At 69.0% G+C, this 48,671-nt stretch carries 55 protein-coding genes and 3 tRNA genes; 10 read left to right on the top strand and 48 right to left on the bottom strand.

Annotation, left to right across the window (positions count from 1 at the left end; translation table 11 throughout):
• Window positions 1–862: 862 nt before the first annotated feature.
• The 3 genes from ABIE21_RS17860 to ABIE21_RS17850 form a co-directional block, all read right to left on the bottom strand.
• Entirely contained in the window at window positions 863–1,453 is a 591-nt protein-coding gene (locus ABIE21_RS17860; RefSeq protein WP_354026199.1) for a hypothetical protein, read from the bottom strand.
• A 65-nt stretch (window positions 1,454–1,518) separates the two neighbouring features.
• The gene (locus ABIE21_RS17855) at window positions 1,519–1,701 is read right to left on the bottom strand and encodes a hypothetical protein (RefSeq protein ID WP_354026198.1); all 183 of its coding nucleotides are present in this window, start codon (window positions 1,699–1,701) and stop codon (window positions 1,519–1,521) included.
• A 115-nt stretch (window positions 1,702–1,816) separates the two neighbouring features.
• The gene (locus ABIE21_RS17850) at window positions 1,817–1,957 is read right to left on the bottom strand and encodes a hypothetical protein (protein ID WP_354026197.1); all 141 of its coding nucleotides are present in this window, start codon (window positions 1,955–1,957) and stop codon (window positions 1,817–1,819) included.
• Window positions 1,958–1,981: 24 nt separating this feature from the next.
• Between ABIE21_RS17850 and ABIE21_RS17845 the strand changes: the two genes are divergently transcribed.
• Window positions 1,982–2,959: a pirin family protein gene (locus tag ABIE21_RS17845; RefSeq protein ID WP_354026196.1), complete on the top strand. Its 978-nt coding sequence runs from the start codon at window positions 1,982–1,984 to the stop codon at window positions 2,957–2,959.
• 39 nt (window positions 2,960–2,998) lie between these two features.
• Here ABIE21_RS17845 and lysS read toward each other — a convergent pair whose 3' ends face one another.
• The 13 genes from lysS to tilS form a co-directional block, all read right to left on the bottom strand.
• Window positions 2,999–4,507: a lysine--tRNA ligase gene (gene lysS, locus ABIE21_RS17840; protein WP_354026208.1), complete on the bottom strand. Its 1,509-nt coding sequence runs from the start codon at window positions 4,505–4,507 to the stop codon at window positions 2,999–3,001.
• Window positions 4,508–4,556: 49 nt separating this feature from the next.
• Complete coding sequence (gene panC / locus ABIE21_RS17835; protein ID WP_354026195.1) at window positions 4,557–5,396, bottom strand: pantoate--beta-alanine ligase; 840 nt, start codon at window positions 5,394–5,396, stop codon at window positions 4,557–4,559.
• A gap of 104 nt (window positions 5,397–5,500) precedes the next feature.
• On the bottom strand, window positions 5,501–6,208 hold the full coding sequence (locus tag ABIE21_RS17830) for a Rossmann-like and DUF2520 domain-containing protein (protein ID WP_354026194.1): 708 nt from the start codon (window positions 6,206–6,208) through the stop codon (window positions 5,501–5,503).
• Window positions 6,205–7,812 carry a PH domain-containing protein gene (locus ABIE21_RS17825; RefSeq protein ID WP_354026193.1) on the bottom strand — a complete coding sequence of 536 codons (1,608 nt, stop codon included), beginning with the start codon at window positions 7,810–7,812 and terminating at the stop codon, window positions 6,205–6,207. The genes ABIE21_RS17830 and ABIE21_RS17825 overlap by 4 nt, the downstream gene beginning before the upstream one ends.
• Window positions 7,809–8,294 carry a PH domain-containing protein gene (locus ABIE21_RS17820; RefSeq protein ID WP_354026192.1) on the bottom strand — a complete coding sequence of 162 codons (486 nt, stop codon included), beginning with the start codon at window positions 8,292–8,294 and terminating at the stop codon, window positions 7,809–7,811. The genes ABIE21_RS17825 and ABIE21_RS17820 overlap by 4 nt, the downstream gene beginning before the upstream one ends.
• Window positions 8,291–8,770: a DUF3180 domain-containing protein gene (locus tag ABIE21_RS17815; RefSeq protein WP_354026191.1), complete on the bottom strand. Its 480-nt coding sequence runs from the start codon at window positions 8,768–8,770 to the stop codon at window positions 8,291–8,293. Before ABIE21_RS17815 ends, ABIE21_RS17820 begins: the two co-directional genes overlap by 4 nt.
• Entirely contained in the window at window positions 8,767–9,294 is a 528-nt protein-coding gene (folK, locus tag ABIE21_RS17810) for a 2-amino-4-hydroxy-6-hydroxymethyldihydropteridine diphosphokinase (RefSeq protein WP_354026190.1), read from the bottom strand. Before folK ends, ABIE21_RS17815 begins: the two co-directional genes overlap by 4 nt.
• 5 nt (window positions 9,295–9,299) lie before the next feature.
• Window positions 9,300–9,668 (bottom strand): dihydroneopterin aldolase, encoded by a 369-nt coding sequence (folB, locus tag ABIE21_RS17805; RefSeq protein ID WP_354026189.1) that lies wholly within the window; start codon window positions 9,666–9,668, stop codon window positions 9,300–9,302.
• The gene (gene folP / locus ABIE21_RS17800) at window positions 9,665–10,510 is read right to left on the bottom strand and encodes a dihydropteroate synthase (RefSeq protein ID WP_354026188.1); all 846 of its coding nucleotides are present in this window, start codon (window positions 10,508–10,510) and stop codon (window positions 9,665–9,667) included. The genes folB and folP overlap by 4 nt, the downstream gene beginning before the upstream one ends.
• Window positions 10,503–11,081: a GTP cyclohydrolase I FolE gene (gene folE, locus ABIE21_RS17795; RefSeq protein WP_354026187.1), complete on the bottom strand. Its 579-nt coding sequence runs from the start codon at window positions 11,079–11,081 to the stop codon at window positions 10,503–10,505. Before folE ends, folP begins: the two co-directional genes overlap by 8 nt.
• A 6-nt stretch (window positions 11,082–11,087) precedes the next feature.
• Window positions 11,088–13,094: an ATP-dependent zinc metalloprotease FtsH gene (gene ftsH, locus ABIE21_RS17790; protein ID WP_354026186.1), complete on the bottom strand. Its 2,007-nt coding sequence runs from the start codon at window positions 13,092–13,094 to the stop codon at window positions 11,088–11,090.
• A gap of 114 nt (window positions 13,095–13,208) precedes the next feature.
• Window positions 13,209–13,760, bottom strand: coding sequence for a hypoxanthine phosphoribosyltransferase (gene hpt / locus ABIE21_RS17785; RefSeq protein ID WP_354026185.1), 552 nt, complete (start codon window positions 13,758–13,760; stop codon window positions 13,209–13,211).
• Between the two features lie 14 nt (window positions 13,761–13,774).
• Window positions 13,775–14,887: a tRNA lysidine(34) synthetase TilS gene (gene tilS / locus ABIE21_RS17780; RefSeq protein WP_354026184.1), complete on the bottom strand. Its 1,113-nt coding sequence runs from the start codon at window positions 14,885–14,887 to the stop codon at window positions 13,775–13,777.
• A gap of 46 nt (window positions 14,888–14,933) precedes the next feature.
• On the opposite strand from tilS, the gene ABIE21_RS17775 reads away from it, so the two are divergent.
• Entirely contained in the window at window positions 14,934–15,425 is a 492-nt protein-coding gene (locus ABIE21_RS17775; RefSeq protein ID WP_354026183.1) for an inorganic diphosphatase, read from the top strand.
• A 226-nt stretch (window positions 15,426–15,651) separates the two neighbouring features.
• Here ABIE21_RS17775 and ABIE21_RS17770 read toward each other — a convergent pair whose 3' ends face one another.
• Both ABIE21_RS17770 and ABIE21_RS17765 read right to left on the bottom strand, forming a co-directional pair.
• Window positions 15,652–17,007, bottom strand: coding sequence for a C40 family peptidase (locus ABIE21_RS17770; RefSeq protein ID WP_354026182.1), 1,356 nt, complete (start codon window positions 17,005–17,007; stop codon window positions 15,652–15,654).
• 21 nt (window positions 17,008–17,028) lie between these two features.
• Complete coding sequence (locus ABIE21_RS17765; RefSeq protein ID WP_354026181.1) at window positions 17,029–18,342, bottom strand: M23 family metallopeptidase; 1,314 nt, start codon at window positions 18,340–18,342, stop codon at window positions 17,029–17,031.
• A 259-nt stretch (window positions 18,343–18,601) separates the two neighbouring features.
• Between ABIE21_RS17765 and ABIE21_RS17760 the strand changes: the two genes are divergently transcribed.
• The 3 genes from ABIE21_RS17760 to ABIE21_RS17750 all read left to right on the top strand — a co-directional run bounded on the left by ABIE21_RS17760 (window position 18,602) and on the right by ABIE21_RS17750 (window position 18,908).
• Window positions 18,602–18,674: transfer RNA gene (locus tag ABIE21_RS17760), tRNA-Glu, on the top strand.
• Between the two features lie 22 nt (window positions 18,675–18,696).
• Window positions 18,697–18,770 (top strand) — tRNA-Asp (locus tag ABIE21_RS17755).
• Between the two features lie 62 nt (window positions 18,771–18,832).
• A tRNA-Phe gene (locus ABIE21_RS17750) sits at window positions 18,833–18,908 on the top strand.
• A gap of 301 nt (window positions 18,909–19,209) precedes the next feature.
• On the opposite strand, the gene ABIE21_RS18360 is transcribed toward ABIE21_RS17750, so the two are convergent.
• From ABIE21_RS18360 to ABIE21_RS17605, 29 genes are all read right to left on the bottom strand, one after another.
• Window positions 19,210–19,800 (bottom strand): carbon storage regulator, encoded by a 591-nt coding sequence (locus tag ABIE21_RS18360; protein ID WP_436232362.1) that lies wholly within the window; start codon window positions 19,798–19,800, stop codon window positions 19,210–19,212.
• Between the two features lie 9 nt (window positions 19,801–19,809).
• Complete coding sequence (locus ABIE21_RS17740) at window positions 19,810–20,898, bottom strand: hypothetical protein (protein WP_354026180.1); 1,089 nt, start codon at window positions 20,896–20,898, stop codon at window positions 19,810–19,812.
• Window positions 20,873–22,924 (bottom strand): flagellar biosynthesis protein FlhA, encoded by a 2,052-nt coding sequence (locus tag ABIE21_RS17735; protein ID WP_354026179.1) that lies wholly within the window; start codon window positions 22,922–22,924, stop codon window positions 20,873–20,875. The genes ABIE21_RS17740 and ABIE21_RS17735 overlap by 26 nt, the downstream gene beginning before the upstream one ends.
• 1 nt (window position 22,925) lies before the next feature.
• Window positions 22,926–24,044, bottom strand: coding sequence for an EscU/YscU/HrcU family type III secretion system export apparatus switch protein (locus ABIE21_RS17730; protein WP_354026178.1), 1,119 nt, complete (start codon window positions 24,042–24,044; stop codon window positions 22,926–22,928).
• Window positions 24,045–24,803 (bottom strand): flagellar biosynthetic protein FliR, encoded by a 759-nt coding sequence (locus tag ABIE21_RS17725; RefSeq protein ID WP_354026177.1) that lies wholly within the window; start codon window positions 24,801–24,803, stop codon window positions 24,045–24,047.
• A 1-nt stretch (window position 24,804) separates the two neighbouring features.
• Window positions 24,805–25,080 carry a flagellar biosynthesis protein FliQ gene (gene fliQ, locus ABIE21_RS17720; RefSeq protein WP_354026176.1) on the bottom strand — a complete coding sequence of 92 codons (276 nt, stop codon included), beginning with the start codon at window positions 25,078–25,080 and terminating at the stop codon, window positions 24,805–24,807.
• Window positions 25,080–25,907 (bottom strand): flagellar type III secretion system pore protein FliP, encoded by an 828-nt coding sequence (gene fliP, locus ABIE21_RS17715; protein WP_436232361.1) that lies wholly within the window; start codon window positions 25,905–25,907, stop codon window positions 25,080–25,082. Before fliP ends, fliQ begins: the two co-directional genes overlap by 1 nt.
• Window positions 25,904–26,401, bottom strand: coding sequence for a flagellar biosynthetic protein FliO (gene fliO, locus ABIE21_RS17710; RefSeq protein WP_354026175.1), 498 nt, complete (start codon window positions 26,399–26,401; stop codon window positions 25,904–25,906). The genes fliP and fliO overlap by 4 nt, the downstream gene beginning before the upstream one ends.
• Entirely contained in the window at window positions 26,402–27,124 is a 723-nt protein-coding gene (fliN, locus tag ABIE21_RS17705; protein WP_354026174.1) for a flagellar motor switch protein FliN, read from the bottom strand.
• A complete protein-coding gene (locus ABIE21_RS17700) occupies window positions 27,121–28,035 on the bottom strand; it encodes a flagellar motor switch protein FliM (protein ID WP_354026173.1) in 915 nt (304 codons plus the stop codon). Before ABIE21_RS17700 ends, fliN begins: the two co-directional genes overlap by 4 nt.
• 20 nt (window positions 28,036–28,055) lie before the next feature.
• The gene (locus tag ABIE21_RS17695) at window positions 28,056–28,898 is read right to left on the bottom strand and encodes an OmpA/MotB family protein (RefSeq protein ID WP_354026172.1); all 843 of its coding nucleotides are present in this window, start codon (window positions 28,896–28,898) and stop codon (window positions 28,056–28,058) included.
• Window positions 28,895–29,659: a motility protein A gene (locus tag ABIE21_RS17690; RefSeq protein ID WP_354026171.1), complete on the bottom strand. Its 765-nt coding sequence runs from the start codon at window positions 29,657–29,659 to the stop codon at window positions 28,895–28,897. The genes ABIE21_RS17695 and ABIE21_RS17690 overlap by 4 nt, the downstream gene beginning before the upstream one ends.
• Entirely contained in the window at window positions 29,659–29,982 is a 324-nt protein-coding gene (locus ABIE21_RS17685) for a flagellar FlbD family protein (RefSeq protein ID WP_354026170.1), read from the bottom strand. The genes ABIE21_RS17690 and ABIE21_RS17685 overlap by 1 nt, the downstream gene beginning before the upstream one ends.
• Before the next feature lie 274 nt (window positions 29,983–30,256).
• Window positions 30,257–31,438, bottom strand: a complete 1,182-nt coding sequence (locus tag ABIE21_RS17680; protein ID WP_354026169.1) for a flagellar hook protein FlgE — start codon at window positions 31,436–31,438, stop codon at window positions 30,257–30,259.
• 39 nt (window positions 31,439–31,477) lie between these two features.
• Window positions 31,478–31,957 (bottom strand): flagellar hook assembly protein FlgD, encoded by a 480-nt coding sequence (locus tag ABIE21_RS17675; protein ID WP_354026168.1) that lies wholly within the window; start codon window positions 31,955–31,957, stop codon window positions 31,478–31,480.
• A 47-nt stretch (window positions 31,958–32,004) separates the two neighbouring features.
• Entirely contained in the window at window positions 32,005–33,324 is a 1,320-nt protein-coding gene (locus ABIE21_RS17670; protein WP_354026167.1) for a flagellar hook-length control protein FliK, read from the bottom strand.
• 2 nt (window positions 33,325–33,326) lie between these two features.
• On the bottom strand, window positions 33,327–33,764 hold the full coding sequence (locus ABIE21_RS17665) for a hypothetical protein (RefSeq protein ID WP_354026166.1): 438 nt from the start codon (window positions 33,762–33,764) through the stop codon (window positions 33,327–33,329).
• The gene (locus tag ABIE21_RS17660; RefSeq protein ID WP_354026165.1) at window positions 33,764–35,092 is read right to left on the bottom strand and encodes a FliI/YscN family ATPase; all 1,329 of its coding nucleotides are present in this window, start codon (window positions 35,090–35,092) and stop codon (window positions 33,764–33,766) included. Before ABIE21_RS17660 ends, ABIE21_RS17665 begins: the two co-directional genes overlap by 1 nt.
• Window positions 35,089–35,697, bottom strand: a complete 609-nt coding sequence (locus tag ABIE21_RS17655) for a FliH/SctL family protein (RefSeq protein ID WP_354026164.1) — start codon at window positions 35,695–35,697, stop codon at window positions 35,089–35,091. Before ABIE21_RS17655 ends, ABIE21_RS17660 begins: the two co-directional genes overlap by 4 nt.
• On the bottom strand, window positions 35,687–36,715 hold the full coding sequence (gene fliG, locus ABIE21_RS17650; protein WP_354026163.1) for a flagellar motor switch protein FliG: 1,029 nt from the start codon (window positions 36,713–36,715) through the stop codon (window positions 35,687–35,689). The genes ABIE21_RS17655 and fliG overlap by 11 nt, the downstream gene beginning before the upstream one ends.
• Window positions 36,712–38,307, bottom strand: a complete 1,596-nt coding sequence (gene fliF / locus ABIE21_RS17645) for a flagellar basal-body MS-ring/collar protein FliF (protein WP_354026162.1) — start codon at window positions 38,305–38,307, stop codon at window positions 36,712–36,714. Before fliF ends, fliG begins: the two co-directional genes overlap by 4 nt.
• Complete coding sequence (fliE, locus tag ABIE21_RS17640; RefSeq protein WP_354026161.1) at window positions 38,307–38,612, bottom strand: flagellar hook-basal body complex protein FliE; 306 nt, start codon at window positions 38,610–38,612, stop codon at window positions 38,307–38,309. The genes fliF and fliE overlap by 1 nt, the downstream gene beginning before the upstream one ends.
• Entirely contained in the window at window positions 38,612–39,004 is a 393-nt protein-coding gene (locus ABIE21_RS17635; RefSeq protein WP_354026160.1) for a flagellar basal body rod protein FlgC, read from the bottom strand. The genes fliE and ABIE21_RS17635 overlap by 1 nt, the downstream gene beginning before the upstream one ends.
• Window positions 39,004–39,345 (bottom strand): flagellar basal body rod protein FlgB, encoded by a 342-nt coding sequence (locus tag ABIE21_RS17630; protein ID WP_354026159.1) that lies wholly within the window; start codon window positions 39,343–39,345, stop codon window positions 39,004–39,006. Before ABIE21_RS17630 ends, ABIE21_RS17635 begins: the two co-directional genes overlap by 1 nt.
• 129 nt (window positions 39,346–39,474) lie before the next feature.
• Window positions 39,475–39,774 carry a hypothetical protein gene (locus tag ABIE21_RS17625; protein WP_354026158.1) on the bottom strand — a complete coding sequence of 100 codons (300 nt, stop codon included), beginning with the start codon at window positions 39,772–39,774 and terminating at the stop codon, window positions 39,475–39,477.
• Between the two features lie 4 nt (window positions 39,775–39,778).
• A complete protein-coding gene (gene fliS / locus ABIE21_RS17620; protein WP_354026157.1) occupies window positions 39,779–40,219 on the bottom strand; it encodes a flagellar export chaperone FliS in 441 nt (146 codons plus the stop codon).
• A 2-nt stretch (window positions 40,220–40,221) separates the two neighbouring features.
• Window positions 40,222–41,580: a flagellar filament capping protein FliD gene (gene fliD / locus ABIE21_RS17615; protein ID WP_354026156.1), complete on the bottom strand. Its 1,359-nt coding sequence runs from the start codon at window positions 41,578–41,580 to the stop codon at window positions 40,222–40,224.
• 123 nt (window positions 41,581–41,703) lie between these two features.
• A complete protein-coding gene (locus tag ABIE21_RS17610; RefSeq protein WP_354026155.1) occupies window positions 41,704–42,549 on the bottom strand; it encodes a flagellin in 846 nt (281 codons plus the stop codon).
• Window positions 42,550–42,663: 114 nt separating this feature from the next.
• Window positions 42,664–43,476: a sigma-70 family RNA polymerase sigma factor gene (locus ABIE21_RS17605; protein ID WP_354026154.1), complete on the bottom strand. Its 813-nt coding sequence runs from the start codon at window positions 43,474–43,476 to the stop codon at window positions 42,664–42,666.
• Window positions 43,477–43,854: 378 nt separating this feature from the next.
• On the opposite strand from ABIE21_RS17605, the gene ABIE21_RS17600 reads away from it, so the two are divergent.
• From ABIE21_RS17600 to ABIE21_RS17580, 5 genes are all read left to right on the top strand, one after another.
• Window positions 43,855–44,340: a flagellar protein FlgN gene (locus ABIE21_RS17600; RefSeq protein ID WP_354026153.1), complete on the top strand. Its 486-nt coding sequence runs from the start codon at window positions 43,855–43,857 to the stop codon at window positions 44,338–44,340.
• Window positions 44,341–44,351: 11 nt separating this feature from the next.
• Entirely contained in the window at window positions 44,352–45,779 is a 1,428-nt protein-coding gene (gene flgK / locus ABIE21_RS17595) for a flagellar hook-associated protein FlgK (RefSeq protein ID WP_354026152.1), read from the top strand.
• A gap of 3 nt (window positions 45,780–45,782) precedes the next feature.
• The gene (flgL, locus tag ABIE21_RS17590) at window positions 45,783–46,688 is read left to right on the top strand and encodes a flagellar hook-associated protein FlgL (RefSeq protein WP_354026151.1); all 906 of its coding nucleotides are present in this window, start codon (window positions 45,783–45,785) and stop codon (window positions 46,686–46,688) included.
• Window positions 46,685–47,071: a flagellar assembly protein FliW gene (fliW, locus tag ABIE21_RS17585; RefSeq protein ID WP_354026150.1), complete on the top strand. Its 387-nt coding sequence runs from the start codon at window positions 46,685–46,687 to the stop codon at window positions 47,069–47,071. The genes flgL and fliW overlap by 4 nt, the downstream gene beginning before the upstream one ends.
• A 125-nt stretch (window positions 47,072–47,196) precedes the next feature.
• Window positions 47,197–47,430, top strand: a complete 234-nt coding sequence (locus tag ABIE21_RS17580) for a hypothetical protein (RefSeq protein WP_354026149.1) — start codon at window positions 47,197–47,199, stop codon at window positions 47,428–47,430.
• A gap of 79 nt (window positions 47,431–47,509) precedes the next feature.
• Here ABIE21_RS17580 and ypfJ read toward each other — a convergent pair whose 3' ends face one another.
• On the bottom strand, window positions 47,510–48,364 hold the full coding sequence (gene ypfJ, locus ABIE21_RS17575) for a KPN_02809 family neutral zinc metallopeptidase (RefSeq protein ID WP_354026148.1): 855 nt from the start codon (window positions 48,362–48,364) through the stop codon (window positions 47,510–47,512).
• Between the last annotated feature and the right edge of the window lie 307 nt (window positions 48,365–48,671).

Here is a 48,671-nt window from a genome sequence, read left to right as displayed (position 1 = left end):
GGCACATCTAGCGCCGCACGCACCCGGAATAGGATGTCGATGCGACAAGTTTGAAACTGACAGAACAAATCATTACTGACTTGCTTTGTATGTTTAATTCAATTTCCAAAGGAATCCGTGACATCCATCACCGCTAGAAACGGATCCGAATGCCCGGGTTTTTGGCATTTGACATTGTGCACGCTGTTGAGTTCTCAAGGATCGGACGCTCCTGATTCAACCTCACGGTCTCGCTCAGGGCAACCTGTATAACTTACCACGTCCCAGCCCGGTGTCAAATCGACCCGCCGGCCGAATGAACAGCCGGACAACATCTCAATAGACCCCACGCCAGAGGCGGAAATCTCATCCAATCATCTCACCAGACCGGTCACATGAACACAGTCGGTTTCGATGGGGATTCAGTCCCCTGCTTGAGGCCGGGAAGCTCTGCGGCTTTCCGCACCTTTGGGGTGACGAGTGATTACTCTACGTGCGCCACACCCACCCCGCAAAGCAACCCACATCCCGGGCGTGTCGCCCTCTTTTAACCGTGCATCCATCGGGCGTCCGCACCCCGTTCATCCGGGGCATCCGCCTGCCGCCTCCACCCCTGTTCGCGCCCCGCGTGCGCCCTGCGCTGCCAAATGAAGGAGAACCCGGGGTCAGGTCACACGGTTGCGGCGATGCACGGGTGTTCCGCGCAGGATCTCCTTCATTTGGCAGTAAAGCCGATGGGGAGAGAGCCGGTGGGGATAGCGCGTCGGCGACCGGTGCGCCGCGAGATAGTGCGATGGCGAGACGCTGCCGGTGCGGGTGCGGGAGCAGGGGCGCCGGGGCGAGATGGTCGGTCAACGACCGGGCTTGCCGCCCGAGGGCGGGGTTAGAAGTCGAAGCCTCCGCCGAAGTCTCCTCCACCGAAGTCGCCGCCGCCGAAGTCGCCGCCACCGTCAGCGCTGCTGCCGGCATCGGCGCCGGAGTCGGCACCGGTGTCAGAGCCCGAGCCGTCGGCCGAGGCATCCGTCGCTCCGGAGTCCATCGGGAGGAAGGCGCTCACAAGGGCCGAGCCGATGACGTAACCGGCGACCGTGCCGAGCAGTGAGCTGGCGACCATGCCGCCGAAGCCCATTCCCGGGCCGCCTGCCATGGAGCGTTCCATGGTCCCCGGCTGGCGCAGCTCTGACCGCGTCGCCGACGTCGCGAGTGCCGCCGCGTCGCTCGAGCGCGGCGCGTCACCCTGGGGTGCGTTCTTGCTCAGCTCGGTGAAGAGCAGCTCGCGCTGTTCGGGCGTCAGCTTCGAGAAGGCCTCGCGGTGCACGCTCTCGATAGTCTCGGGCGGTGCGGTGCGCAGAAGGTAGCGGTATCGCTCGACGGCGATCTCGTCGTCGGTGCGCGAGTCGGCGCGGGGAGCCTGTGCGCGCGGCTGCTGGTTGTCGTCGGAACTCGATCCGAACAGGCGGTCGAAGAAACCCATGATTCGTCCTTTCGCTGAGGCCGTGATTCACGGTAGCCCCAGATCGGTTCTCCTGAGAAGGGCCGTTACCGCTCGGCTGCGCGTTCTGCCTCGAACTTGGCGCGTTCCTCGACCTCGATCTCGGAGTACACCTTGCGTTCGGTGCGGTCGGCTCGGATGATCGCTCGCATGATGAACCAGAAGATGAGTCCGACCAGAACGGTCGGTGCGAGGGAGTAGGCGGCATTCGCCCAGAAGTTTTCGAGCACGGTTACAGAGTACGGGCTTCGACTACTGCATCACGGTGATAACGGCGATCACAATGAGGATTCCCAGCAGGGCGGCCGTCATGATCCAGCGAGAGGTGCGGCGGGTCATCGCTGATCAACCCTTGGCGATGATTCCGGCGATGCCGGTGATGAGCGTGTACGCGCCGACGCCGCCGACGGCGATCCAGATCGCGACGCGGGCGAGCGACGTTTCCTTCTTCTTCTTTTCTTCACCGGGAAGCTTGAGATCGCTCATGACCCAAGAGTTTACGCTTATCGCATGAGCAACCTCGAGAAAGAGCCTCCGGAGCTCGTGATCGACACCGAGCCACCCGTGGTCGGCGCCGTCGAGATCCTCGAACCGCGCGATGTGCCGCTTGGAGGCCCGCGGGCGATGGGCGTGCGGCGCACGCTTCCGCAGCGTCACCGCTCGTTGATCGGCGCGTGGTGCTTCGTCGACCACTACGGCCCTGACGTGGTGACCGAGCGCGGTGGCATGGTCGTTCCGCCGCATCCGCACACCGGCTTGCAGACGGTGAGCTGGCTCTTCGCCGGAGAGATCGACCACCGCGACAGCATCGGGAGCCACGCGCCGGTGCGTCCCGGCGAGTTGAACCTCATGACGGCCGGCGGCGGGATCGCGCACTCGGAGGTGTCCACACCCGCGACCACCGTGCTCCACGGCGCGCAGCTCTGGCTCGCCCTGCCCGATGCCGCCCGACACGGCTCCCCCGCGTTCGAGCACTACGCGCCGCCCGCGGTGGCGTTCGATGCCGCGACGGTTCGCGTATTCCTCGGGTCGCTGCTGGGAAGCGTCTCCCCGGCGACCGCGTTCAGCCCGATCGTCGGCGCCCAGATCGACCTGGAGCCGTTCGCCACCGTCGAGCTGCCGGTCGACGCCGGATTCGAACACGGCGTGCTGCTCGACGCGGGGTCGCTCGGCGTCGACGGCGACGACGTTCCAATCGCCCACCTCGCCTACCGCGAGCCGGGGGCGAGCGTTCTGCGCCTCGAGGCCGGCCCCGAGGGGGCGCGTCTGCTGCTCATCGGCGGCACCCCGTTCGGCGAGAGCATCATCATGTGGTGGAACTTCATCGGCCGAACCCACGAGGAGATCGTGGGCTTCAGAACCGAGTGGCAGACGGATGTCGTCGGTGGCGCCGACGACGACGGTCGCTTCGGGCGGGTGGCCGGGTACGACGGACGACCGCTGCCGGCGCCCGAGCTGCCGGGCGTCCGGCTCAAGCCGCGGGGTTAGGTTTCGATACGGCCGCGAGCGACCTACTCAACCAGCGGGCTACTTGACCAGCGGGAAGAGGATCGTCTCGCGGATGCCCAGCCCGGTGATCGCCATGAGCAGGCGGTCGATGCCCATGCCCATTCCGCCCGACGGCGGCATCCCGTGCTCGAGCGCGCGCAGGAACTCCTCGTCGAGACGCATGGCCTCGAGGTCGCCCTTGCTGGCCAGCTGCGCCTGCTCGACGAAGCGCTCGCGCTGGAGGACGGGGTCGACGAGCTCGGAGTAGCCTGTCGCCAGCTCGAATCCGCGGATGTAGAGGTCCCACTTCTCGACCACGCCGGCCTTGCTGCGGTGCGCGCGCACGAGCGGGCTCGTCTCGATGGGGAAGTCCATGACGAACGTGGGGCGGATCAGGTCGGTCTTGACGAAGTGCTCCCACAGCTCCTCCACGTACTTGCCGTGGTTCGCCAGGTGCACCTCGACTCCCTCCTTGTCGGCGAGCGCCTTCAGCTCGTCGACGCTCGTCGCGGGGGTGATCGAGACTCCGGATGCCTCGGACAGCGACTCGTACATCGAGATGCGGTCCCAGTCACCGCCGAGGTCGAAGGCCGTGCCATCCGCCCACTGCACCGTGGTCGACCCGCTCACGGCGATGGCCGCGTTCTGGATCATCTCCTGCGTCAGGTCGGCGATCTGGTTGTAGTCGCCGTAGGCCTGGTAGGCCTCGAGCATGGCGAACTCGGGCGAGTGCGTGGAGTCGGCCCCCTCGTTGCGGAAGTTGCGGTTGATCTCGAACACGCGGTCGAGACCGCCGACGACGGCGCGCTTGAGGAAGAGCTCGGGCGCGATGCGCAGGAACAGCTCGGTGTCGAAGGCGTTCGAGTGGGTGACGAAGGGACGGGCGGATGCTCCGCCGTGCATGGTCTGCAGCATCGGCGTCTCGACCTCGAGGTAGTCGTACTTGGCGAACGTGTCGCGCAGGCTCGCGTTCACCTTGGCGCGGGCCTTGACCACGAAGCGGGCCTGCTCGCGCACGATGAGGTCGAGGTAGCGGCTGCGCACGCGTGCCTCGTCGCTGAGCTCGGAGTGCAGGTTCGGCAGCGGCAGGATCGCCTTCGCCGCGATCTGCCAGTCTTTCACCATGATCGACAGCTCGCCCCGGCGGCTGGAGATGACCTCGCCGGATACGAAGACGTGGTCGCCGAGGTCGACGAGGTCCTTCCAGCGCTGCAGCGACTCCTCGCCCACCTCGCCGAGGCTCACCATGGCCTGGATGCGCTGGCCGTCGCCGGCCTGCAGGCTGGCGAAGCAGAGCTTGCCGGTGTTGCGGGCGTGCACGATGCGGCCGGCGAGACCGACGATGTCGCCGGTGGTCGCGTCGGTCTCGAGGTTCTCGTACTCGGTGCGCACCGCGGCGATGCTCGTCGTGATCGGAACGGCGACCGGGTAGGCCTCGCCCTCTGCCAGCAGCCGGTCGCGCTTGGCCAGGCGGATCAGCTTCTGTTCGCTCTGCTCGCTCTGTTCGGCGAGCTCAGTGGCGGTAAGTTCGGCGTCGTGCTCGGTCAATGGGTCTCCTGGCGCTGCGGTGGTCAACGGTCAATGGTAACCGGGGGGCTCAGCCGCCCAGATGGATGAGCTCGTTGTCGATCAGGCGGGTCTCGCCGACACGGGCGGCGATGAGCACGCGGGCCCGGCCGCGGTAGTCGTCGTCGACGGGGAGGAAGGTTGCGGGATTCACGACGCTCAGGTAGTCGAGACGCACGAGGTTCTCGCCCATGAGCACCGACTGGGCTGCGGCGAGCACGGCGTCGATGCCGCGATCACCCGACGACTGCGCCGCCTCGAGCGCGGTCGACAGCGCGAGGGCGGCGCGCTTCTCGCGCTCGTCGAGGTACCGGTTGCGGCTCGACAGGGCGAGCCCGTTCTGCTCGCGCACCGTCGGCACGACCTCGACGGAGGTGGCGACGTCGAGATCCGCGACCATGCGCTGCACGAGGAACACCTGCTGGGCGTCCTTCTGCCCGAACAGCACGGACGCCGGACGCACGATGCCGAGCAGTTTCGCGACCACGGTGAGCATCCCGTCGAAGTGCCCGGGGCGGGAGCGGCCCTCGAACAGCGTGCCGACCTGGCCGGCGGTGACGCGGGTCTGGCTCGGGCCGGTCGGATACATCTCGTCGACGGACGGCGCGAAGACGAACTCGACCCCGGCAGCGTCGAGCTTGACGAGGTCGTCGGCGAGGGTTCGCGGGTACTTGTCGAGGTCTTCGTTCGGCCCGAACTGCAGCGGGTTCACGAAGATGGAGACGACGACGGTGTCGGCGAGTTCGGCGGCCCGGTTCACGAGCGCGAGGTGTCCGTCGTGCAGGGCGCCCATGGTCGGCACGAGTGCGACGGTGCGGCCCTCCAGCGCGGCGCGCAGCTCGGCGATCGTCTCGACAACGGTGACGGACACGGGCGACTCCTCGATGCTGGGTGCCCTTCGTGCGAAAGGCCGACTATCGATGCTACCCGCGGGCAGAAGCGCGGGCGGCGAGTGCGGGCGGATGCTGCGCGCGCCTACTCGAGGAACGGATGCTCCGACGAGGACACGCACTGCAGCGCGGTCTCGACCGAGGAGCGCACGAGCGGTCCGAGAAACCTGCCCGGCGCCTCGATGCCGAGCTCGCTGAGGATTCCGACTGCCTGGCCGACGATCGCGGCCGAGAAGCTCGTGGCCGTCTCGATGGCCTCGGCGTAGGCAGCGCGGTCGGACTCCGCGACGACGATCGGCTCGGCGCCCATCTCGACGACGAGGGCCTGGCCGATGGGCTGCACCGGTGTCGGCGACGTCACCGCGCAGTAGCTCTCGGCGAGACGGACGAGGTCGAGGCTCGTTCCGGTGAAGACCATGGCCGGGTGCACCGCGAGCGGAATCACCCCGGCTGCTGTGGCGGGGGCGAGGACGCCGGTGCCGAACCCGGGCGCCGTGTGCAGCACGAGCTGTCCGGGCTGCCAGGCGCCGACGGCAGCGAGGCCGGCGACGAGCTGCTCGAGCTGGTCGGACGGCACCGCGAGGATCACGAGTTCGCTGCGCTCGATCAGGTCGGGGATCTCGAGCACCGGCACACCGGGCAGCATCGCCTCGGCGCGGTCCCTGCTGTCTTGCGAGGTCGCGGTGATGCCGACGATGGCGTGGCCGGCGCCGGCGAGGGCGGCGCCGAGCACGGGGCCGACACGTCCGGCGCCGATGATGCCGACGCCGAGGCGGCCGGAGGGCCCGCTCACGCGCCGACCCCGTCGGGGTTCTGCGACGGTGCGGGCGGGGCGCCGACAGGAGGGGCGGAAACGGGAGGGGCGGCGTCGGGCATCACGGGAAGCGGCGGCGCGTTCTCGCTCGAGCGCCAGCGGTGACTGGTGTCGGCGGTCGACGACGCGATCGCGGCATCCGCCACCTCACGGAAGAACCGGGTGGCCTCGTCGGCGTCGATCCCGCCCAGCGACGGCACGATCGGGCCTGCGACGGTGTGCACCTTGACCGACGCGAGCCGCAGCGCCCGGAACAGCGGACCCTGCTGCAACGCCACACTCTGCATACGCGCCTGCGGCACGATCGTGAGCTGGCGCCAGATCGCGCCCTGGCGCAGCACCACGGCGCCGGGCAGCAGCGCGAATCCGTTGCGGCGCCACGAGAACCACAGCCAGACGCGCGACCGGCGCGGGGAGTTGACGAAGCCGTCGTCTCCGCCCTTGGAGAGCATGCCGCGGGTGAGCAGCTCGACCGAGGCGTCGTCGGTGAGCCCGGGCAGCACGAGGGCGAGCACCTTGCGCACATCGTCGACGTTGCCGACCGGGAGGATGGTCGTGTTCGCCTGCCCGGCCGCGCCCTTGGCGGAGGACGTCGAGGCGCGGTTGACCTTGATCTCCCACCAGCCCGACGGGCGCCAGAGCAGTGGCTGGGTCACCTGCACCGAGTGTACGCGGCCGGGCGGCAGGGTCTCGTTGCTGGTCGACAGCAGGCCGAAGCCGATGCGCACGCCGTCGGGGGTTCCCGCGATGCTGTAGCGCAGCGACCGGGTGAAGCGGGTGATGTAGAAGCTGCCCGTTCCGATGAGCGCGGGCAGCACGCCGATCAGGAAGAGGTACGAGCCGGTGGCCGCGACGCCCCAGATGATGCCGCCGATGAGCGCGAGCACGAAGACGCTGAAACCGCTCAGCAGCAGCGATCCGATGAGCCGGCCGGTGTGCATCTGCACGACGGACTCGGGCGGCGCGAGATTAGGGTCGAGCTCGGGCGCCAGCAGTTCGGCCACCCGCTGGTCGAGGAGACTGACCGGGCCGCCCGGGGCGGGTGCCTGCGCGGCGGCAGCGGCGATGCGGCTGCCCGACGCGAGGATGAGGATCTCGCCGCGCAACTCGTCGGCCGCCGCCGACGACAGGTAGTCGAGCTTGATGTTGGCGTCTTGACCGGCGACATTGACCTCGAGGCGCGCTGCGCCGAGCAGGCGCGCGAGGAGCGGCCGACCGATGTTGATGCCCTGGATGCGGTCGAGTCGCCCCTTGCGGTTGCGCCGGAACACGATGCCGCTGCGCACCTCGACGACCTCGTCGGTGATGCGGAAGGTGTTCATCTTCCAGGCGAGGTAGTAGCCGACGATCACGACGGCGAGCCCCACGGCGATCGCGATCAGGGCGAGCACGAAGTACTCGCTCTCGTACAGCCAGACGAGCGGCTCGCTCTCGCCGCTGCGGGCGCCGAAGAACTCCTCGATCAGGATGTCGCGCAGGTTGTAGAGGAAGAAGCCGAGAATCGCCACGAACGCGATACCGCCGCGCAACAGCGGGGTGAGCGGATGCAGCCGGTGCCACTCACCGTCGGTGAAGGAGGTCACAGGCCGGCCCTGCGGCTCTCGGCCAGGGCGACGAGTCGGTCTCTCAACTCCTCGGCGTCTGCCTCGGCGAGCCCGGGGATCACCACGCCGGTCGCCGCAGCCGCGGTGACGAACTTCAGCTCGCTCAGGCCGAGCGCGCGGTCGAGCGGGCCGCGGTTGATGTCGACGAGTTGCATACGACCGTAGGGGACGGCGACGAAACGCTGGTACAGGATGCCGCGGCGGAAGAGCACGTCGTCGTCACGCAGCTGGTACCCGATGGAGCGCACCCGGCGAGGGGTCAGCGCGAGGGCGATCACGAAGACGAGGGCGACCGCGGCGACGACGATCCAGAGCCAGGTCAGCCCGGTGAAGTAGGCGACGGCCGCGCCGGCGCCCACGACGATGAGCGCGAAGACCAGCCCTCCGACGACGTCGACCACGATGTAGCGCGGTGAGACGCGGTGCCAGGTGATCTCGGGAAGGTCGAGGCGGTTCGTCACGCGTGGTCCTGACTGGCGGGGAGGTTGGTGGGATCGTCGTCGCTCGGCGGCAACGTGCACATTTTCTCAGCAATGAGCCCGCCCGCCAAGAGCAGGATAGCGGCAACGACCGTCGCGATCGCCGGGGCGAGCGCCGACGTGGGCGGGATGACCGAGCGCGTGAGCAGGAACACCAGGATCGCCGCCGCCGTTCCGCCGAGGAGCGCGCCGGTCATGCTCGACGCCTTCGCCAGGACGACCGCGCGCGTGGCGTAGAACGGGTCGACCCGTGTCTTCGCAGTTCCGCGCACCACCCGGTACACCGGAAGCGCCAGCACGACGACGACGACGCCGATGAGGGCGAGCGCGGCCGCGAGCGTCACCGGCGGCACGAACGACGGGCGACCGCTCGCGACCAGCCCGATCTCCAGGAACCAGCCGACGACGGCTCCGATCAGCGCGAGCAGCAGCAGCACGGAGGGGCGGGTGCGTGTCACAGGAGAGGCCTCGCAGGGTAGGGGCGCACGTCGTCGAGGGTGGCGGCGGGCAGTTGGTCGACCCTGCCGCGCGCGAGCAGCGCCGCGTGCGGTTCGATCTCGAGCCAGGGCACGAGCACGAATCCGCGTTCGGCGGCACGGGGGTGCGGGAGGGTGAGCCTGTCGGTGTCGACACGGAGTCCGCCGAAGTCGACGATGTCGATGTCGAGGGTGCGGTCCCCCCAGCGTTCGTCGCGCACACGTCCGTGCTCCTGCTCGATCGCGCCGAGGGCGGAGAGCAGCTCGTCGGGGTCGAGGCTCGTTCGAACCGTCACGACCGCGTTCAGGTAGGCCGGTGCATCCGTATCGACGCCGTCGAGTTTGACGGCGTCCGTCTCGACGAGCCCGGACGCCGCGACCACGGTGACCTGCGGCAGAGCGGCGATCTCGGCCACCGCCGCACGCAGAGTCGCCTCCCGGTCGCCGAGGTTGCTGCCGAGCGACAGCACGGCGGGCAGCTCGACGCGCAGGCGTTGCTCGCGCATCACCATCAGACACGCCCCCGGGTGATGGTGACGGCGACGTCATCGAACGGCACGGTGATGGGCGCGCTCGGCTTGTGCACGGTGACGGTGACGAGCTGGGCGGCCCGGTGCGTGAGCACGACCTGGGCGATGCGCTCGGCGACGGTCTCGATCAGGTCGACGGGGTCACGCTCGACGGCGGTCACGATCTCTTCGGCGAGCACGCCGTAGTGGATGGTGCTCTCGAGGTCGTCGGCGGCGGCGGCCGCGGCGAAGTCGAGGTGCACGGTGACGTCGAGCACGAACACCTGACCGTCGCGGCGCTCGTTCTCGAAGACGCCGTGGAAGGCGGATGCCCGCAGCCCGGTCAGCACGATCTGATCGAGGGGGTTCACTCGGCCCGGCCCCTCTCCCACTCGGTCCACACGTCGAGGGCCGCGCGGGTCGACTCCACGTCGTGCACCCGCACGCCCCACACGCCGGCCTGGGCGGCGAGTGCGCTGATCACGGCTGTCGCCGGGTCGCGGTCGGCGGCGGATGCCTCGGGGGGAAGCAGCTCGCCGAGGAAACGCTTGCGCGATGCGCCGATCAGGATCGGGTAGCCGAGGCTGGCGAGACGGTCGAGGTTGCCGAGCAGCTTCCAGTTGTCGTTGCCGGTCTTGGCGAATCCGAGACCGGGATCGATGACGATGCGTCGCTCGTCGACGCCCCAGACGATGAGCTCGGCGACCCGGCGCTGGATCTCGGTGCGCACGTCGCCGACCACCTCGTTATAGGTGGCGAGGTCGTCCATGTTCTCGCTGTGCCCGCGCCAGTGCGACACGATGTAGTCGCCCTCGAGCGCGGCGATGGTGCGGTACATCTCGTCGTCGGCGAGGCCGCCGGAGACGTCGTTGACGATGGATGCTCCAGCGTCGACGGCGGCGCGCGCGGTCGACGAGTTGAGCGTGTCGATGCTCACGCGGATGCCTCGTTCGCTGAGTTCGCGGACGACCGGGAGCACTCTGTCCTGCTCCTCCTCGGGGGAGATGCGCACCGCTCCCGGGCGGGTGGACTCGCCGCCGACGTCGATGAGGTCTGCGCCCTGCGAGTGCAGCAGCGCGCCGTGGGCGATCGCGTCGTTGACCGAGTTCCACCGCCCGCCGTCGCTGAACGAGTCGGGGGTCACGTTGAGGATCCCCATGATGCGCGGGCGCGGCCTGGCCGCCTTGCGCACCAGAACCATGTCGCTATTCATGTCCGCCGCCTCCGATCAGCGAAACGATCTCCGCTCGCGCACTAGTTTCGCTCAGGGTCCCGCGGCTCGCCAGAGTCACGGTGGAACTTGCGCTCTGCCGGGGGCCGCGGGTAGTCACGCACTGGTGGGCGGCGTCGAGCACCACGAGCACCCCCCGCGGGTTGAGACCCTGCTGCAGTGCGTCGGCTATCTCCTCGGTGAGACGCTCCTGCAGTTGTGGACGGGACGCGAGGGTGTCGACGACGCGCGGCAGGCTGCCGAGGCCGACGACCTTCTCGCCGGGCACGTAGGCGATATGGGCCGTACCGATGAACGGCAGGAGGTGGTGTTCGCAGACCGAGCGGAACTCGATGTCGCGCACGATCACGACCTCGCCGAGCTCGCCGGGCTCGAGATCGACGGCCTCGGCCAGGTGGTCGAGGGGGTCGACGGCAAGGCCGGAGAAGAACTCGGCGTACGCCGCGGCCACCCGCCGCGGCGTCGCCTCGATGCCGGGACGGTTCACGTCTTCGCCGATGGCGGCGAGGATCTCGGCGACCGCCGCCTCAATGCGTCCGGTGTCGATAGACACGGCGGATCAGGCGGTCGCGATGCCGGGAGTCTTGCGCGGGCGCGGCGTGCGCTTCGGGGGCACAGGGGGCTCGGAGTCCACGCCGCCGTCGACGACCTCGGGGTCGATCGGGAGCTTGGACGGCACCTTCACGGGAGGACGGTCGGAGAGCGGGCGGTTGGTGCTCGAGAGCCACTGCGGGCGCTCGGGCAGCTTCTCGAGCCCCTCGAAGATCTCGGCCAGCTGGTTGTGGTCGAGCGTCTCCTTCTCGAGCAGCTCGCTCGCGAGGTTGTCGAGAACGTCGCGGTTGGTGTTGAGCACCTGCCAGGCCTCGTCGTGCGCCTGCTCGATGAGCACGCGCACCTCGGCGTCGATGGTCTTGGCGACCTCGTCGGAGTAGTCGCGGCTCGCACCCATGTCACGGCCGAGGAACGGCTCGCCGGCGGTGAGGCCGAGCTTGACCGAGCCGACGAGCGAGCTCATGCCGTACTCGGTGACCATCCGGCGGGCGATCGACGTGGCCTTCTCGATGTCGTTGGACGCGCCGGTGGTCGGGTCGTGGAAGACGATCTCCTCCGCGACGCGGCCGCCCATGGCGTAGGCGAGCTGGTCGAGCAGCTCGTTGCGGGTGACCGAGTACTTGTCTTCGAGCGGCAGCACCATCGTGTAGCCGAGCGCACGGCCGCGGGGCAGGATGGTCACCTTGGTGACCGGGTCGGTGTTGCGCATGCTCGCGGCGGCGAGGGCGTGGCCGGCCTCGTGGTACGCGGTGATGAGCTTCTCTTTGTCGTTCATCAGGCGGGTGCGGCGCTGGGGGCCGGCCATGACGCGGTCGACGGCCTCGTCGAGGGCGCGGTTGTCGATGAGCTGGGCGTTGCTGCGGGCGGTGAGCAGCGCCGCCTCGTTGAGCACGTTCGCGAGGTCGGCTCCGGTGAAGCCCGGCGTCTTGCGGGCGAGCACCTCGAGGTCGACGCCCTTGGCGAGCGGCTTGCCCTTTCCGTGCACCTCGAGGATCTGCTTGCGGCCCTGGAGGTCGGGAGCGTCGACGCCGATCTGGCGGTCGAAACGGCCGGGGCGGAGGAGCGCGGGGTCGAGCACGTCGGGTCGGTTCGTCGCGGCGATGAGGATCACGTTCGACTTCACGTCGAAGCCGTCCATCTCGACGAGCAGCTGGTTGAGCGTCTGCTCACGCTCGTCGTTGCCGCCGCCGACGCCGGCGCCGCGATGACGGCCGACGGCGTCGATCTCGTCGATGAAGATGATGGCGGGCGAGTTCTCCTTCGCCTGCTGGAACAGGTCGCGCACGCGGCTCGCGCCGACACCGACGAACATCTCGACGAAGTCGGAACCCGAGATCGTGTAGAACGGCACTCCGGCCTCTCCCGCGGTGGCGCGGGCGAGGAGGGTCTTACCGGTTCCGGGAGGGCCGTACAGCAGCACACCCTTCGGGATGCGTGCGCCGACGGCGAGGAACTTGGCGGGCTCCTTCAGGAAGTCTTTGATCTCTTCGAGTTCTTCGATCGCCTCGTCTGCACCCGCGACATCCGCGAATGTGACCTTCGGGCTCTCCTTGCCCACCAGCTTGGCCTTCGACTTGCCGAACTGCATGACCTTGGAGCCGCCGCCCTGCATGCGACCGATGAGGAAGTAGAAGATGACGCCGATGATCAGGAACGGGAGCAGGATGCTGAGGAGCGAGGCGAAGAAGTTCGTCTGCGGGACCTCGTCTTTGTAGTCCTTGATATTCGCTGCGGTGACCGCCTCGACGACCTCGGTGCCACGCGGCGCGACGTAGTAGAACTGCACGAGCTTGCCCTGGTCGCCGTCGGCCTTGGTGAGCGTGAGGTCGACGCGCTGCTCGCCGTCGACGATCTTCGCCGACTCGACGGTGCCGCCCTCGAGCAGCTCCAGACCGTCTTTCACGGAGATCTCTTTGAAGCCCGACCCGGTCAGCAGGCTGGAGCCCACGATGACGGCGATGATGGCGACGACGATGTAGACGATCGGGCCGCGAAAAATGCGCTTGAAATCCATGATGTTCCGGGCCGAGACGCCCAGCACCTTCCTGCTGAAGAAATGTAGGCCTAGGTTACTGCCTCAGCACTGGACGACCGCTGGATGTTCGCCGTGGGCGCACCCTTCGCCGATCTAGGCGTAGACGTGGGGGGCCAGCACGCCGATCCCGCGGAGGTTGCGGTACTGCTCGGCGTAGTCGAGACCGTAGCCGACCACGAACGCGTTGGGGATCTGGAAGCCCTCGTACTTGACGTCGACGACCACCTTCGCGGCGCCCGGCTTGCGCAGCAGAGCGCAGATCTCGACCGACGCGGTGCCGCGGGATTCGAGGTTGGCGCGCAGCCAGGAGAGGGTGAGGCCGGAGTCGATGATGTCCTCGACGATGAGCACGTGGCGGCCGTGCAGGTCGGTGTCGAGGTCCTTGAGGATGCGCACGACGCCGGACGACTGGGTGCCTGAGCCGTACGACGAGACGGCCATCCAGTCCATCTCGATCGGGATGGTGAGCTCGCGCGCCAGGTCGGCCATGACCATGACGGCTCCGCGCAGCACGCCGACGAGCAGCACCTTCTCGCCCGCGTAGTCGGCCTCGATGCGGCGGGAGAGCTCCGCGATCTTCTCGTGGATCTCCTTCTCGGTGTAGAGCACCTCGGCAAGATCGTTCTCGATGTCGCTGAATTCCATGGTGATCCGTTTCGTTATCGAGGGTTCGCGCTGAAGACGAGCAGTCCAGCGCGCCGTTCAACCCTAACGCCCGGCAGATCGATGGCTCCTTGCCCGTGCCAGTCGGTGACGAGCCGCGCGACCTCGAGCGTGTGCGCGCGGCTGAGCGAGACGTGGAACTCGCTGGCGACGGCGAGACGGATGAGCCGTTGCCGCAACGCCGGCGGATTGGCCTCGAGCGCTCGAACCGGCAGTGAGATGCCTGCCTCGGCGATGTCGGCGAGCTCCTCGGCGATTTCCTCGGCGAAATGGTCGAGCGCGTCGCCGTCCTCCCGCAGCTGCTCGGCGGTGCGGGCGAGCGCCTCGGCGATGCCCGGGCCGAGCTCGCGCTCGAGCATGGGCAGCACGGTGGTGCGCACCCGCACGCGGGTGAAGGCCTCGTCGACGTTCTGCGGGTCGTTCCACGGCTCGATACCCGCGTCGGCGCAGGCCTGCTCGGTCTGCGACCGGCGGATGCCCAGCATCGGCCGCGCGTACAGGCCGGCCCGCGCCGCCATGCCCTGCAGGCTCGCCGCCCCGCTGCCCCGTGCGAGGCCGAGCAGCACCGTCTCGGCCTGGTCGTCGAGGGTGTGCCCGAGCAGCACCGCGACGGCGCCGGTCTCGGCCGCGGCGTCGTCGAGCGCGGCGTAGCGCGCGGCGCGTGCGGCGGCTTCCGGGCCGCCGTCGGTGCCGACGACGACGCGGCGCACGATGACCGGGTCGAGGCCGAGGGCCGTGGCCTGGCGTGCGGCGTGGGCCGCGACATCCGCCGACCCCTCTTGCAGCCCGTGGTCGACGATCACCGCGCCCGCCCGCAGCCCGGCGCGCGGCGCCTCGAACACGGTCGCCGCGGCCAGGGCGAGCGAGTCTGCCCCGCCGCTCAGCGCCACGAGCACGAGCCCTCGGCCGAGCCCCCCAGCCGAAAACGAAGGAGACGCGACCGTTTCGACGCCCGGTAGGCCGTCGCCGGTGCCTTCGGACGGCAAGAGTCCTTCGTTTTCAGCTGGCGCGGGGGCGGCGTCGGCGGGGGCGGCGACCGGCAAGACGGCCCGCACCGCGCGCCTGATGTCGGCGATGGCGGGGGTGAGTCTCGGGCGCGTTGGTTGCATCCAGTAACGTTATTGCAGCAATCAACAAACCAAGGAGCGCTGAATCATGGCCGCCTACGATGCGATCATCGAAATTCCCAAGGGAAGCCGCAACAAGTACGAGGTCGACCACAAGACGGGTCGCGTGTACCTGGACCGTGTGCTCTTCACCGGTTTCGTCTACCCCACCGACTACGGATTCTTCGAGAACACGCTCGGGCTCGACGGCGACCCGGTCGACGTTCTCGTGCTCCTCGACTACCCGCTGTTCCCCGGCGTCGGCGTCTCCGTGCGTCCCGTCGCGGTGTTCAACATGACCGACGACGGCGGCTCGGACGCCAAGGTCATCGCCGTGCCGGCGACCGACCCGCGCTGGTCGCACATCCAGGACCTGAACGACATCCCGGAGTACACCCGCAAGGAGATCGAGCACTTCTTCGAGCACTACAAAGACCTCGAGCCCGGCAAGTGGGTTCGCACCGAGGGCTGGGGCGACGCCGCCGAGGCCGACGAGATCGTCAAGGCGGGCATCGTGAAGCTCGCCGCCGAGGGCCACTAGGCACCACGGAGCAAGCCGGACTCGCGCCGGTCGAGCGGGGCGCCCGCGGCGCATCGGACCTTCTGGTCTGGATGTCGCCGGGTGGCACCCGCTCGACCGGCGTTTCGCGTTAACGGGCAGACTGCCGCCGTGCCGGGCCGGCAGGGCTCCTGTTCGGGCGTCGGGCTACTGCGCGCGCTGGCGCCCTACGCCCGGACTGCAGCCCTCCGGAAGACGGCGGGCTCGGTCAGCCGGTGGGGCGACCGGCGAAGGGCACGAGGTCGCCGCCGCGCACGCCCGTGATGCGCACCGGCACTCCGTCGCGCGGCGCCTCGATCATCTGTCCTGCGCCGATGTAGATCGCGACGTGGTATTTCTCGCCGACGGTCTTGCCCCCGGTCGAGTAGAACAGCAGGTCGCCCGCCACGCGCTGTCCGACGGGGACCAGCCGTCCCGCGTTCGACATGGTCGTGTACTGGTTGGTCGCCGAGTGGGTTCCGATGTAGACCCCGACCGAGGCGTAGCTCGTCTTGGTGAGCCCCGAGCAGTCCCACAGGCTGGGGCCAGCCCCGCCGAAGCCGTAGGCCTCGCCGAGCTGGGCGCGCGCGTAGGCGATCGCGGCGGCGGCCGGCCCGCTGCCGGGTGCCGGCGGGGCCACCACGGGCGGTGCAACGACCGGCGGTGCGACCACGGGCGGTGCGACGACCGGGGGAGCGACCACCGGCGGCGCGACGATCGGGGGTGCGACGACCGGGGGTGCAACGACAGGCGGAGCGACGACCGGCGGCGTGGTCGCGGGCGGCGCGGTGGTCGGCGGGTCCGTCGCCACCGGCGGCCGGGCGGCGTTCTGTGCGGCTTCCCACGCGAGGCCGTCGCGGTAGGACTGCTCGGCAGCTGCGGCGTCGCCGGAGAGGGCGATGAGCTGGGCATTCAGACGGTCGGATGTCGCGGCCTGCTTCGCGATCTTGGCCTCCGCCACGCGGGCGGCCGCGTTGGCCTCCGCGAGAACCGTCTCAGCGTCGGCGGCGAGTTTCGCGCGCTCGTTCTCGGCGAGCTTCGCCTGCGCGCCGAGCGAGCGCGCGGAGTTCTCGTCGGTCTGGGCCCGCGTGAGCACTTCGGCCGACTGCTCGGTGAGCTTGGTCATGGTTCCGAGCTTCGACAGCAGGTCGTCCGCTCCCGCTCCGTCGACGAGCAGCTGCACGGTGATGCTGCCACCTCCCGTGCGCGCGAGCTGGGCGACGAGGTGCCCCGCACGGGCCGCGGACTCCGCGGCGGTCTGTTTCGCGGCATCCGCCTGCGTCTCCAGCGTGGCCGAGTGTCGCGCCGCCGAGTCGAGGGCGTCGCGGGCGATGTTGTACCGCTCACCCTTCAGCAACGCGTCGACGGAGAGCGCGATCGCCTTCGACTCGAGGTCGTCGAGGAACCCCTGGATGCGCCCGATCTGCGCCTTCGTCGCGGCCTCGCTCACGCGGGCTGCCTTCACGTCGTCCCAACTGGGATAGACCGGGTCGGCGTGCGCCGCCGAGACCGTGGTGAGGCTGGCCAGCAGCACGCCTGCGACGACGACCACGAGCGCCCGCACGGGGCGAGGGCGCACGGCCATCAGCGCAGGCGGATCCGCCGGCTAGCCAAGGGTGACCCCCTGGTTGCGCATGAACGGCACTGCGTCGGTGGCGACGCCGTTGACTCGAACCTCGTAGTGCAGGTGGCAGCCAGTGGAGCCGCCGGTGGTGCCGACGTAGGCGATCAGCTGGCCGCCGGAGACGCTGGCGCCGCGGCCGACCAGAAGGCCGCCGTTGACGATGTGCGCGTAGCCGGTCTGGATTCCGCCGCCGTGGTCGACGAGGATGAAGTTGCCGTAAGTGCCGTTCGGGCCGGAGTAGGTGACCGTGCCGGCCTTGGCGGCGTAGATCGGGCGACCGCACGCGGCGCCGATGTCGGTGCCGGCGTGCAGGCGCCAGACGTGGCTGTAGGGGTTGAAGCGGTTTCCGTAGCCGCTCGTGATGCCGCCGTACGCGGGCTTGGCCCACCCGCTCTGGCCGACGATGCCGGCTCCGGCGGATGCTCCTGCCGCGGCGGCTGCTGCGGCGGCCGCGGCAGCTGCGGCAGCGGCCGCAGCACGACGCTGGCGCTCCTGCTCTTCGCGGACCCGCACGCCGGTCGCGTAGTCGGCCTCGGTCGCGGCACGACGTTCGCTCAGGACGGTGAGCTGGGCGTTGAGCACGGCCTCGTTGGCCTCCTGCTCCGCGACGGCCGCCGCGGCGGCCTCAGCGGCCTCCTGGGCGACGATGAGGGCCTGCTCGGCCTCGGCCTTGAGTGCCTCGAGCAGCTCCTGGGCGACCTGGGCCTGGTCGGCGAGCGCCTTGGCTGTGTTCTGGTCCTGCACGGCCTTCTCGTAGATGCCAGCCGTCTGCTCGGTGAACTTGTCGGCCATGCCGTACGTGTAGAGCATGTCGTCGGCCTTCGCCGCGTTGACGAGGAGGTTGGTCGACACGTCGCCGTTGCCCGAGCGGTACTGCTGGGCGACGATCTCGCCCGCCCGCTGCTTCGACTGGGTCGCCAGCAGCGCTGCGGCATCCGTCTGCGTCGTCAGCTTCTCGGCCTTCAGCGCCGCCTCCTGGAAACGCTGGTCTGCCTCCTGGTACGCCTCGCCCTTCGCGATGGCCTCGGCCTGCGTGCGCTCCACTTCGGCACGGAGGCCCTCGATCAGCGCCTTGATGGCGGAGATCTGGGAGACCGTGGCCGCCTCGCTGGAACGGGCACGCTGCACGTCGTCCCACGACGGGTAGTCGACGGCGTAGGCGGAACGCGTGTCGCTCGCGACGATCGTGCCGACGGTGGCGACGCTGAGTGCCAGGAAGAGCGCGACCAGACGGGTCGAGCGGCGAGAGCGCGACGGCGTGGTGCGTGAAGCGGCGCGATGCAGCCAGGTGGTCATGTGTCCCCGAATCGTGTTGTTCGCGTTTATAACGCCAGTCACACTGTCAACTCCAACAACAGTAACAAGCGAGGGCGCTCGTGCCCAGTCGCAATATTCGTGAATTACTCCGGAACGTTCAACGACCACTTGAACCTACAGGGCAGGTGTTTGCTCGTATGTGTGCCCCGCCGAGGCGTGCCGAATGACTCGGTTTGGCATTTGGGCGCGAGACACGTATGCTTTTCCCTCGGTAGCTATGACGTTTTGTTTGACGCATGGCCCCATCGTTTAGTGGCCTAGGACGGCGCCCTTTCACGGCGTTAACACGGGTTCGAATCCCGTTGGGGTCACAAACACAAAATTAAATAGCATGGCCCTGTAGCGCAGTTGGTTAGCGCGCCGCCCTGTCACGGCGGAGGTCGCCGGTTCAAGTCCGGTCAGGGTCGCAAGTGAGAACAGCCTCTTCGAAAGGAGGGGCTTTTCTTCTTATGGGGGGTTCGCCCCTCATGGCCCTGTAGCTCAGTTGGTAGAGCGCACGACTGAAAATCGTGAGGTCACCGGATCGACGCCGGTCGGGGCCACCACTTCGCGTCACGCTCATCCCCCGCTTCCGGCGGGGGTTTTTGCGTTGCTGGCGCGGCGGCGGCTGGAGCGGCGGCCGCCACGGCGGCGCCTGTCGCGCGGCGCCTTCTGCGCCCTTCCGGGACGACTGCGCGGCGGCGCCCATGCGCCGATGTCCCAGGGCTGCGCAGACGCCCGCAGAGGCGACGCGTGCGGTCGTGGACGCGGGCGTGGGCGCCAGTCCGGGACGCGCGCTACAGCTCGAGGTGGAGCGGACGTTCCGGGATGGCGCAGAAGCCGCGTGGTGCGGCTGCGCCGAGCCCGCTACGGCTGGATGGTCAGCGAGGCGATGCGCCCGCCGGAGACGAAGAACTGGAAGCGCAGGTCGGCGGTCCCGCCGGGGAAGTTGCCCTCGAGGTGGTTCGTCACGGTGTAGCGCGCGTCGTCGTGCTTCTCGGTCTTCACGGTCGTCGACGTGAAGGTGAACTCGCTCGCCTCGCGCGACAGCCAGCCGAGGATCGCGTCACGCCCGGCGAACGACTTGCCGTCGTCGACGACGGTCGCGTCGTCGGCGAAGTGGGCGAGCGTCGCGGCGTGGTCGGTTCCGACCTGGTCGGCGAGGAAACCGCTGACCGCGGCGGGCAACACCACGGGAGGCGCGGTCGCAGGCGCGGCGGGCGCGGCCGGCAGCAGGCCGAGCGCGGCCTTGATGAGGTCGGCACCCTCGGGCTGGGCCCCCGCCGCCGCGAGGTTGGCGTCGGTCACAGCACGCAGCACTTCCTCGCGCTGGATGGTGATGCCCCGGGGCGCGTCGATTCCGATCCGCACTCCATCGCCCCGTGAGTCGAGGATGGTGACGACGATGTTGTCACCGATGAGAATGCGTTCTCCCGGCTTGCGAGTTAGAACGAGCATTTCTTGAGCCTACCAACCGCTTTCGAGCCAGCCGACGGGCAGCCCCAATTGCGACACGGAATGTGGCGACCCGGTCTCGTCGGGAGACCAGCTCATGACCGCGGCGACCGGCACGACGGCCGACACGGCCGTCACCCAGCGCGCCGTGTCGTCGGGTTTGCGGCCGGCGTCGACCGCCACCCAGAACTGGTCGGCGTGCAGGTTCTCGAGCTGGATCGCCGACTCGGAGGTCGGGCCGCCGCGCGGCAGTCCGAAGGCGACGACGACGGCTCGCTCTCGCCGCACTCCCTCGGCGCGCGATGCGATGGCCTCGCGCCGATCGTCGACGCGCACGAGCCCCGCCCGGTCGACGGTTCCCGCGATGCGGAGAATGGATGCGCCGGAGCCGTTCGCGATCGCCGTCGCCACCGCGAGGGGATCGTCGCCCAGCCCGATGACCACGACGAGGTCTCCCGCGCCGCGCAACGGCGCCGGGCCGGCCGGAACCGGTGGACGGATCGCCGGCGTGGCGACCGCGGTGTTGAGGGTCAGGTCGGCGAGGATCGCGGCGAAGTCGACGGTCGCGGTCGACGGCGCCCAGTGCGCGTCGGCGAGCTCGTCGACGGTCGTGCCGGTGCGCGCTCCCGCAGGGGCTCCAGGCGTCGGCGGCGTCCGCAGGGCCGAGAGGTCCCCGGCGGAAGCGGGCTGGACGCCCGTCGGCGTCATCCGCGCGGGCGGGAGGTCGCCGACGGGCACGGGCTGGCTGAGCGTCGGCACCATACGCGCGGCCGTGAGGTCTCCGACGGGTACGGGCCGGCCGACCGCGCCTGCCTGCCGCGCGGCGGGCAGCTCGTCGACGGCGTCGCCGTAGTCGGCGCTGTCGAGCAGCGCGGCGATGCCCGCGCGGGCGGGGAGGTCGAAGGAGTGGGCGTCGTTCGGGGTGCCGTCGGTGACCTCGACCGTCGCCTGGAATTTGCGTCTGGCGAAGAAGCCCTGGACTCCCCCGGTGGTGACGACGGTCGTCGCTACGACGGCGGCATCCGCCCCGTACTGGTCGAGGATGCGCGCGTTGAGCTCGTCGACCGAGTCGGCCTCAACGTGATATCGACTCGGTGACACGCACGACTCCTACTGTCTCGATGTTGACGTTGGCCGACGTGACCTCCTGGTACGACAGCACGGGGAGCCCGCCCGACTGCGCGGAGACCAGACGCCGGATCGCGGGGCGCAGCGCTGGAGCGCACACCAGCACGGCCGACTGGCCGGCGGCCTCGAGCCTCGCGACGGATTCACGCAGCGAGTCGAGCACCGACTCGAGGGTCTGCTGAGCGAGCAGGATCTGCGTGCCCTGGTCGGAGGGACGCAGCCCCTCGAGCATCGACTGCTCGAGCAACGGGTCGATCATGATGACCCGCAGCGACTGGCCCTCGATGTAGCTGGTGAGCAGCGCGGGGCCGAGGGCGAGGCGCGCGGCCTCGATGAGACCCTCGGGGTCGGTCGACACCTTCGCGCGCAGGGAGAGCGACTCGTAGATGCGCGGCAGGTCGTTGATGGGGATCTGCTCGATCAGCAGGCCCTGCAGCACCCGCTGCACCTCGGCGAGGCTCAGCATCGCGGGAACGAGCTCGTCGACCGCGGCCGGGTTGACTTGCTTGACGCCCTCGGTGAGCACGCGCACGTCTTCGCGGGTGAGCAGTCGGGCGGCGTTCGCGCTGATGATCGACGAGAGGTGGGTGACCACGACCGATACGCGGTCGATGACGGTCGCGCCCAGCATCTCGGCGCTGTGCCGCATCTCGCTCGGCACCCACTTGCCGCCGAGGCCGAACACGGGATCGACGGTGCTCTGCCCGGGCAGGCTGTCGAGGTTGTCGCCGAGGGCGAGCACCTTGCCCTGCGGGGCCACGCCCCGGCCGGCCTCCACGCCGGCGATGCGGATGACGTAGGTGGAGCTCGGCAGTTCGACGCTGTCGCGCGTGCGCACCGGTGGGACCACGACGCCGAGGTCCATGGCGATCTTGCGGCGCAGCGCACGCACCCTGGCGAGCAGGTCGTCGGAAGCGTCTGAGACGATGTCGACGAGGTCGGAGGCGAGCAGGATCTCGAGGGCGTGCACGCGCATCTGCTCGATGAGGCCCTCGGTGGTGATCGGCGCGGTGACGTTGGACGTGTCGACCTCGGCATCCTCGAGCTCTTTGAGGTCGGCGGCGTTGTTGACCTTCACCCGGTAGGCGATGAAGAAGAGCGCGGCGCCGACGAGCACGAAGGGGATGAGCGGCATGCCCGGGATGAAGGCCATGCCGACCGCGGCGGTTCCGGCGATCATCAGCGCGTTGCGCGACTGGGTGAGCTGCGTCGACGCCGAGGTTCCGAGGTCGGCCTCGGCATTCGAGCGGGTCACGATGATGCCGGTCGCGACGGCCATCAGCAGCGCGGGGATCTGGGTGACGAGTCCGTCGCCGATCGTGAGAAGCGCGTAGGTGTTGAGCGCGTCGCCGATCTCCATACCGCGCTGGAGCATGCCGATGGCGATGCCGCCGACGAGGTTGATGATGATGATGATGATGCCGGCGATCGCGTCGCCCTTGACGAACTTCGACGCGCCGTCCATGGCGCCGTAGAAGTCGGCCTCGGCGGATACTTCGGCGCGACGCGCACGTGCCTGGTCGTCGGTGATGAGCCCCGCGTTGAGGTCGGCGTCGATGGCCATCTGCTTGCCGGGCATGGCGTCGAGGGTGAACCGCGCCCCGACCTCCGCGACACGCTCGGCGCCCTTGGTGACCACGACGAACTGGATGACGACGAGGATGAGGAAGATGACGGCGCCGATGATGATCGATCCGCCGACGGCGACGTGCCCGAAGGCCTCGATCACCTGGCCGGCATAGCCCTCGCCGAGCACGAGCCGGGTGGATGCCACATTGAGGCCCAGTCGGAACAGCGTCGCCACGAGCAGCAGCGACGGGAAGACGGAGAAGTCGAGGGGCTTCTTCACGAACATCGCGGTGAGCAGGGTCACGAGCGACAGCATGATGCTGATGATGAGCAGGAAGTCGAGCAGGCCGGCGGGCACGGGCACGACGAGCAGCAGCACGATGCCGACGACGCCGACGGGAACGGCGAGCTTCGAGAGGTTGCGGTTCACGTCAGTGACCTCCTGTTGTCAGTTGCGGGGCTTCGATGGGCGACGGCTCGCTCATGGTGTGGACTCCTTGAGCGGCCCCACGCGCCTTGAGGGCCATCACGAACGCGAGGACGCGGGCGACGGCGGTGTACAGCTCGACGGGGATCTCCTCGCCCAGCTCGCAGGCCTTGTGCAGCGCGCGGGTGAGCGGGATGTCACGCACGAGGGGGACGTTGTCTTTCTCGGCCTGCTCGCGGATGCGCGCGGCCACTTCGCCCGCGCCCTTCGCGACGACGCGGGGAGCAGACTTTCCGGGCTCGTACTTCAGTGCGACGGCGAAGTGCGTGGGGTTGACCATCACGACGTCGGCGTCGACGATCGCGGTCATCATGCGGTTGCGGCTCATGGCGAGCTGGCGTGAGCGACGCTGCTGCTTGATCAGCGGGTCGCCCTCCGAGCTCTTGTTCTCGTCTTTGACCTCTTTTTTGGACATCCGGGTCTTCTTGCGGTTGCGGCGCATCACCACGAACACGTCGGCGAACGCGAGGATGAGGCCGGCGACGACGGCGAACTGGACGAGAGCCGCGGCCCCGCCGGTCGCGGCGCCGATCAGCTCGGAGATGGGCAGCCCGCCCGCCGTCATCAGCACCGGCAGCAGGCCCTGGATCACGAAGTAGAGCACGACGCCGACGACGAAGGTCTTGAGCAGGGCCTTCACGCCGTTCCAGATCGCCTGTCCGCCGAAGGTGCGCCCGACGCCCTTGACCAGGTCGAACTGCTCGTACTTGCCGGTGAACTTCTTGAAGTGGATGCCGCCCTGCAGGGCCGCGGCGGCGAGGATCGCGATGGTGACGACGACGAGCATCGGGGTGAGCAGGCCGAGGATCGACCCCATGCCGGCGTCGAGCGCGGCGACGGTCCCCTCGGATGTCGGGTTGAGCACGATGCTGCGCACGGTGAAGAGCTGGTCGACGCCGAGATCGGTGGCCGACGCGATCGTGACCGGCATCATGACGGCGACGGCGCCCACTCCCACCCACGCGGTGAGGTCTTGCGAGCGGGAGAGCTGCCCCTTCTCGCGCACCTCCTTCATGCGTTTGTCGGTGGCTTGCTCTGTCTTCTCTCCGGAGTCGTCGGCCATCTAGCCCACCCCCGCCATGTCGCCGACGGCGGTGCGGGTGATCGAGTTGACGATCTCGGGCAGGGCCACGAAGAGCAGCGGCACGAGCAGCAGGGTGAGCAGGATCTTCACCGGGAAGCCGAGCGCGAACGCGTTCAGCGCCGGGGCTACTCGGGTGATCAGACCGAGGCCGGCATCCGCGAGAAAGAGGACCACGATCAGCGGCCCGGCGATCTGCAGGGCCGACAGCAGCATCTGGCCGGTCGCGGCGGTGATGGCCTCGAGCGGCACCGCGAGGTCGACCCCGCCGCCGATCGGGATCGCGCCGAAGGTGTTCGCGAGCCCCGTGATGATGAGCTGGTAGCCGCCCGAGGCGAAGAGCAGGGCCAGGGCGGTCATCTGGAAGAGCCGCGTGAACTGGGCGCCGTTGATCTGCAGCTGCGGGTCGAAGCCCTGGGCGAGCGTGAAGCCGCCGAACAGGTCGATCAGGGCGCCGGCCGACTGGATGGCGGAGAAGACCAGCATCACGAGGAAGCCGAGCACCGCGCCGACGACGAACTCGAGCACGAGGGAGACGATGAAACCGCCGGTGTCGGGCGAGACGTAGCCGGTGGTGACCCGGGGGGCCACGGCCAGCGCGAGTCCGAGCGCGAGCATGCCCTTGATCCGCAGCGGGAACGCGTTGGTCGAGAACGGCGGTGCGATGACGATGAATGCGATCATCCGCACTCCCGCCAGCATGACCGCTTCGATCCACTCGAAGTCGAGGGTGAGCTCCACGTCAGCCCCCGCTCAGCAGTCCGGGGATGCGGGAGAACAGCTCGGTGGTGAAGGTGACCATCTCGGAGATCATCCAGTGACCGGAGACGAGCAGCGCTATGGCGACGGCGACCAGCTTGGGCACGAAGGAGAGCGTGACCTCCTGGATCTGCGTGATCGACTGCAGCAGTGAGACCGCGAAGCCGACGACGAGGGCGACGATGAGGATCGGCGCACAGAGCTTCGCGCCGATGACGCAGGCCTGCAGGCCGATGTCGAGTACCGCGTTCGGGTCCATCAGCCACCGCCCTGGTAGCTGGAGACGAGCGATGTGATCACGAGCGCCCACCCGTCGACGAGCACGAACAGCAGGATCTTGAACGGCAGGGAGATCATGACGGGCGGCAGCATCATCATGCCCATCGACATCAGCGCCGAGGAGACGACGAGGTCGATCACGAGGAACGGCACGAAGATGACGAATCCGATGATGAACGCGGCGCGCAGCTCGGAGATCATGAACGACGGGATGAGTGTCAGCATCGGCACGTCGTCTGGGCTGTCGGGGTTCTCGGCGCCGGAGACGCGGGTGAGAAGGGCGAGGTCTTCTTCACGCGTGTTGGCGAGCATGAACACGCGAAGAGGGGCGGATGCGGCGTCGATGGCCTGGGTGACGGTCATCGTGCCGTCGAGATACGGCTGCACGGCGAGCTCGTTGATGTCGCCGATGACCGGAGCCATGATGAAGAGCGAGAGGAAGAGCGCGAGGCCGGCGAGCACCTGGTTCGGGGGGATCGACGGGAGGCCGAGCGCGTTGCGCACCATCGCGAGCACAACGAAGATCTTGGTGAACGACGTCATCATGAGCAGCAGCGCGGGCGCGACTGACAGCAGCGTGATGCCGACGAGGGTGACTATCGCCGACGACGGCGCGCCGTTCGGGCCGTTGATCTCGATGTTGAGGCCGTCGCCTCCCGGAGCGAGCGGGTCGACCGGCGGGGTCGGGTCGACGACGGCGTGCGCCTCGAGCGGGCCGAGCAGCACGACGGCGGCGGCGATGACGAGCACGATCAGGGTGGCGACGGCGAGCCGCAGTCCGCGGCCGGGGCGGTAGGAGGCGTTCACCGGTTTCTACCGAGCACGGCCGCCGCCTGCCGCCAGGTGGACGGCGAGAGGATCGAGCCGCCGAGGGCTCCGGGCAGGCGCGAGCCGGGCGCGACGAGGCCGGTCTCGGTCGGTGCGGCGGCCGTGCGGGCTGCCACCGCGACGGGGCGGGGCGCGGGCGTCTCGCTGGTGTCCGCGTCGGTCTCGGTGTCGGTCTCGGTCTCGGCGGGCGTCGTCTCGGCGAGCACGTCGGCGAACGCCGCGGCGGGCGCGACCCCGCCGTGGATGACGGTGATCGAGTGCTCGGTGACACCGAGGATGAAGCGCTTGCCGTCGGCGTCGACGACGACGACGGAGGCCTTCTGGCCGACGGCCTGCTTGCCGAGCACGGTGATCGGGGTGGCGGCGAGGCGGGCCTTGCCTCCACGGGTGAGGCGGCGGTGGATGTACCAGATCAGTCCGAAGACGACGGCGAGCGACAGCGCAACGCGCAGCGCTACGACCAGGGACTCCATTTAGGCGAGGCTCTCGATCACGTCGAGGATCTTGGTGATGCGCACCGCGTAGTCCTGATCGATGACGACGATCTCGCCGTGGGCGATGAGTCGTCCGTTGAGAAGCACGTCGGCGGGGGCTCCGGCCGAGCGGTCGAGCTCGAGCACGGCGCCCGGCTCGAGGCCGAGAACGTCGCGCACCGAGATGCGGGTGCGGCCGATCTCGACGGTGAGCGACATCTCCACGTTGTTGATCCGGCCGAGCTTGCCGACGATCTCCTCGTTCTCGAGGCGGCGCCCGCCGGTGAGGATGCCGCTCGTGCGGATGCGCACGGCGAACCAGCCGGATGCGACGCCGCCGCCCGTCAGCGCGAACACCGTGGTCTCGGGGTCGGCGAACAGGGCGCTCGCGTCGTCGACGCGCGCTTCGCCGAGGACGCCGGTGCCGAGCTGGCCGGTGGCCGCTTCGAAGGAGGGGCGCAGGATGTCGGCGATCGATACCGCCGCTCCGTCGGGCGACGCCGCGGAGACGAGCGCCTCGGCGTCGAGCAGCACGAGGGCGATGTCGGCGGAGACCTCCCCGACGTAGGCCGCGACGACGGCAGACGACTTGAGCCCGTGCGGAGCGTCGGCGGCGTCGGCGAGCGTCGCGCTGAGTGCGACGGTCGTCGGCAGCAGGCGGGTGAGCGCCTCGGCCGCCGCCGTCGCCTCGTTGATCGTGGTGGTCAAAGCTGTGGGGTTCACTTGTTCTCCTCGGCGCTGGTGGTACTGACGATGACGCAGGCCAGGCGCGCGCCGTTGGCGCCGACTGCTCCGCGGGCCAGGACCTGGCCGTCGACGGCTATTTCAAAGGGACGGTGTTCGGGATGCGGGATCGACAGCAGGTCGCCGACAGCGAGACCGAGGATCCTCCCCGGGGTGATCTGCGCCGGCGTCAGGCGCAGGGCCAGGTCGACCGGGACGCTGCCGAGCTGGGCGGCGATGAGGTCTTTCGCGTCGGCGGCCGGGCTCGTCGGGTTCGCCTCGCCGAGCTGGGGGAGGAGGACCTCGGCGGGGATCGCGAGCGTCGCCGTCGTCGTGGTGTCTCCGACGCGCACGGTGAAGGTGGCGACGATCATCAGGTCGGCGGTAGCCGCAGCCTGGGCGAACTGCGAGTTGTACTGGATGCCGTCGACCGCGATCGGGGTGACGATCAGCGGCCCGAACGAGTAGAGCAGGTCTTCGAGCGCGTCGTCGAAGAGCTTGCGCAGCAGGGCGAGCTCGATCTGGGTGAACTTGCGTTCGTCGACCAGTCGCGGGCGCGTGCCGCCGAGCATGTAGGTGACCCAGCCGAGCGCGGCGGCGGCGGGCAGCTGCAGCACTGCCTTCGCGTCGCTCGAACCCAGGGTGCAGAGCACCATCGCGGTCATGGGGGGAAGCGCCGACGCGTACTCGTCGTAAGTCTGCATGATCACCTGCTCGCACGTGACCTGCGAGACGACGCGCACACTGGCGGTGAGCTGGGTGCCCCACTGGCGGGCGAAGGTCTCGAACGCGAGCTCGAGCACGCGTGAGTGTTCGCGGGCGAGGGTGGTCGGTCGCCTGAAGTCGTAGAGCTCTACGAGCGGGGCGGGCTTCGCGGGCACGCCGACGGCTATGTGTTCCTGGACAGTCACGAAAGCAACTATCGGCCGGTCTAGCCCTTCGGTAAGGAGGCGGGCGAGGCGTTCACGTATTGCTCCAGCACGCTCGGGATCAGGGCGCGCACCGACTCGGGCTGATCCGAGATGACGACGATGTCGACGCGCCGGTTCGCGGCCATCGCCGCCTCGGTGTCGCCGGTCTGCATCGGCCGCGCCGAACCGAAGCCGACGGCTCCGATCCTCTCCTGGCCGACGCCGCCGGACTCGACCAGTCGGCGCAGCACCTGCGTCGCCCGGCCCGACGACAGCTCCCAGTTCGTCGCGAACGGCGCGCCGGGCGCGCGGCTGTCGGCGTGGCCCTCGACCGCGATCTCGTAGCTGGTGACGGCGAGCACGGGCGAGACGGCATCCAGCACCGCCGGGGCGACGCCCGCGAGGGCGACGCTGTTGGAGCCGAAGAACGTCTCGGAGCCGACGAGACGGATCGTCAGCCCGCGCTCGTCGATCTTGAACTCGACCGTGTGCTCGAGGCCGTTGTTCGCGAGGTTCACGCGCATCTGCTCTTTGAGGGCCTCGAGCTTGTCGACCTCGGCCTTCGCCAGCTCCATCGGGGTGAGCGGGATCTCGACGGGCTCGCCCTCCTCGCCGACGCGGTCGGCCGGCACGACGATGCCTTCAGCGGTATCGATCGACCCGACCTCCGATGCACCGAAACCGGTGGCGAGCGAGTTCTTGAGCTTCTCGAACTTGTCGGCGTCGACGCTCGACATGGCGAACAGCACGATGAACATGCACATGAGCACGGTGACCATGTCCATGTAGGAGGCCATCCATCGCTCGTCGACGTGCTCGACGTGCTCCTCCTGGAGTCCGCCGCGCTTGCGCGGCGTGCTCATGCTGCTTTGGCGAGCTGGTCGGCGGGCACCATGGCGCGCAGTCGCTCGCCGAGCAGTCGCGGCTGGCTGCCGGCCTGGATGGCGAGCACGCCCTCCATGGTCAGTGTCATGCGCTCGACGTCGAGGTCGGAGAGGCGACGGAGGCGGGCGCCGATCGGCAGCCAGATGAAGTTGGCCGAGAGCAGCCCCCACAGCGTGGCGACGAAGGCGGCGGCGATCATGTGCCCGAGCTCCTCGGGAACAGAGAGGTTCTCGAGCACGTGGGTGAGCGACACGACGGTGCCGATGATGCCGACCGTCGGCGCGTAGCCGCCCATGGTCGTGAAGAACTTGGAGGCGTTGCGCTGTGACTTCGCCTTTGTGGCGAGCTCGTCTTCGAGCAGGATGCGCAGCTCCTCGCCGTCGGTGCCGTCGGCCACGTTCTGCAGCGCGCCCTTGAGGAACGGGTCGTCGACGCCTTCCGCCTCCTGCTCGAGCGACAACAGCCCGTCGCTTCTGGCCTTCTCGGCGAGCGTCACGAGCTGGTCGATGGTGACCTGCGGCTTGGAGGTCTTGCCGATGAACGCGCTCGGAAGGGCCTTGAACGCCGAGATCGCGTCCTTTATGGTGCCGCCGGCGATGCCGACCGCGATCGTCGCTCCGAAGACGAGCACCATCGGTGCGGGCAGCAGCACCGACGAGACGTTCGCCCCCTCGAGGGTGATCATCGCCAGGAGCGAGCCGAAGGCTACGACGAGCCCGATTATGGTTGCGGGATCCATTACAGCTTCCTCGGGCCTATCGAGGTCACACCGTTGTCCTCGTCGTTGACAGTGTCTTGGGTTGAGTGGGTGTCGATCGGGCTGACGAGCCCGAGCGGACGGCCGCCGACCGACGGCACCGACTGCGAGATCTCGTGGGTCAGCGCGATCACTCTCGCGCGGTAGTGCGCGATCTTGTCGATGACCTCCGTCATCGACTCGGTGATGATGTACTTCGCGCCGTCGACCATGACCAGCGTCGTGTCGGGGTTCGCATGGATGCGCTCGATGAGATCCGGATTGATCGCAAACTGGCTGTTATTAAGCCGCGTCACAACAATCATGGAATCCATCCCCGGTAGAGGCGACCCTTCCTGGGTCGCTTAAACAGCACTATCGGCCGCCGTCCGCCCGGTGTTAGGCAAATCGCCGACCGAAGCCCCGACGACGCCAGGCCGCGACCAGCGGGGCAAACTTTCGACGCTCGCGGTGGTCCCCGACGTCGATTCTTTGCCCCGCAGCATCCGCCCCGTTCTGTTAAAGAGCAGAGGGGCAAGCAATCGACCTCCACCCACCGGGTAAAGGTCGAAAGCTTGCCCCTCTGGTCGAGGCGGCCTACTAGCGCTTGAGGTTCGTGAGCTCCTGCAGCACCTCGTCTGACGTGGTGATGATGCGGGCGTTGGCCTGGAATCCGCGCTGCGCGACGATCAGGTTGGTGAACTCCTGCGAGAGGTCGACGTTCGACATCTCGAGCGCACCGCTCGAGAGCGAGCCGAGCCCGTCGGCCCCGGGAGCGCCGACCTGCACGTCGCCCGAGTTGAAGGTCGCGCGGTACGACGATCCGCCGGCCTTCTCGAGACCGGCGGGGTTCGCGAAGCTGGCGAGCACGATGCGCCCCAGTGCTTGCGACGCGCCGTTGCTGAACGAGCCGATGATCGTGCCGTCCTTGGCGAGCGTGTACGAGTCGAGCTTGCCGGCCGCGCGGCCGTCCTTCTCGGTGGTCGAGATGCTCGTCAGTTTCGCGAATCCGCTGACCTCGCTGAGGTCGAGGTCGATGCCGTTGACGGTCATCAGGCCGGTCGTCGTCTGGACGCCGTCGGTGAAGGCGAGCTGTGCGGTGACGGGGGTTCCGGGGGTCGCCGAGTCGACGCCCGTCACATCCCAGCCCGCAGCCGTCTTGGTGAAGGTGAGGGTGATGCTACGGGCGGCGCCGTTTGCGTCGAAGACCTCGATGTCGCGGATGAGCGGCTGGCCGCCGACGACGGCGTCAGAGGGCAGGTTGCCGCCCAGGGTCGCCTCCGTCGTCGCGACGCCGGGGGAGATCGCGTTGAGGGGGAGCTGGATGTCTCCGACGAGACCACCATCGGCGACGACGCCGTCGACGGCGCCCCAGCCCTGCACGAGCGAGCCGTCGGGCGTGGTGAGTCGGCCGTCGGGTCCGAAGTCGAAGTTGCCGGCGCGCGTGTACAGCGTCTGGTTGCCCTGGCGGGTGACGAAGAAGCCGTCGCCCGAGATCATCAGGTCGCTCGCCTTTCCGGTCGCCTGCGTCGACCCCTGGGCGAAGTTCGTCGAGATGCCCGCGACGAGCACCCCGAGACCGACCTGAGCGGGGTTCGTTCCGCCGATGCCCTGCTGCGGGCCGCTGGCGCCCTGGGTGAGCTGCGAGAGGGTGTCCTGGAACTGCACCGACGAGCCCTTGAATGCGGTCGTGTTGACGTTGGCGATGTTGTTGCCGGTGACGTCGAGCATGGTCTGGTGCGAGCGAAGACCGGAGATACCTGCGTAGAGAGAGCGAAGCATGATTGAGCCTTTCGTTTGGTGGAGAGAAGTTGTGAGTGCTTAGGAGGTGGGTGGGGTCGTGGGGGCCGCGGCCGGCTTGGCGGCGATCCCGGCGACGAGGTCGAGCGGCACGTCCTTGCCGCCGACCGACACCGTCGGTACGGCGCCGGCAAACGAGACGCTGTCGGCGGTTCCGGTGACCGGCAGCCCGGTCTTGGGGTCGAGGTAGCTGACCTCTTTGCCCACGATCGCGGCGGCGGCGATGCGCATCTGCAGCGAGAAGTTCTCGGTGCTCGTCGCGGTGAGCTCCGTCATCTTCTCCATCATCGCCAGCTGCGTCGTCTGCGAGATCATCTGGTTGGTGTCCATCGGCGAGCTGGGGTCCTGGTTGCGCAGCTGCGAGACGAGGAGCGACATGAACACCTCGGAGTCCATCACCTGCTTGGGCTCGCGGGCCTTCGCCGCTGCGGCGGCTGCGGCTGCGGCGGATGCCGCGGCCGCCTGGTCTGCGACGGTTCCCGTCACGGAGTCGATGCTCATGCGTTGGCGCTCCCTAGTGCTGTGGTCGGTGTGGTGCGGGTCATGGGCTAGGCCATCACGTCGATGGTCGCGGTCGGGTCGGCGAGCATCCACGGCCGGGCCGAGCTCGCGGCGGCGTCGGGCTCGACACCCGTCTCGCCGCCGGCTTCGCGGCGGCCCTGGCCGCGCTCGTCGCCGCGGTCTGCTGGCTGGTTCTGCGACGACAGGTCGAGGGTGCCGCCGAGGCCGGCCCCCGCCATGTCCTTGCGGATGTCGGGGAGGATGGCCCGCAGCGCCTCGCGCGAGAGATCGGTGGGCGCGAAGAGCTCGACGCGCACCCCTTCTGCACCGACGTGCGCGCGCACGGTGATCGGGCCGAGGTTCTCCGGCGAGATGTCGATCGTCATGACGTGCTCGCCGGGGCCCGCCGCGGCGAGGGTGAAGATGGGCGTGGCGACCTGCGCCTGGAGCGGAACGGGCGCTGCCGGGGTGGCGGATGACGGCGCTGCGGCGGGCGCCGCGGCGGTGGGCGTCGCAGCCGGCACGAAGGCGATCGGCGCCGCCGCGTCCTTCGGGGCTGTCACGGCAGTGTCGCCGACGGGCTGGCCGGCGACCGCGGGGGCGGGCTGTGCGGGCTCGGCGCCGGCGGCGGGTGTCGAGACGACGGGAGAGGCGGATGCCTGTGGCTGGCCGTTCGCCACGGCCGGCGCGGCCGAGGGTGCGGCGGGGCGCGCGGCGGGGAGCTGCACGGCCGCGACGCCGTCGAGCGCGCCCGCCGGCGTCGCGGGGGCAGCTCCTGCGGGCGTCGCCGCGGACGCGGAGCCGGCCGTCGAGGCGGCGGGATCGACGGGAGCGACGGGAGCGGCGGACGCGGCCCGCGGCACGGTCGGCGCGAGCACGGCCGCGGCGGGTGCCGACGAGGCGGCGGCGACCGCTACAGCCGGCGCGGTGCCGGCTGTGCTCGGGGCGACGGCCGCGTCGACGCCCGGCGTGATCGGCTGCGCGGCGGCTGCTGTGACGGGGAGGGCCGCCGGAGCCGCAGCACCCACGAGGGGCTGGGGAGCCGGCGCCGCCGTGGGCGTGGTGATGGTTTCGGTAGCGACGACGGAGGCGTCCGTCGTGCCGGCGGCCGGATCATCCGTCGCGGGCGTCTCGGCCGTCTCCGCCGCGGGGGCGGCGTCGCTGGGAGTCGCGAGTCCGGCCGTGATGGCCGCAAGCAGCTCCTCGGGCGTGGGCGTTGAGGCAGCCGCGGCCGGGGCCGACGCCGCCGGAGGCGTCGCGCCGAGCTGCTCGAGCATCGCAGCGCCGAAGCCCTCGGCCGAGCCCTGCACGGCGGTCGACGACGCGGTCGCCGGCGGGGTCGCCGTGCCGCTGAAGAGTGCGATCATGCTCACTGGGTGTCCCCGTTCGTTGGGCTGCCTGAGGTTGTCGTGGAGGCGATCTCGTCGATGGCCGACTGGTCGGCGGCCAGATCTTCGGTGGCGCGGGTCTCGTTGTGGCGGGTCTCGAGCTTCTCGAGTCCGAGCGAGCGGGCGCGGGCCCGGGCGTAGGCGGCCGCGGCGTCGTCGACGGCTGCACGGTCGCGGCTCTCCACGGCGGTGAGTTCGGCCAGCATGCTGCGCGACGACGATCGGGCCGCGGCGATGGCGTAGAGCACGTTGCTGCTCGTGGCGTCGACTCCGACGCCGCCGAGTGTGGCGCGCACGCGGTTCTGACGCGCTGCGCTCTCGCGGGCGCGGTCGTTGGCCGCGGCGAGGTCGCTCGCCGCCTGGTCCTGTTGCACCTGTCGCAGGCGCAGCAGGCCGGCGAGGCGGAAGTCGCGGGCCATCAGCCGGCTCCGAACGCTCGGGTGAGGCGCGTGAGCTGGGCCCAGGCGTCGACGACGCTCGACTGGTCGGTCATCCGCTGCTGCAGGAACGCGTTGATGTCGGACTCGAACTCGACGGCCGCGTCGACGAGCCGGTTCGCACCCGGCTGGTAGGCGCCGATGTCGAGCAGGTCCTGTGCCGACTTGCGGGCGGCGAGCACCCGCCGCAGCTGCGAGGCCACCTCGGTGTGCTCGGGGGTGTTGACGCGCGAGGCGACGCGGGAGATCGAGCCGAGCGTGTCGACGGAGGGGAAGTGTCCGGAGATCGCGAGCTTGCGGTCGAGCACGACGTGCCCGTCGAGGATCGACCGCGCGGAGTCGGCGATGGGCTCGTTGTGGTCGTCGCCGTCGACGAGCACGGTGTAGATGCCGGTGACCGATCCGACGGCTCCCGTGCCCGCGCGCTCGAGCAGCTGGGCGAGCAGGGAGAAGGTCGACGGCGGGTAGCCGCGGGTGGCGGGCGGTTCGCCGACGGAGAGGCCGATCTCGCGCTGCGCCATCGCGACGCGGGTGAGGGAATCCATCATGAGCATGACGTGGGCGCCGCGGTCGCGGAACGACTCGGCGATCCGCGTGGCGACGAAGGCGGCGCGCAGGCGCATCATGGCGGGTTCGTCGGACGTGGAGACGACGACGATCGAGCGGGCAAGGCCCTCTTCGCCGAGGTCGTCTTCGAGGAACTCGCGCACCTCGCGGCCTCGCTCGCCGACGAGGGCGATGACCGACACCTCGGCGTCCGTGCCGCGGGCGATCATCGAGAGAAGGGAGGACTTTCCGACGCCGGAGCCGGCGAACAGGCCCATGCGCTGGCCGCGGCCGACGGTGGTGAGGGTGTCCAGCACCCGCACGCCGAGCTGCAGCGGGGTGTCGATGCGGGCGCGGTCCATCGCCGACGGGCTCTCGTTGTCGACGCCGACGTACTCGTCGACGACGAGCGGGCCCTTGCCGTCGATGGGTCGGCCGAGTCCGTCGATGACGCGGCCGAACAGGCCGGATCCGGTGGGCACGAGCATCGGCGCGCCCTGGGCGCGCACCGGGTCGCCGGCGCTGATGCCGGCGAGTCGGCCCAGCGGCATGCAGCGGAGCCCCGTGCGGCTGGTCGCGATGACCTCGGCGACGACGGGCGAGTCGTCGCCGATCGTCACGAGGTCGCCGATGGCGCAGTCGACGCCGCTCACCTCGACGCTGAGCCCGAGCACCGACGATACGACGCCGACCCGCTGGGGGCGGGCCGCGTCGATGGCGGTACGGAAGGCGCGGGAGCGAGGGGGGAGCAGGGCGGATGTCACGGACGAGCCTCCTCGATGGCGGCGCGCGCTCGCGCCAGCGCCGTGGAGATGCGCGCGTCGAGGAAGCCGTTCGAGAACTCGGTCACCGCGTCGCCGCGGGCGAGGGACGGGTCGGGGGCGAAGGCGACTCCCGCGGCCTCGATCGTCGACGGGTCGAGGGCGGCGAGGTCGGACGGGTTGAGGCGCACGACCTGCACGCTGGCGGTGTCGACGGAGTCGAGCGCACGGAACAGCGCCGACTTCGCGGCGGTGCCGGCTTCGCCGAGCTCGCGACCCACGATGGCCTCGGCGAGCTGGATCGCCGCCTCGGCGATCGCGGCGTGCGCGCTCTCGAGCACGGGCACCGTACGTTCGTGCAGGGCCACGACCGCGGCGTTGAGCACGGAGGTCGAGAGATCGGATCGCGCCTGGAGGTGGCGCAGCGTCGCCTCGTGCTCGGCCCGCATTTCGACGACGCGAGCCGCGACATCCACCTCCGCAGCGCGCAGCCCGGCGGCGTATCCGGCGGCGTGCCCCGCGACGCGCGCGCGGTCTTCCGAGTCGTCGCGCACCGTGGTGCGCAACGACGGGAAGCTCAGCGTCGCGAAACCGGGGTCACTGGACATATTCGTCCTCGTCGCCGCGCTGCACGGTGATGCTGCCCTGGGCCTCGAGGTCGCGGATCGCACGCACCACCTCGGCGCGGGCCTCCTCGACCTGCGACGCGCGCACGGGGCCGAGGTTCTTGGTCTCGTCGTCGAGGAGTTCGCGGTTGCGCTCGGAGAGGTTGGTCTTGATGATCTCGATGACAGCCTCGGTCGTGCCCTTCATCGCGATGGCCAGCACGGCGGTGTCGATGCCGCGCAGAACCTGCTGCACGTCGCGGCGCTCGAGCTTGACGATGTCGGCGAAGGTCAGCATGCGGGAACGGATGTCGTCGGCGAGCTCCGGATCGATCTCGTCGAGGCGCTCGAGAAGAGCCTTCTCGGTGGCGATGTCGGCGCGGTTGATGATCTCGACGAGGGGCTGGACCCCTCCGACGACCTCCATCGATTCACCCGATGACACGACCGCACCCGCACGCACCTTGAGCGTGTCGGCGACCACACGCACCGACTCAGGGATGGCGGTTCCCATCATGCCGATGCACTGGGCGACCTCGCTGCGCTCCCGGTCGTCGAGGGCGGCCAGGACCGGCGCCGCATGGTCGGGGCGCATGTGGGCGAGCACCAGGGCGATGGTCTGCGGCAGTTCGCCGTCGAGCAGGGTCACGACCTGGCCGGAGTCGACGCTGTCGAGGAACTCGAACGCCTTGCCGGCCATGTTCGAGGCGACGCGGGTCATGAGGTCGCCTGCGCGCTCGGCGCCGAACGACGCCTCGAGCAGTGTCGTGGCGAAGTCCTTGCCGCCGCGCGAGCTCCAGCCGCCCTTGATCGTGAGATCGAGGTACTCGGTCATGACCTGGTCTGCGACCTCGGACTCGACGCGGCGCAGCTTCACGATCTCGCCGATGATCTCTTCGGCCTCGACCTCGCTGAACTGCTTCATGACCTCGGCGGCCGCGGTCTGGTCCATGCTCATCAGCACGACGGCGACCTTCTGCGTGCCGCTCAACGCGGCACGGACGACGGCGGTATCGCTCATGCGCGTTGGCCGTCCATCAGGCCGCGGAGGAACTCGGCTGCGCGGTGCGGGTCCTGCGCCGCGAGGGCGTCGATCTCGGCGCGGGTGCGGTCGGTCGAGTTCGGCTCGATGAGCAGGGGCGACGCGGGCACGCTCGGGATGGCGGGCCGCAGCGGCGTCGACTCCATGGCGGGCTGCGTGTCGTTGAGGATCGAGCGCAGGTCGGCAAGGTCGGCCGCCTCGTCGATCTCCTGCTTGCGACGCTTCGACCGGGCGGCGAAGACCGCGAGGGCGATGATGATGGGCAGAGCGATGGCGAGGGCGATCACCGCGGTGCGGATCAGGTCGGCGAGCCGGTCGGCGTTCGCCGCCTCCTCCGCTGCGGCGAGCGCCTCGGTGGCCTGCGCCGCGCCGGCACCGTTGAACGGCACGACCTCGACCGTGACGACGTCGCCGCGGTCGGTGTCGATGCCGGCCGCCGAGGAGACGAGAGCCGTGACATCCGCCACGTTCAGTCCCTTCGCCGCGCCCTCGTTGAGTGCGACCGAGATGGTCTTGCGGGTGAGCGATCCGGCGGGGATCGTGGTCGACTCCGTGACCTTGTTCACGGCGTTGTTGCGGGTGACGCTCGACGAGCTGCTCTCGCCGTTGCCGAGGCCGGCGCCGCCGGGGACGGCGATGTTGTCGGGGCCGAGCACACCGGCCGCGGTCTGGCCGGCGGCGCCGGTGCCCTCGACGGTGGCCGACTCGTTGAGCGAGAGCACGCCGTCGGGAGCCTCGAAGGTCTCCTCGACGCGCTGCGCCGACTCCTTGCTCATGTCGGCGGCGACCACGACGGTGGCGTTGCCGGCCCCGACGACCTTGTCGAGCATGGTCTGCACGGAGGCGCGGATCGCGGTCTCGTAGTCGGAGGTCTGCTGGTCTGCGCCGCCGAGCGCACCCTCGCCGACGGCGGAGAGCACGGTGCCCTTGGAGTCGATGACGGCGACGTCGGTCGGCGTCATGCCGTCGATCGACGCGCTCGTGAGGTGCACGATCGACTGCACCTGGTCGGAGGTGAGGGTCACGCCGCTCTGCGTCTCGACGAACACGGAGGCGGTCGGCGCGTTCTTCTCGGAGACGAAGACGGTCTCCTCGGGGATCGCGAGGCGCACCGAGGCGGTCTGGATGCCCTTGAGCGCCGAGATGGTCTTGGCGAGCTCGCCCTCGAGCGCGCGCTTGTAGGTCACGCTCTGCTGGAACTCGGAGGCGGTGACGCCCATCGTGTCGAGAAGCGAGTAGCCGCCCGTGCTCGACGACGGCAGGCCGACGGCCGCGGCCTTCAGGCGCTCGTCGTAGACGTTCTCCTCGGGCACCATGATCGTCGCGCCGCCGTTGCTGAGCTCGTACGGGATGCCGTCGGCCCGCAGCTGCTCGACGAGGGTGTTGGCATCCGCACCGCTGAGGCCGGAGAAGAGCGGGGTGTACGACGGCTTGGTGACCCACATGCCGAGCGCGACCGCGCCGAGCACGAGAACGGCGATGCCGATGATGGCGACCGTGCGCTGCGCGATCGTGAATTCGCGGATTGCGTTGCCGAGGTTGCGGAACGCCGACGTGACCTGGCGGGGCATCAGGCCTGCATCCGCATGATCTCGCTGAACGCGTCGATGCCCTTGTTACGCACGGCGGCGACGAGTTCGAGGGTGACGGCGGCCCGCGTCGAGGCGAGGGTCGCGTTGTGGATGTCTTCGAGGTCGCCGGTCACGGCCTTGATGGCGAGCTCGTTCGACGTGTTCTGCAGCTGCTGCACGTTGTCGACGGCTCCCGTTAGGGAGGCCGCGAAGCTCGAACCGTCGGTGGACTGGACTCCACCGACGTTCGGGACATAGCCGGTGCCGGTCGTTCCCTGCACCGAGGTTATTGCGAGCGGGTCCATTAGTTGCGTCCGATCTGGAGTGCTGCCTGATACGTCTCTTTAGCGCGGTCGACGACCGCCGCGTTCGCCTGGTAGCCCCGCTGGGCCATGATGAGCTGGCCCATCTGCGAGGCGAGGTCGATGTCGGGGTAGCGCACGTAGCCCTCCTCGTCGGCGAGGGGGTGGGCCGGTTCGTAGACCATGCGGCCCTCGGCCGATCCGTATGCCGCGCCGGCGACGTAGACACCGGTGGTGCCCTCGCCCTCCTGGGCGACGACGTAACGGGCGCGGAAGGCCTCTCCGTCGGTGGGCTTGACGGTGTTGATGTTGGCGAGGTTGTCGGAGACCGCGTCGAGCCACTTGCGGTGCAGGGTGAGCCCGGTGCCGGCGATGCCGATCGCGTCGAACGTCATCAGTTGGTCTTCATCGCGGTGCGGAGGGACGAGAACTGGCCGCCGATCGCTTGGCTGGCGAACTGGAAGCGGAGCACGGTGTCGACGTTCGAGAGCGTCTCGGTGTCGAGGTTCACGTTGTTGCCGTCGAGGCGGGTGGGCTCGAGCGATCGGGCGGTGACCGCCTCGATGTCGCCGCTGCCGGCGTCGACCGACTTCGCGAGGGCGTCTTCGAAGAGCACTCGGCGCGAGGTGTAGCCGGGGGTGTTCACGTTCGCGATGTTCGTCGCGATCGTGCGCTGCCGCAGGGCCAGGCCGTCGAGCGCGCTGCTGAGCGCAGCGGAAGTAACAGATTCGAGCACAGAGTCCGTCTTCTCATGACAAGAAACGAAGCGGCCGATCCGTGGCCTGATGGTGAGCAATCCGTGCTCTCACTGACTAGCTATCGGCTGCAACCGATTTCCCGTTAGGAGACTCGGCGAAGATTTCTGTCAGCCCGAGACGTCGAGGTAGACCGACTGGCCGTCGGCCTGGCGTGGCACGGAGCGCACGGCCGCGAGGTGGCGGCCCGTCTCGCGGTGCATCTCCTCGAGATTGCGGATCGACTCGCGCTGGTCGAGGAGCAGCCGTTCTGCCTGGTCGCGCAGGTGGAGCGGCAGCGGCCCGAGGTGGGTCGGCGGCGTCCAGGCGACGTGCGCCGCGGCATCCGTCGCCCCGTCGGTGTTCGAGGCCGTCTCGACCGAGAGCTCCAGCTCGGCCATGACCTCGGCCCAGCTGTCGTACTGCCGCATCGACTCAGGCAACGCCGAGCATCCCGCCGCTGGCGGGACGGGGAGCGGCCGGCTGGGTCGCCGTGAGCTGCATTGAGGCCTCGTGCCAGGCCTGGCGCAGCGGCTCGAGCAGTTCGATGCTCTCGCGGATGCGCTCGGTGTCGCGCTTCACGTTGGCGTCGATGAGTGCGCCGGCGACGTAGTTGTAGAGGGCGAGCAGGCGGTCGCCGCCGTCCCACGCGTCGACCTTGAGCGACGAGGTGAGCTCGGTGACGATGTCCTGCGCGTGCAGCAGGTTGGTGGATGCCACGGCCCACGACTTCGTCTCGTGCGCCTTCTCGGCGCGGTCGAGGTCGAGCAGCAGGCGGTCGTAGAGCATCGTGAGCAGCCGCATCGGCGAGGCCGACATGATCGCGTCGGCCGCGTAGCGGTCGCGCTGCTGCTTGGTGTTGGCGTACATCGTCATCGTCAGTCCTTCGATGCGTTCAGCGCGTTGACCTGGTCGGTCAGCCACGTCATCTGTGCGTTGAGCTTGCCCATGCTGACCTCGAAGGCGGTGTAGTAGCGCTCGAGGTTCGCCCGGCGGGTGGCCAGACGGTCGTCCCACTTCGTGACCTCTTCTTTGAGGGATTTGATGGTGGTCTCCTGGCCGGTGATCCTCGAGGTGAGGGTTCCGGTGGTCTTGTTCGAGATGCTCTCCGTCGCGGCGCCGATCCTGGTCGCGATCTCGGCGACGGCGGCCTGGGTCGCCACGGGGTCTTTCGCTAGCGCGGCCGCGAACTTGTCGGCGTCGAACTCCATCGTGCCGGTCTTCGTGATCGTGATGCCGTACTCCGACGGGGAGACCCCGTTGATCGGCGCCGATGCGGCGGCCAGCAGTTTCTGGCTGGCGTCGCGCACGGTGCGGTCGCCGGTGAAGGCGCCGCCCGAGGTGTACGGCTTGCCCTCGGCGTCGACGCTCGACACGGCGACGGTTCGGGTCGAGATGAAAGCCAGTGCGTCGGTGAGTCCGGCGATGAGGTTCTTGACCGACTCGGTGGTCTTCTCTGCGTTGCGTCCGACCGTGATCGTGACGGGAGTCGCCGCGACGGCGGTGACCGTAACTGCGACTCCGGGGAGAAGCTCGGCGAAGGTGTTGCTCTTCGAGGTGAGCACCTGCTCGGCGGGCGTACCGGCCCAGAGGGTGACTCGGGCGTCGGATGCCTGGCGCACCGTTGCCGCGCCCGGCTGCGTCATCACGTCGGTGCCCGCGGCAGCCGTACCTTCGCGAACGGTGAACGCGTTCGCGGCGCCGGTCTCTCTGCCGGTGAACTGCAGGCGGAACTGGGGTACGCCGGCCCCGTCGACGCCCGCGGCGACCTTGGTCGCGGTGACGCCCGTGGCAGACGCGTTGACCGCCTTCGCGATGTCGTCGAGAGAGTTCGACGCGGCGGTGAGTTCGACGGGGGTGCCCGTGGCGCCGACGATGGTGATGACCGATCCCGACCAGGCGGTCTTGAGACCGGTGACGGTGGACTGCGATGCGGCCAGCGCTCCGACGACGACGTCGATCTGTCCGGCGACGGCGCCGATTCCCACGGTCGCGGTAGCGCCGGGTCCCGAGACGGTGGCGGTGAGGTTGTCGAGGTCGGTGGGCTTGCTCAGCTTGCCGGCGAGGGCGCCGAATGCCGCGATCTTGGTGTTGAGCTCCTGCAGGGCCGTCGACGTGGTCGTGTTGCTCGTGACCTTGTTCTTGATGAGCGTCTGCGACCTGGTGTCGAGTGCCATGAGCTTCTCGATGAGCTCTGTGGTCGGATAACCGCTTCCGAGTCCGGGCAGTCCAGCCATGACGTGTTCTCTCCTCTGCTGCTGGACTGATGGAAGTGCGGGGATGAAAAAACGCCCGGCGGCGTCGAATAGAGACGTCCAGTTCCCTTATCGAACCGCCGGGCGTTGACTAGCTAACCGAGGTTACTGGAGAAGCTGGAGTACGCCCTGGTTGGACTGGTTCGCCTGCGCGAGCATCGCGGTGCCGGCCTGCGACAGGATGTTCGAGCGGGTGTAGCTGACCATCTCCGACGCCATGTCGGTGTCGCGGATGCGCGACTCCGCAGCGGTGAGGTTCTCCGCCGAGACGTTGAGCGAGTTGATCGTCGACTCGAAACGGTTCTGAACCGCACCGAGACCGGCACGCGCGGTCGAGATGTTCTTGATCTGCGCGTCGATCGCCGTGATCGACGACGCGGCGTTGGCCGCGGTGTCGTAGGTGAGTGCCGCGACAGCGGTTCCGACCGCGGTGGTGTCTGCACCGGTGAGGCTGACGACGATCTGGTTGTCTGCTCCACCCTCGGCGCCGACCTGGAAGCTCAGCGAGCCGGCACCCGAACCGGAGGTCGCACCGGTGAGGAGGCTGATGCCGTTGAACTTCGTCGACGTGGCGATACGCGTCAGTTCGGCGCCCAGTGCGTCGGACTCCGTCTTGATGTGTGCACGCGAGTCGGCGTTGTTCGAGTCGTTACCGGCCTGGACGGCGAGGTCACGAACGCGCTGGAGGATGGAGTGGACCTCGGTGAGCGCACCTTCAGCGGTCTGGATGACGGAGATGCCATCCTGAGCGTTGCGAGCCGCGACCTTGAGGCCACCGACCTGCGAGCGCAGGCCCTCGGAGATAGCAAGACCGGCTGCATCGTCCGCTGCGCGGTTGATGCGGAGGCCGCTGGAAAGCTTCTCCAGCGACTTCGACAGGTCGTTCTGCGTGTTGGACAGGTTCCGGTACGAGTTGAGTGCCGAAATGTTGGTGTTGATCTGCATACCCATGATGTTTTCCTCCGTGATTGGGTTTGGCTGCATCGGCCCATCCATGGGCTGACACTTCTAGCTATCGGCCGCCCGCCGGACGGCGTTAGGCGCGAGAGAAGATTTTTTTAAGGCTCAGGATGCCGCGGCCTCGGTGTGCACGACGCCGCGGTCGCGCACCGAGGTCGCCATCGCGTGCTCGGCCATGCGGGCGAGGTAGGCGCTGCGGCTGGAGACTGCGATGCGCGAGGTCGGCGTGTACTCGGCCACGCTGTCCGAGTAGTGCGTCTCGAGGCCGTCGCGCAGCAGGCGCACCGCCTCTGAGCGCAGCTGGGAGACGGCGGAGTGGGTGATGCCCGACTCCTCGGCGATCTCCTTGACGCTCTTGTCGTCGAAGTAGACGGCGGAGATGACGGCGCGCATCTTCTCGGGCAGTGCGTCGACCGCCGCGTGCAGGTAGGAGAGGCGCTCGGCCGAGAGCAGGGTCTCTTCGGGCAAGGCCGACTCGGCGACCAGGACCTCGGCCACCGTCTCGTCGATCGCGACCACGACTCGGGAGGCGTCCGCGATGCCGGCCGCGGCCGACTCGACGTCGACGCCGAGCGCTGCGGCGACCTCCTCGACCCGCGGCTTGCGGCCGAGGGCGGACGACAGGGAGTCCTGGACCGCGAGGGTGTCCTTGATGCGGCGGCGGGCGCCCCGGGTGGCCCAGTCGCTGGAGCGCATCTCGTCGGCGAAGGCGCCGATGATGCGGCGGCGGGCGAATGCGCCGAACGGGATGCCGAGCTCGGCGTTGAAGCTGTCGGCCGACGAGATGAGGGCGAGCGCCCCGGCGGAGGCGAGGTCGTCTCGAGAGAGGTGGCGGGCCTTGGCCCACGTCTCGGATACGAGGTATCCGACGAGCGGCAGGTTCTCCACCACCAGCGCGTTGCGTTCGTGTCGTTCCACAGCGTGACCCCCGTCAGCGGTATTTCTGGCTGCGCGCAGGATCGCGGTGAGCGCGGTCTTACGCAGTTTTCTGGACGTAAATGTGTTGCGGTGCGGGCCAGGGTAAACACGCGGTTGTTCGGGTAATTGGAACTGTATCCGCGGTCGTGGACGATCCCTCAGTGTTGGTCTGCCCCCAAAGCGAGGACCCCTCGAACGGGGTTCCCCCGTACGGGTTTCACCGAATTCGGGCACTTCCGCATGATTCCGGGAAACTTTCTTGTAGTTCTCCCTAACGGCGGTGTAGCCGTTGCCGAAAGTTAATCTCGACGCGGACCCTGGATCACTCGAAGATCCTTCTGGAGGTGCACCGCCGATACGCAGAGAGGGCACACCGTCATGGGCACACATGAACTGTCGGCGTCCCTGTGGCGAGAGCGCGAACTGCTCGAACTGCTCGTTTTCAAACTCACCGAAGAGCAGCTGCTGCTGACGTCGGGCAAGGCCCGCTGGTTGCAGTACGCGACGCAGGAGGTCGAGCAGGTGATGCAGAAGCTGCGCACCGCCGGCCTCGCACGCTCCCTCGAGGTGTCGAGCCTCGCCGAAGACTGGGGCGTCGACGAGAACTCCACGCTGCGCGAGCTCACGGTGCATTCGACGGATGACAGCTGGCGCGACATCCTCACCGCCCATCTCGTCGCGATGACCGCCCTGACGCGTGAGATCCAAGAGCTGCGCGACCTGAACCTGCAATACCTCCGCACCGCCATCCGCTCCGCCCAGGAGTCGATGGCGAACGGCGCAACCGCCAGCGGAACCTACGACGCCAATGGCGTCGCTGAAACGTCGTCGGCGTCTGCCCGAATGTTCGACCTGAAGCTGTAAGAGGACCAACGATGAGCACATTCAGCGGGCTGAACGCCGCCTACACCGGACTGGTCGCGGCCAGACACGGCATCGACGTCGTCGGCCAGAACATGCTCAACATGAACACCGAGGGGTACACCAGGCAGCGTTCCGTGCAGGGCGCCTCGGGGTCGCTGGCCCAGGTCGGCCCGCTCATGGGCCAGATCCAGGTCGGCCAGGGCGTCTCGGTCACCGGAGTCCAGCGGCTCGGCGACACCTTCCTAGACGCGAAGGTGCGCACGACCGCCGCGGCTAGCGGGTACTGGGGGGTGCGCGCCAACGAGCTCACCACACTTCAGGCGTCGCTCAACGAACCCAGCAAGAACGGCATCTCCGCGCAGTTGTCCAACGTCTGGAACGCCTGGACCGCTGTCTCGATGAAGACGGGCGATGCCGCGGGCGCCGCGGTACTGATCCAGGAGTCGAAGGCGCTCGCCGGCCAGATCGCCGTCGGCTACACCGCCGTCGACAACCAGTGGACCCAGCTGCGCACCCAGACGGTCGGCATGGCGGCAGAGCTCAACTCCGCCGCCGAACAGGTCGCGGGGCTCAACGGCCTCATCCGATCGACTCTCGCGGCCGGATCCTCTGCCAACGAGCTCATCGACCAGCGCAATCTGCTCACCACGACGATCTCCACTCTCACGGGCGCCACGGTACGGAACATGCCGGATGGCACGGCCGAGGTACTCGTCGGAGGCAACACCCTCGTCTCGGGTGACAAGTCGTACGCCGTCGCTGTCTCCGGCACCCCGGCCATGGTCGGGGCAGCCGGAGACCCGGTCAGGCTCACCTGGGTCACGCGGCCCGGCGTGCCCGTCACCCTCGACGGGGGCGAGATCGCCGGTGCGCTGTCCACCCTCGCCGCCGCGAACGGCACCGGCACCGGCGGCGCGCTCGCCGAGGCTGCCAACCAGTACAACGTGTTCGCGCGGGAGATCGCCGACAAGGTCAACGCCGTGCACCGCACCGGAACGCTGGCCGACGGGGTCACCACAGGGCTCGACTTCTTCGCCGTCGACGCGGTCGGCCCAGCCGCCCTCGGCCTGACCGTCATCCCCACCGACAAAGACGGGATCGCGACAGCGAAGCCGGGCGCCGGCGGAGCCGACGGATCGATCGCGGCGGCCATCGCAGCGCTCGGCAAGGCGGTCGACTCGCCCGACAAGAGCTGGTCTGCGATTGTGACCGGAATCGCCGTGGCCGCCAGGACGGGCCTGCAGCAGTCGAACCTCGCCGACCTCTCCACCAAGTCGGCGGTGGGCAACCAGCTCTCCAACGCCTCCGTCGACGTCGACGAGGAGAACATCCAGTTGGTGGCCTTCCAGACCGCGTACAACGCGGCCGCCCGGCTCATGACCAGCGTCGACGAGATGCTCGACACCCTCATCAATCGCACCGGAATCGTCGGGAGATAGCTCGTGATCAATCGCGTCACCAACCAGGGCCTGATGATGACCGCCCAGCGCAACCTCCAGCAGAGCCTGAGCCAGCTGGCACAGAAGCAGAACACGGCGGGCACGCTGAAGCGCATCGACCAGCCGTCCGACGACCCGTCGGGCACCGCCGACTCCCTCCGCATCCGCGCCGAGCAGGCCGCCGTCGCGCAGTACGGCCGCAACCTGAACGACGGCAACGCGTGGTTGAGCGTCGCCGACACCGCCCTGAGCAAGACCAACTCGCTGCTGCAGAAGGTGCGCGAGCTCACGGTGCAGGGCGCGAACGACGGCGCGCTGTCTCCCGTGCAGAAGGAGGCCATCGCGGTCGAGCTCGAGACGCTCCGTGCCGACCTGATGACCACCGCGAACACCGAGTACCTCGGCCGCAACGTCTTCGCCGGCAACTCCACCGCGGGAAAGGCGTTCACCGATCTCGACGCCGTTCCCCCGGCTCTGCCCTACACGTCGACGGGCACGGGCAGCGCGGTCGAACGCCGCATCGGCACCAACACGAGCATCCGCGTCGATGCCGACGGGGCCGCCGTCTTCGGCGAGGGCGACGCGTCGGTCTTCAAGCTCGTCGACAACATCATCGCCGACCTGCGCTCGGGCGTGAACATCGGGGTGCGTCTCGACGAGATCGACACCCGAAGCTCCGCTATCCTCGGGCAGTGGGGCACGGTCGGCGCGCGCCAGGCACAGTTGATCAAGGCCCAGGGGGCGAACGTGAGCGAATCGGTCTCCCTCGAGGCCCAACGAGCCGACATCGAAGACGTCGACCTCGGCCAGGCCATCATCGAGCTCAAGGCTCAGGAGCTGAGCTACCAGGCGGCCCTCTCGGTCACCGCGAAAGCGCTTCAGCAGAACCTGATGGACTTCCTCCGATGAGCGCCGCTCTGAGCTTCGCGACACCGCCGCACGGACTCGCTCCGCACACCGACTTCGAGCTGCGCGAGGTCGACGGTGCCGACGGCCTCTTCGCGCTCCAGGCGGTGGCCGACGCCGGCATCCGCCTGTTCGTGCTCGACGCCTCGGTCTACCTGCCCGACTACTCCCCCGTGATCTCCGACGAAGACTGCGTGAAGCTCGACGTGCACACCGCCGACGACGCTCTCGTGCTCGTCGTCGCGAACCCTGCCGCGGGCGGTACGACGATGAACCTGCTCGCCCCGATCGTGGTCAACGCCACGAGCGGCGCGAGCGCGCAGATCATCCTCGACGGCCAGGACTTCCCGCTGCGCGCCCAGTTGAGCAGCGTCCGCGCGGCCTGACCGCAACTTCTCCCACCTCGATCGGGCGGCGATGGCACATTGTCACGCCGCGCGACAGGGGGTACTCCCGCTGGGAACCCCGAGTTATGGTCGTGTCAGTAACACGCCCAAAGGAGGGAGTAGCGATGAGTATCGCCGAACATCACAACAGCCGCACAACTACGGCCGAACCCACGCTCACCTGGGTCGCAGAGCAGGCCGGCCTATGGGTCGCCCGGCGTAACGGCGACTTCGTGGGAATGGTCGAGGCCCGATGGGGCAGTGGATTCGCCGCAACGACGCGGCTGGCCAAGCCACTCGGAACCTTCGGCACCGTCGAAGAAGCGCAGAGGGCGCTCGAGGAGACGCTGACGAACTAGCGGATCACTCTCACGCGAACAGGCCGGACCGGAGACGGTCCGGCCTTTTCGCGTGGGGGGGGATGATTCGGAGGCTCCGCTAGAGCGCGCCGGCGAACGTGTCGCAGGCCTCCGGGCCGCCCTCGTAGCCCGCCGTGAACCACTTCTGCCGCTGTTCGCTCGATCCGTGCGTCCACGATTCCGGGTTCACCTGCCCGGTGGCCGACTCCTGTATGCGATCGTCGCCCACCGCCGCCGCGGCGCTGAGCGCGTCGGCGACCTGCTGGCTGGTTATCGGCTCGAGGAACGGGGTGCCGCTCGCGTCGGGCACCGTCGACGCCTCGCCGACCCACGCCCCGGCGTAGCAGTCGGCCTGCACCTCGAGGCGCACGCTGTCTGAGTCGGGACCGGTCGCGGCGAGGTCGAGACCGTCCATGGTGCCCGTGATGTTCTGGATGTGGTGTCCCGACTCGTGCGCGAGCACGTACAGCTCGGCGAGCGGACCGCTGTTCGCCCCGAACCGGTCGCGCAGATCGGTGAAGAACGACGTGTCCATGTAGATGGTCTCGTCTGCAGGGCAGTAGAAGGGACCGACCGCACTCGTGGCGCCGCCGCATCCGGTATTCGTCTGATCCTCGAAGAAGATGACGGGTGGCACACGGTAGTCGGATAGCTGCGTTGCCCAGTAGGCGTCGATGGACTCGCCGGCGAGGTCAAGCCGGCAGTCGAGGTTCGCGTTCGCGTCGGCGCCGGTATCGCAGGCGGCGATCTCCTCGTCTGCACCGTTCTGGGGGGTGCCTCCGCCCGCGAGTCCGGTGAGATCGACGCCGAGGAACTGCGAGAGAAGGAAGAGCGCGATGACGGCGACTCCGCCGCCGCCCGCGACGATGCCCCCGGTACGACCGCGGCGTCGGGTCTTGCTCGAGCTGGACTTGGCGTTGTCGTTGAACGTCATCCCCACACGCTACTGCTGGAGAGCGTCGGAGCGCTAAATCGGGGTTCGGTGACGAACACTAAAGCACATAGCGCGCTCCCATAGCTGCCCCCCGAAGGGGGGATATGGAGGGGCAGAGCCGGGGGAATAGCGTCGGGTCGTCGCCCCCCTTGGGGGGTCAGCTTTACCCCACACCCGGAGCAGCACCCGAACTCGACACATACCCGGTCGAGCCTGCTTCGGAACCCAGTAATAGGAGCGCCGCACCCACGGTGCTCTTAGTCGTCCCCGAAGTACTGGAATGCAGGAAAAAACTAGTGGTCGAATT

Origin of the sequence: Conyzicola nivalis (assembly GCF_040548875.1) — a bacterium.
Classification (GTDB): domain Bacteria; phylum Actinomycetota; class Actinomycetes; order Actinomycetales; family Microbacteriaceae; genus Conyzicola; species Conyzicola nivalis_A.
The sequence above is the reverse complement of the archived record's forward strand: the minus strand, read 5'-3'. Positions and strand labels throughout refer to the sequence as shown.

Coding starts and splice junctions, on each gene's coding strand:
- folK (WP_354026190.1), bottom strand. CDS start 9,294: ATGCGCGAGCAACGCCTGCGCGTCGAGCTGCCCGCCGTGCTGTCGCTC.
- ABIE21_RS17690 (WP_354026171.1), bottom strand. CDS start 29,659: ATGGATCCCGCAACCATAATCGGGCTCGTCGTAGCCTTCGGCTCGCTC.
- ABIE21_RS17665 (WP_354026166.1), bottom strand. CDS start 33,764: ATGGCCCGCGACTTCCGCCTCGCCGGCCTGCTGCGCCTGCGACAGGTG.
- ABIE21_RS17730 (WP_354026178.1), bottom strand. CDS start 24,044: ATGGCCGACGACTCCGGAGAGAAGACAGAGCAAGCCACCGACAAACGC.
- ABIE21_RS18360 (WP_436232362.1), bottom strand. CDS start 19,800: ATGCTCGTTCTAACTCGCAAGCCGGGAGAACGCATTCTCATCGGTGAC.
- folP (WP_354026188.1), bottom strand. CDS start 10,510: ATGAATAGCGACATGGTTCTGGTGCGCAAGGCGGCCAGGCCGCGCCCG.
- ABIE21_RS17695 (WP_354026172.1), bottom strand. CDS start 28,898: ATGAGCACGCCGCGCAAGCGCGGCGGACTCCAGGAGGAGCACGTCGAG.
- ABIE21_RS17670 (WP_354026167.1), bottom strand. CDS start 33,324: ATGATCGCACTCTTCAGCGGCACGGCGACCCCGCCGGCGACCGCGTCG.
- ABIE21_RS17680 (WP_354026169.1), bottom strand. CDS start 31,438: ATGCTTCGCTCTCTCTACGCAGGTATCTCCGGTCTTCGCTCGCACCAG.
- flgK (WP_354026152.1), top strand. CDS start 44,352: ATGAGCACATTCAGCGGGCTGAACGCCGCCTACACCGGACTGGTCGCG.
- fliF (WP_354026162.1), bottom strand. CDS start 38,307: ATGCCCCGCCAGGTCACGTCGGCGTTCCGCAACCTCGGCAACGCAATC.
- ABIE21_RS17860 (WP_354026199.1), bottom strand. CDS start 1,453: ATGGGTTTCTTCGACCGCCTGTTCGGATCGAGTTCCGACGACAACCAG.
- fliO (WP_354026175.1), bottom strand. CDS start 26,401: ATGGAGTCCCTGGTCGTAGCGCTGCGCGTTGCGCTGTCGCTCGCCGTC.
- ABIE21_RS17765 (WP_354026181.1), bottom strand. CDS start 18,342: ATGACCACCTGGCTGCATCGCGCCGCTTCACGCACCACGCCGTCGCGC.
- ABIE21_RS17845 (WP_354026196.1), top strand. CDS start 1,982: ATGAGCAACCTCGAGAAAGAGCCTCCGGAGCTCGTGATCGACACCGAG.
- ABIE21_RS17580 (WP_354026149.1), top strand. CDS start 47,197: ATGAGTATCGCCGAACATCACAACAGCCGCACAACTACGGCCGAACCC.
- ABIE21_RS17685 (WP_354026170.1), bottom strand. CDS start 29,982: ATGATTGTTGTGACGCGGCTTAATAACAGCCAGTTTGCGATCAATCCG.
- fliS (WP_354026157.1), bottom strand. CDS start 40,219: ATGACGATGTACGCCAACACCAAGCAGCAGCGCGACCGCTACGCGGCC.
- fliQ (WP_354026176.1), bottom strand. CDS start 25,080: ATGGACCCGAACGCGGTACTCGACATCGGCCTGCAGGCCTGCGTCATC.
- fliE (WP_354026161.1), bottom strand. CDS start 38,612: ATGGACCCGCTCGCAATAACCTCGGTGCAGGGAACGACCGGCACCGGC.
- ypfJ (WP_354026148.1), bottom strand. CDS start 48,364: ATGACGTTCAACGACAACGCCAAGTCCAGCTCGAGCAAGACCCGACGC.
- fliG (WP_354026163.1), bottom strand. CDS start 36,715: ATGAGCGATACCGCCGTCGTCCGTGCCGCGTTGAGCGGCACGCAGAAG.
- ABIE21_RS17625 (WP_354026158.1), bottom strand. CDS start 39,774: ATGCGGCAGTACGACAGCTGGGCCGAGGTCATGGCCGAGCTGGAGCTC.
- ABIE21_RS17655 (WP_354026164.1), bottom strand. CDS start 35,697: ATGTCCAGTGACCCCGGTTTCGCGACGCTGAGCTTCCCGTCGTTGCGC.
- ABIE21_RS17635 (WP_354026160.1), bottom strand. CDS start 39,004: ATGACGTTCGACGCGATCGGCATCGCCGGCACCGGGCTCACCCTGCAC.
- tilS (WP_354026184.1), bottom strand. CDS start 14,887: ATGCAACCAACGCGCCCGAGACTCACCCCCGCCATCGCCGACATCAGG.
- ABIE21_RS17770 (WP_354026182.1), bottom strand. CDS start 17,007: ATGGCCGTGCGCCCTCGCCCCGTGCGGGCGCTCGTGGTCGTCGTCGCA.
- hpt (WP_354026185.1), bottom strand. CDS start 13,760: ATGGAATTCAGCGACATCGAGAACGATCTTGCCGAGGTGCTCTACACC.
- ABIE21_RS17775 (WP_354026183.1), top strand. CDS start 14,934: ATGGCCGCCTACGATGCGATCATCGAAATTCCCAAGGGAAGCCGCAAC.
- ABIE21_RS17610 (WP_354026155.1), bottom strand. CDS start 42,549: ATGGGTATGCAGATCAACACCAACATTTCGGCACTCAACTCGTACCGG.
- ABIE21_RS17850 (WP_354026197.1), bottom strand. CDS start 1,957: ATGAGCGATCTCAAGCTTCCCGGTGAAGAAAAGAAGAAGAAGGAAACG.
- ftsH (WP_354026186.1), bottom strand. CDS start 13,094: ATGGATTTCAAGCGCATTTTTCGCGGCCCGATCGTCTACATCGTCGTC.
- ABIE21_RS17600 (WP_354026153.1), top strand. CDS start 43,855: ATGGGCACACATGAACTGTCGGCGTCCCTGTGGCGAGAGCGCGAACTG.
- ABIE21_RS17675 (WP_354026168.1), bottom strand. CDS start 31,957: ATGAGCATCGACTCCGTGACGGGAACCGTCGCAGACCAGGCGGCCGCG.
- fliD (WP_354026156.1), bottom strand. CDS start 41,580: ATGGCTGGACTGCCCGGACTCGGAAGCGGTTATCCGACCACAGAGCTC.
- fliW (WP_354026150.1), top strand. CDS start 46,685: ATGAGCGCCGCTCTGAGCTTCGCGACACCGCCGCACGGACTCGCTCCG.